Here is a 55422-nt window from a genome sequence, read left to right on the forward strand (position 1 = left end):
TGCACTGACCGCCGCCGGGCACCGGCCCCGGACGACGACGGCGCCGGTCCCCGCGGGGACCGGCGCCGGTGTCGGCGGGGGCGGCGTCAGGTGCGGCGCCGGCCGGTGAGGTAGGTGACGAACGCGCTGACGAACGTCGCGAAGACGAAGACGTTGCGCAGGCTGCCGGGGGCGCTCGCGGCGGGGTCGCCCTGACCCGCGAAGTGCAGCACCACGGCCACGACCCCGAGCACCGCCGTCAGGACCATCAGGGCCTTGGTGCCGGGGCCGGGGCTGCGCAACCAGTGGGTCGTCACGGGAGCCTCAGACCTTGAACGGCTTGGCGTCCAGGATCTTGACCGGGATCTCCTTGCCGTTGGGAGCGGTGTAGGACAGCTCGTCCCCGACCCGGTGGCCGGAGATCGCGGAGCCCATCGGGGACTTCTCGGAGAAGACCTCCAGCTCGCTGCCGGCGGCCAGGTCCTCGGCCACCTCGCGGGAGCCGATGAGGAAGGTCATCGCCTCGCCGGCGATCTCCGCGGTGACGACCATGCCGGCCTCGACGACCCCGTCGTCGGCAGGGGCCTCGCCGACCTGGGCGTTCTCGAGCAGGTTCTTGAGGTGGACGATGCGCCCCTCGTTCTTGCTCTGCTCCTCGCGGGCGGCGTGGTAGCCGCCGTTCTCCTTGAGGTCGCCCTCCGAGCGCGCCTGGTCGATGCGCTCCACGATCTCGTGCCGGTACGGGCCGGAGATGTGGTCGAGCTCCTTCTTCAGGCGGTCGTAGGCCTCCTGGGTCAGCCAGGCGCCGGTCTTGTTCGTGGTGGTCACAATCTCTCCTCGGTGAACGGTCGGTCGGGCCGCGGCAGTCCTCCCGGGGTCCGGGCGGGTCCGCGGCGGACCGGGACGACGGCGTGGGGGCCGCCGGCGGTGCGGGGGTCCGCTACGCAAAGACCCCGCCCCGGTGCGGGTCGTCCGTTTCGGACGGTGTCCGGCTGCCGGGGACGGGGAGTCCTGCTGCCCAGTCTAGGCGGGGCGGGCGGACAAGCCCAAAGGCCCGACGGCGGCGGCGACACACGGGCGGGACGACCGCCGGGGGCTCAGTCCTCGAGCCAGCAGGAGTCCACGACCGCGGTGGTCGCCAGGTTGGTGGTGCGCACGGCCGCGCGGTGGGAGCTCGTCCCGCCGTCGCCCAGGCGGTCCTCGGGCACGGTCCCGATGGTCACCTCGGACCAGCCCACCACGGCGTACTCCTGGTTGAGGGCCTGCACCGCGCACGTGACGACGTCCTCGGGACGCTTCGTAAGCTCGAAGTCCGCCGTGGCCCGCGCCTCCGAGACCACCTCGAAGCCGATGTCCTTGAACGTGGGGGCGCTCTGCCGCGCCGTGACCACCCAGACGACGAAGACGGCGGTGACCAGGGTGGCCGCCAGGGCGAGACCGATCCAGCCGCGCGTCCCGATCCGGCGCTCGCGGCGGGGGGCTCCGTAGCGGTCGCGGAGCAGGTCTGGGGAGTCGGTGGACACGGCGGCCTCGGGTCTCGGGGGCAAGGGGGCGGCGCCGGGCCCGGCGACCGCCCGACCACTGTAGCCGAGGCCCCTGGGAGCACCCCGGGCGCAGGACCGCCCGGCGAACGCGTAAAATGGGCCGCGGCCCGTGCCCGCACCGGCCGCTTCCCCGACTCCCCGACCGTTCCCGAGAGGACCCCCCGAGTGACCTCCCTGTCAGAGATGCGCCTGCTGGCCGTCCACGCCCACCCCGACGACGAGTCGAGCAAGGGCGCCGCGACCATGGCCCACTACGTCCGGCAGGGGGTCGAGGTCATGGTGGCCACGTGCACCGGTGGGGAGCGGGGGTCGATCCTCAACGCCGAGATGGAGGGCCACCCGCACGCCGAGCGCGACCTGACCGGCCTGCGCCGGCACGAGATGGCGCAGGCGGCCGCCGCGCTGGACGTCGACCACCGCTGGCTCGGGTTCATGGACTCGGGGCTGCCCGAGGGGGACCCGCTGCCGCCGCTGCCGTGGGGCTGCTTCGCCCTGCAGCCGCTCGAGCGCGCCGCCGCGCCCCTGGTCCGGCTCGTGCGCCGGTTCCGTCCGCACGTGATCCTGACCTACGACGAGAACGGCGGCTACCCGCACCCGGACCACATCCAGACGCACAACGTGTCCGTCGAGGCGTTCCGCGCCGCCGGCGACCCGGAGCGGTACCCCGGCCTCGGCGAGCCGTGGACCCCGCAGAAGCTCTACTACGACCGGGCCTTCAACCTGGAGCGCTTCGTCGCCCTGCACGAGGCCCTCGAGGAGCGCGGCCTGCAGTCCCCGTACGCGGCCCGGATCGCGATGCTGCAGGAGAGCGACCCGGAGGGCCACCGCCCGCCGGCCCCCCGGCACGAGACCACCACCAAGGTGCGCTGCCCGGACACGTTCGCGCTGCGGGACGAGGCGCTGCGCAGCCACCGGACCCAGGTGGCGCCGGACGGGATGTTCTTCGCCGTCTCCGCCGAGCTGCAGTCCCAGGTGTGGCCGTGGGAGGACTACGTCCTGGCGGAGTCCCGGGTGCCGACCGACCTGCCGGAGCACGACCTGTTCGCCGGGATCGTGGGCTGAGCGCCGGGATGACCACCGTGCTGAACGTGCTCGCCCTGCTGCCGGCGATGGCGCCCAACCCGATCGACGAGGGCACGCTGCGCCCCGGCCTGGACCCGAGCCAGGTGACCCCCGGGATGCTGGGGTTCCTCATGACGCTGCTGCTGGCCGTGGCCGTCATCTTCCTCGTGCGGGACTTCAACCGCCGCAACCGGCGGCTGCGCTACCGCGCGGAGTACGCCGAGCGCCGCGCCGCGGAGGAGCGGGCCGGCGGCCCCGCCGGGACCGACAGCGCCGGGACGGACGGCGCCGACGCCGGGACCGGCGCCGACGGCGACCGGGCCGGGGGAGGGCCGGCGGCGCGGGCCGAGGAGCCGGAGGGGCCCGCCCCGCGCGGCTGAGGCAAGAGCCCGGCCCCGCAGGCGCGGCCCCCGGGGCCCGCGGAGCCCGGTGAGCGGGTGGGCGGGGCGGAGCCGCTCAGCGGAGCATCGCGAGCATGATCGCCACGTAGTGCAGCACGAAGCCCAGCACCGTGAAGGCGTGGAAGACCTCGTGGAAGCTGAACACCTCGGGGAGCAGGCGCGGCCGCCGGGTGCCGTAGACCACGGCGCCGGTGATGTAGGCGATGCCGCCGGCGGCGGTCAGCGCGGCCGCCGGGGGGCTGATCTGCCAGAACTGCGGCAGGTAGAAGAGGGCCAGGCAGCCCATCACCACGTACAGCGGCGTGTACAGCCAGCGGGGCGCCAGGGTCCACAGCAGCCGGAAGAGCACCAGACCGGCGGCGCAGGACCAGATCACGACCAGCAGCAGCCGGGACTGCGGCGGGTCCAGCAGCGCGACCGCCAGCGGGGTGTAGGTGCCGGCGATCAGCAGCGCGATGTTCGAGTGGTCCATCCGGCGCAGGACCATGTGCAGCCGACGGGGCCAGTAGGCGCGGTGGTAGATCGCCGACACGCCGAACAGCAGGATGCCCGTCACGCCGTACACGGCGCACGCGATCCGCAGCTCGGTGCTGGGCGCCAGCAGGATCGCCACGAGACCCAGGGCGACGACGACGGGCGTGAAACTCGCGTGGATCCAGCCCCGCCACGCGGGCTTGCGCTCCACGAGTCCCTCGATCCCGTGCTCGACCGCCTCCTCGACGCGGCCGGCGGCCCGGCGGGCGGCGCTGTGCGTGTGCTCCATCATGTTCCTCCCGGCGTGCTGTGCGTGAGTCCGTCCGGTCTCCCACCGGGTAGTTTAGGAGGCGTCGCCGAGAGCCGGCCGGGTCCGTGACCACCACCACGCCCGGCACCGTGGCCCCCACCACGTCCGGCCCGACCCCCGACACCGTGCGCGAGAACCCGGGAGGAAGCACAGATGCCCAAGCCACGGCCGCTCTACCGGTTCTACGAGCGCCGGCTCTCCGCCGAGCTCGATCCGCGGCGGCTGCCCAAGCACGTCGGCGTCCTCGTGGACGGCAACCGGCGGTGGGCCAAGCAGTTCGGCGCCTCGACCGCGGACGGGCACAAGGCGGGCGCTCAGAAGATCGTCGAGTTCCTCGGCTGGTGCCGGGAGCTGGACATCGAGGTGGTCACCCTCTACATCCTCTCGACCGAGAACCTCAAGCGCCCGGCCGCGGAGCTGGAACCCCTGCTCGAGATCATCTCCGATCTCATGGACACGCTCACCGAGACGGGCATCTGCCGGGTCCAGCCCGTCGGCGCCCTCGAGATGCTGCCGCCGCAGCTCGCGGCGTGCCTGGCCGACCTCACGGAGCGCACCGCGGGCAACGCCGGCCCGCACCTGAACATCGCGGTCGGCTACGGGGGCCGGCAGGAGATCGTGGACGCGGTGCGGGAGGTCCTCACCGATGCCCTCGACGCCGGCGCGGACGTCCGGGAGCTCGCGCAGAGCCTGTCCGTGGAGGACATCTCCCAGCACCTCTACACGCGCGGGCAGCCGGACCCGGACCTGCTGATCCGCACCTCGGGCGAGCAGCGGCTGTCCGGGTTCCTCATGTGGCAGTCCGCCTACAGCGAGTACTACTTCTGCGAGGCGCTGTGGCCGGACTTCCGGCGCGTCGACTTCCTGCGGGCGCTGCGGGACTACGCCTCGCGGCAGCGGCGCTTCGGCGGCTGAGCCCACCGGACCCCGCCCGTCGTCGTCCCGGACGCCGTCCCCGGTCGCGGCGCCGGGCACGTCCGGGGCGGTCGCCGGCAATTTGTGCGCCGTTCACCGTTTCTGCTCGCGCGGCGGGTCCGGTCCGCATACGTTGTCCTCAGGCGGACGGCGCTGACGCCGCCCGCCGGACCGAGGAGGAAGGGCCACCATGAGCATCTCCAAGAAGCAGGAGCGCATCACCGACATCTCCGCCCCCCTGGGCGCCGGGGTGCGCTCCTACGTGATCGACACCTCGGTGCTGCTGTCGGACCCCCGGGCGATCCTGCGCTTCGCCGAGCACCAGGTGGTGCTGCCCGTCATCGTCATCACCGAGCTGGAGGGCAAGCGGCACGACCCGGAGCTGGGCTACTTCGCCCGGCAGGCCCTGCGGCTGCTGGACGACCTGCGCGTGGAGCACGGCGGGCTCAACCGGCCCGTGCCCCTCGGGGACCAGGGCGGGAGCCTGGTGGTGGAGCTCAACCACGTCTCGGACACCGTCCTGCCGGTGAGCTTCCGGCTCAAGGACAACGACTCCCTGATCCTGGCGGTGGCGCTGAGCCTCGCCAACGAGGGCAAGGACGTGTGCATCGTCTCCAAGGACCTGCCCATGCGGGTCAAGGCCTCCGCCCTGGGCCTGGAGGCCGAGGAGTACCGGGCCGAGTGGGTCGGCTCCGACGTCGAGTGGTCCGGGACCGCGGCCCTCGAGGTCCCCGAAGACGTGGTGGACCGGCTCTACGGCGGCGAGGCCGTCGTGGTCCCCGGCGCCGAGGGGCTGCCGGCCAACACGGGCCTGACCCTGCACTCCGTGCGCGGCAGCGCCCTGGCCCGGGTCCGCGCCGACGGCTCCGCCCGGGTGGTGCGCGGGGACCGGGACGTCTTCGGCGTGCACGGGCGCTCCGCCGAGCAGCGGCTCGCGATCGACCTCCTGCTGGACCCCGAGGTGGGCATCGTGTCGCTGGGCGGGCGCGCCGGCACCGGCAAGTCCGCCCTGGCCCTGTGCGCGGGCCTGGAGACGGTGATGGAGCGCCGGGAGCACCGCAAGGTCATGGTCTTCCGTCCCCTCTACGCCGTGGGCGGCCAGGAGCTCGGCTACCTGCCCGGCTCCGAGGAGGAGAAGATGAACCCGTGGGGCCAGGCCGTGTTCGACACCCTCGGGGCGCTGGTCTCGCAGGAGGTCGTCGAGGAGGTGCTCGACCGGGGCATGCTCGAGGTGCTGCCCCTGACGCACATCCGCGGCCGGTCCCTGCACGACGCCTTCGTGATCGTGGACGAGGCGCAGTCCCTCGAGAAGAACGTGCTGCTCACCGTGCTGTCGCGGATCGGGCAGAACTCCAAGGTGGTCATGAACCACGACGTCGCCCAGCGCGACAACCTCCGGGTCGGCCGCCACGACGGCGTGACCGCCGTGGTCGAGGCGCTCAAGGGCCACCCGCTCTTCGGCCACGTCACGCTGACCCGTTCGGAGCGCTCACCGATCGCCGCCCTGGTCACGGAGGTCCTGGGCGACCTGGACAGCTGAGCCGGGGGCCTCAGGGGCCGACGGGCCAGGGCAGGTGCCTGCTCACGTCCGTGAGGTCCAGGGGCACCGAGCGGAAGAGGTCGTCGATGAAGTACTCGTCCACGGCCTCGATCCGCAGGTCGTGGCCCGTGCCGGCCAGCGGGCCCTCGAGCACCTCGGAGCGGACGCAGACGGCCGTCCGCTCGTCCAGGAGCACCCGGGTGCGGGCCGGGGCCAGGGGGTGCCCCGGCGTCGTCGGGGTGTAGGCGTGGCCGGGGACCACCACGGCGCCGCGCACGGGCCGCCCGTGGTGGGTGCCGGTGCGGACGTCCTCGACCGTGCAGGGCCGCCGCTCCGGCAGGTAGGGCGGCACGGGGGCGTCCCCGGCCAGCTCGACGGGGTCGAGGATGGCCTGCCAGCGGCCGCCGCCGAAGACGGGGTCCCCGTAGGCCGCCTCGGGCCGGCGCTCGACGAGCCCGGAGTCCGTGAACACCGGGGCCACCAGCTGCGGGGCGAGCAGCCACGAGGCCGAGGTCGAGGCGACGTAGAAGTCGTCGCGCGACTGCTCCCGCGTGGTGGCCGTGTAGAGGGGGGTGCCGTCCAGGGCCTCGACGCGCAGGCCGTCCGGGCGGCGGACCCAGGCCCGGACGGGCCGGCGGGGCGCGGCGTCCGCGGGGGCCGGCCAGGACAGCACGAACCGCAGGGTGTCCCAGCGCCACGGGGAGGAGCGGCTGAGCGCGCAGAACTCGTCCTGGTCGGTGGGCGCGGGGACGGGGGAGCGGTGCATCACCCCAGTCTAGGGAGGGCCCCTCGCGTCCACAGGCACCCCGTCCCGGCGGGGGCCGGGGCTACGATGCCCGGTGTGGGCACCTTCCTGACCGAGCAGTTCACCCGCGGGGACGCCGCCGGGTGGGCCGCCGGGGCGCTCGCACTGCTCGGCACCGCCGTGCTCGTGGTCGCGTGCGCGTGGCTGTGGCGCACCGACGTGCGGGAGCACCGGCTGCCCGGCCGCGTGGTGCGCCCGCTGTACCCCGTGTGCGGGGTGCTGCTGGGCGGGGCGGCGGTGGTGGCCGGCGAGCCGGTCCGGCTGCTGTGGATGCTGTGGGGCCTGGTGGTCGTGGGCGGGCTCTACGTCCTGCTCCGCATGCTCCACCCGGCCGGGATGGGCATGGGCGACGTCCGGCTCTCCGGTCTGCTCGGCATGTGCCTGGGCTTCGTCTCCGTCTGGCACGCCGTGCTGGGGGCGGCGGCCGGGTTCGTGCTCGGCGGTCTGGCCGGGGCGGTGCTCGTGGTGCTCGGCCGGGTCGACGCCCGCTCCCGGGTGGCGTTCGGTCCCGCCATGATCACCGGGGCCCTCGGGGTCCTCCTGCTGCTGTGACGCGCGCCGGCCTGTCAGAATGGGCCGGACCCCACCCCGAGACGCCGCACGAGGAGCCCGCATGCCCACCCCCGAGTTCGTCCTGTCCCTGCGGCAGAAGATCGGCCACGACCTCCTGTGGTTGCCCGCCGTCACCGCCGTGGTGCTGCGCGAGGACGGCCGGGTGCTGCTGGCCCGGCGCAGCGACAACGGCAACTGGGGACTGGTGAGCGGGATCGTGGAGCCCGGCGAGGAGCCGGCGGTCACGGCGGTGCGCGAGTGCCTGGAGGAGACCGGCGTCGTCGCCGTCGTGGAGGAGCTCGTGGCGGTCAGGGCGGGGGAGCCCGTGCAGTACCCCAACGGGGACCGCTGCCAGTTCCTGGACCACACCTTCCGCTGCCGCTGGGTCTCCGGCGAGGCCCGCGTCAACGACGACGAGTCGCTCGAGGTCGGCTGGTACTCCATGGACGAGCTCCCGCCGATGCCGACCCACCAGCTCGAGCGCCTGCGGGCCGCGCGGGCGCACAGCGGCCCGCCCCGCTTCGTGGTCTGAGCCCCCGGATGCCGCGAGGGGTCGCGAACTGAGCCCGGACACAGCGAGGGGTCGCGTCCGGAGGGAATGCCGCAGCATTTCCGTCCGGACGCGACCCCTCGGTGCGCCGGGAGCGCAGGGTCAGGCGTTGGGGCCCGTCATGGTGGTGACGTCCAGCGCCCGGTCCAGCTGCTCCTCGGTGAGCTGGCCGTTCTCGACGTAGCCGAGGGCGATGGTCGCCTCGCGCACCGTCATCTTGTTCGCCACGGAGTGCTTGGCGATCTTCGCGGCGGCCTCGTAGCCGATGGCCTTGTTCAGCGGGGTCACGATGGACGGGGACGCCTCGGCGAGGAAGCGGCAGCGCTCCGTGTTCGCCTCGAGCCCGTCGATCATCTTCTCCGCCATCACGCGCGAGGAGTTCGCGAGCAGGCGGATGGACTCCAGCAGGGCCGAGGCCATGACCGGGATGCCCACGTTGAGCTCGAACGCCCCGTTGGTGGAGGACAGCGAGACGGTGGTGTCGTTGCCGATCACCTGCGCGCAGACCTGGATCGTGGACTCGCAGATCACCGGGTTGACCTTGCCGGGCATGATCGAGGAGCCGGGCTGGAGGTCGGGGATGAGGATCTCGCCGAGGCCGGTGTTGGGGCCGGAGCCCATCCAGCGCAGGTCGTTGTTGATCTTCATGTAGCTGTAGGCGACGTTGCGCAGCTGCCCGGAGGCCTCGACCAGGCCGTCCCGGTTGGCCTGGGCCTCGAAGTGGTTGCGGGCCTCGGTGATCGGCAGCCCGGTCTCCTCGGCGAGCAGCTCGATGACGCGGGCGGAGAAGCCGGCGGGGGTGTTGATGCCGGTGCCCACGGCGGTGCCGCCCAGCGGGACCTCGGCCACCCGCGGCAGCGAGGACTCGACCCGCTCGATGCCGTAGCGGACCTGCGCGGCGTAGCCGCCGAACTCCTGGCCCAGGGTCACCGGCGTGGCGTCCATGAGGTGGGTGCGCCCGGACTTCACGACGTCCTGGAACTCCGCGGCCTTCCGCTCGAGCGACTCGGCGAGCTGCGTCATGGCCGGGACCAGGTCGTTGATCAGCGCGCCCGTGACGGCGACGTGCACGGAGGTCGGGAAGACGTCGTTGGAGGACTGGGAGGCGTTGACGTGGTCGTTGGGGTGGACCTCGACGTCCGTGCCCTCGAGCGCCTGGTTGGCGAGGGTCGCCAGCACCTCGTTGGTGTTCATGTTGGAGGACGTCCCGGAGCCGGTCTGGAAGACGTCGATCGGGAAGTGCTCGTCGTACTGCCCCGTGGCGACCTTGTCCGCGGCGTCCGCGATGGCGCGGGCGCGCTCGTCGTCGAGCACCCCCAGCTCCGCGTTCGCCGTGGCGGCGGCCTTCTTGATCTGTGCCAGCGCGACGATGTGCTGGGGCTCGAGGGGCTTGCCCGAGATGGGGAAGTTCTCGACCGCACGCTGGGTCTGAGCGCGGTACAGGGCGTTCGCGGGAACGCGGACCTCGCCCATGGTGTCGTGCTCGATGCGGTACTCGGTGGTCTCTGCGGTGGTATCAGCCATGGCGCCAGTCTAGGACAGCGCCGGGTGACGCCCGGCACGGCGACCCGGGGTGACGGCCGCCGCGCCGGGCACCCGGTTCAGCGGCCCGGAAGCCAGGTGCCGTGCCCGTGGACGAGCTCCGCCTGGCCGTCCTCGAGGTGGTAGAAGACGCCGACCACGGCGACCTCGCCGTTGGAGACCGCGTCCGCGATCACCCGGGACTGCTCCATGAGGCGGGACGCCGTCTGCTTGGTGTGCTCCACGACCGCCGCGTTGACGTCCTGGTGGCCGTGGCGCTGGGTCTCGAGCACGGAGGGCATGATCCGCTCGATGAGGTCCCGCTGGAAGCCGCGGGGCATCTGCCCGGAGCCGGCGACGCTGTGCGCGGCGGTCACGGCCCCGCACGAGTCGTGGCCGAGGACCATGATCAGCGGCGTGCCGAGGTTCGCGACCGAGTACTCGATCGAGCCGAGCACGGCGTCGTCGATGACCTGCCCGGCGGTGCGCACCACGAACGCGTCGCCCAGGCCGAGGTCGAAGATGATCTCGGCGGCCAGCCTCGAGTCCGAGCAGCCGAAGATCACGGCGAACGGGTTCTGCCCGCCGGCCACGGACTGCCGCCGCGAGGCGTCCTGGTTGGGGTGCATGGACTCGCCCGCCACGAAGCGGGCGTTGCCCTCGCGCAGACGCTGCCAGGCGGCGGCCGGGGTGCGGGGCGAGGTGTCGTCGGGGCGGGTGTCCGGGGTCATGGCATCTCCGTGGTTCGCGGGGCAGGGGCGTCGGTGAGGTCCTCGGCGACGGCGGCGGCCAACCGGTCCAGCTCGGCGCCGGACGCGTCGCCCTTGAGCACCACGGTGGAGCCGTTGACCTCACCGGTGTACACGGTCAGCGCGTCCTGGTTCCGGGACTCCTCCCGGACGTGGACGTCCCACGGCACGCCGCCCACGTCGACCGTCGCGGTGGCGGGGACGGCCTCGGCCTGCTGGGCCAGCCACGTGGGGTTGGCCATGGACGTCTGCACCAGGCCGATGAAGCTGCCCTGCGGGGTGGCCCAGCCGATCTCCCAGAAGGGCACCCCCTCGGCGGCGCCGCCGTTCCACCGGGCGTAGTTGGCGGTCCAGTCCTCGCCCGGCTCCGGCACGACCGGGGTGAAGGGCGCCTCGTCCGCCACGAAGTCCGCCTCCTGGGCGACGTCGACGTCGGGGCGGTACGGCTGGGCGTCGGGGCGGGGCTGGAGCCACACGAACGGCAGGACCAGCAGGAGGAGGACCGCCATGGAGATGATCATCCCCTGCACCGGGGCGTTGAGCCGCCGGGCCTGCTTCTCCGTGATCTGCGGGAGCGGCTGCTCCGGGGCCTCGGCGGCCTCGGGGCCGGGGCCGGCGGCCGCGGGGTGCTCTGCCGAGGGGTGCTCTGCGGGACGGTCGGGGGTCGAGGAGCTCACCCGTCCATTGTGCCCTGTCCGCCGGCCCCTGTCCGCCGCGTCCGCCCTCCGTCCGCCGCCCCCGCTCCCTCCGCGCCGGGCCCGCCCGGACGCACCCGGCCGCAATGTGGCCCAGGTCGCGGTCCGCGGAGGCGTGGGCGATATGCTGGGCGGGACGTGGACCGCGCCCGCGGCCGAGCCCGGCCCGGGGGTCCCGAAGAACGTGAACTCGAAGGTGAGGAACAACGTGGCCGAAGAATCCACCGGAACGATCCCCGCGCGCACCAACAACGTGGCCGACCGCAACCTGGCGATGGAGCTGGTGCGGACCACCGAGGCGGCGGCGATCGCCGGCGGCCAGTGGGTCGGCGCCGGCGACAAGAACGCCGCGGACGGGGCGGCGGTCGACGCCATGCGGTCCCTGCTCTCCACCGTGCACTTCAACGGCACCGTGGTCATCGGCGAGGGCGAGAAGGACGAGGCCCCGATGCTCTTCAACGGGGAGCAGGTGGGTGACGGCTCCGGGCCGGCCTCCGACGTCGCCGTGGACCCGATCGACGGCACCCGCCTCACCGCGCTGGGCATGAACAACGCCCTGGCCGTCATCGCGGTGGCCGACGGCGGGTCGATGTTCGACCCCTCCGCCGTCTTCTACATGGACAAGCTCGTGGTGGGCCCGGAGGCCGCGGACTTCGTGGACCTGCGCCTGCCCGTCAAGCAGAACCTGCACCTCGTGGCCAGGGCCAAGGGCGTCAACATCAACCAGCTCACCGTGTGCGTGCTGGACCGCCCTCGCCACCAGCAGCTCGTCGACGAGATCCGCGCCACCGGCGCCCGCACCCGGATGATCCTCGACGGGGACGTGGCCGGGGCGATCGCGGCCTGCCGCGAGGGCACCGGCGTGGACGTCATGATGGGCATCGGCGGCACCCCGGAGGGCATCGTCACCGCGTGCGCCGTCAAGGCCACCGGCGGCATCATCCAGGGCCGGCTCGCCCCGGTCGACGACGACGAGCGCCAGAAGGCCCTCGACGCCGGACTGGACCTGGACGCGGTGCTGACCACCGACGACCTCGTCACCTCGGACAACTGCTTCTTCTCCGCCACGGGCATCACCGACGGGGACCTGCTGCGCGGCGTGCGCTACCGCGGCCGCCGCATCACCACCCAGTCCATCGTGATGCGCTCCCGCTCCGGGACCGTGCGGATGGTCGAGGCCGAGCACCTGGCCTCCAAGTGGGAGAAGTACGCGCGCCACTGAGCCTGACGCTGAGCCTGACACCGGGCCGGCGCCGGGCCCGGCCGGCACGGCCGTGACAGGACCCCCGCACCGACCTCCGGTGCGGGGGTCCTCCCGTCCCCGTCGCACCGTGTCCGGCCCCTCTCCCAGCCCCTCCCGGCCCTAGACTGGAGGCCGAACTGCGGGCGCCGACCGCGGTCCCCCAGCCGGGGCGGAGCGCCCGGGTGACGAGGAGGATCCCCACGTGAGCACCACGGTCAGCCCCTGTCCCAACCGCAAGACCTGGGACGCCACCGTCCGGGTGACCGGCGGGCACCCGCAGCAGCTGTGGGGCATCGGCGAGGCCCAGGTCTCCGCCGAGGGCCCCGGTCTGCGGGTCGACCGCGTCATGGTCCACGACGCCGAGCAGCGCACCGTGGGCTACGCGCAGCTCTACCTGCGCTCCGAGGCCGAGCGCGTGGTCGCCGGGACCGTGCACTGCCACGTCCACCGGCCCGAGGACCTGCCCGTGGTCGCCGCCGCCCTCGCCGACTGGGCCCGGGAGGAGCACTCGGCCGTCCTGCTGCGCTTCCAGGCCGACACCCTGCGCGCGCCCGGCACCCCGGAGGCGCTGGAGGCCGCCGGGTTCACCAGGCCCGCCGCGGGCGCCGGGCCGGAGGAGCCCCGGCGGCTGGAGGTGGTGCTCGGGGAGACCGAGCGGGACCTCTCGCGGCGGCTCTCGGAGGCCACCCTGGACCGCTGCCGCACGGCACTGCGCACCCCGGGCGTGACGGTGCGGGAGGTCACGGCGGGCAGCCGGGTCCTCGCGAACATCGGGCTGCGGACCCGGCTCATCACCCAGCTGCTGGAGGACCTGGGCGAGGACTCGCTGCTGCTCGTGGCCACCGAGGCCGCCGAGGACGGCCGCGAGGCCGCCCTGGGCTACCTGTGGTTCGTGCACACGCGCGGTCTGGCGATGATCTACCGGCTCGGCTTCACCCGCCGGGGCCGGGACCTGGGCGTGGACGACGCCCTGCTGCTGACCGGGATCGTCGAGCTGCAGAAGCGGCGCGTGCAGCGACTCGACGGCGGCGACCCGGACGAGACGGAGGTGCCGCTCGTGGTCCGCGAGCTGGCGGCGACGGAGCGCCCGGTGCTGGGCCCCTGGGAGAAGGCCCTGGGCCGTGGCCCGGCGGGGGAGTTCTCGGAGGACGTCGCCGAGGCCGCCGCCGAGGCCTCGGGGACCGCGGTCGCCGCGGAGCTGGGCCTGGGCGAACCGGCCCCGGCGTGGTCCCCCGACCTCGGGGAGCCGGACGACGTGCCCGAGGACGACGACGGCGCGTCCCGTCCCGTCCGGGGGCGTGCCCGGCGGGCCCGGGACCTCACCCGCCGCGTGGTCGGCGAGAGCATCTCCGCCCTCCGGGACGCGGCGGGGCGCTGAGACCGGGCGCTCAGGACTCCCGGCGGCGCATCCCGGCGACGGACTCCCGGAGCCGGCCGGTCAGGCCCGGGAGGCTCTTGCGGGCCGAGACGGCGGCCTCCCGGGCGGCGCGCACACCGGTGTACGCGGCGTACTTCCCGCGGCTCAGCGGCAGGTCCCAGGTCCCGGGATAGGACTCCGGGCGGCCGCCGAAGGACTTCTTGAACTTCGTGAAGCCGTGCCACGGGTGGTCCGGGCCGGCGTCCTCGGGCGCGGTGCCGAAGAGGTCGAAACGGCTCAGGCCCTTCTGCTTGGCGTCCAGGACCATCCGCACGACCAGGGGGATCCCCGCCGAGAGCCTGCGGTGCTCGAAGTCCATCGCGGCGTGGGCATAGGTGCGGGTGTCGTCGGAGTCGTAGACGAGGGAGGCGCCGATGGGCTCCCCGTCCAGCCGGGCCACGTAGAGGGCCGCCGCGCCCACGGGCATGAGGCTGCGGGCGGCCTCGCGCAGATAGGCGTCCTGCTGCCGGGCGAAGTCCTTGCGCTCGGCCGTGGCCTCGAGGAAGCCCAGCAGCACGTCGACGTCCTCGGGGTCGGCCGAGGTCGTGAAGGTCACGCCCTTCTTGGCGATGTTGCGGTGCAGGTTGCGGTTGGTGGACTTCATGTCCTTGAGGATCGCGTCCTCGTCCTGGATGAGGTCGATGACCTGGGTGTGCCCCGGCTGCACCTGCCGGGGGGCGGGGCGCAGCCCGCGCCGGCGCAGCGACGCCTCGGGCGTCTCGAGCCCGTCCGTCACCGCGGCGTCGACGGGCTCCACCCGCACGAACCAGCAGCGCTCGGACCGGGCGGTGCGGGCGAGGTCGTCGAGCGCGGCCTCGAAGGCCTGCGGGGTCAGCGCCTCGGGGCCGTACGGGCAGTAGAGGTAGCGGCCCGTCCGGCCGCCCTCGAGGATCGCGAGGTAGCGCCATCCGTCCCCGGAGGCCTGGAACACCTTGTGCCCCAGGTTCCGCTGGAATCCGGCCCATGCGTTCGACTGCAGTATGTTCGCCACGCCCCCACTGTACCGGGGCGTCAGGGCGCCGCCGGTGCCCCGCGGTCCGGGCCGGTCAGGGCGCCGAGCAGGTGCCGTTGGGCGTGAGCTCCTGCGTCCCCACGAGGGGCTTCGCCGCCGCGAGGGGGGCGGCCATCGCGATCCCGGAGCCCACCGGGGTGCCGGCCGGCAGGGCCTGCGCGTCCCGCGCGCCGCGGTCCGTGGCCTCCTCGAGCACCCGGTCGAGGTCCTCGTGCAGCAGGTCGAAGTCCGGGTAGGTGGGGAAGGACGGGTCGTAGTACGGCGGGCCGGCGGCGTACTGCACGAGCTCGTGCTCCTTGGCCTTGAGCGCCACGTCCACGAACGAGCCGATCTGGCTCTGCGGGATGTCGGTCTCGACGACCTGTGTGCCCGAGTTCGCGAGCTCCTCGAAGCGGGTCAGCACGTTGACGGGGTTGAGCTGCTTGAGCATCGCGGCCTGCACGCAGCGCTGGCGCGCCTGGCGGTCGTAGTCCGTGGCCCCCTCGCGGGACCGGGCGTACCAGAGGGCGTGGTAGCCGTCCAGGCGCTGGACGCCAGGCTCGATGTACCCGAAGATCTCGTTCGGCAGGCCCGTCACCAGGTCGGTGCCGCCGCCGATCGGGACGCGCCCGCCGACGTCGATGGTGATCCCGCCGAGGGCGTCGACGAGCTGCTCGAAACCGTTCATCTCGACGATCGCGTAGGCCTGGACCTCGATGCCGAGGACGCCCGAGGCGGCGTCCTTCATGGCCTCGGCGCCGGGGTCCGCGGCGTCGGGGTAGAGCTCGGCGTGGTTGTTCGTGACGTCGGTGTAGAGGGCGTTGAGGATGCACTCGTCGCCGCAGTCGAAGCCCTCGGGATAGACGTCCGCCAGCGGCGAGTCCTCGGGGAAGGGCGCGTTCTGCAGGTTGCGCGGCAGGGAGACGGTCACGGTCCGCCCGGAGTCGGCGTCCACGCTGAGCACCGTCATCGAGTCGGGGCGGCGGCCCGAGCGGTCCTCCCCGGAGTCGGTGCCCATGAGCAGGATGTTGTACCGCCCGTCCGCGGGCCGGAAGGGCAGCCCGCCCCCGAAGACGTCCGAGACCGCGCCGCGCGTCACGGACAGCAGGTAGGCGGACCAGGCCAGTCCGCCGGAGGTGACGAGCATGAGCGCCACGGTGGCCGCGGCCACCGCGCGGCGGGTCCGCTGCACGAGGAGGCCGGGCCGGATGAGCCGGAGGGTGTCGAAGAAGAGCAGCGCCCATCCCACCGCCAGGGCCACGAGCCCGGCGATCAGGAGCAGGGACGTGAACGAGTTCGTCAGGAACCAGACCAGGGGAGTGCGCCACAGCACCAGGGACAGGAGCGCCAGCGCCGCCGCGGCCCAGACCACCACGTCGACCTTGAGGACCGCCCGACCGACGGCCCGCCGGCCCGCGACGAGCTGCGCGCTGCCGGGGACCACGAGCGTGGACAGCAGCAGCGTCCACGCGCGCCGGGCCCGGGTGCCGTCCCCGGCGTGCTGCGGGTGGCGCAGCGGATCCGTGAGCCGGGGCGGGCTCGCCGCGTCGTCGTCGACGCCCCGCACGGCCGTCACGGCGTCGGGCGGGAGGTCCCGGGACCGGGAGCCCTCGGCGGACGGGTCGTGGGGCGGGCGGGGATCGTGCTCAGCGCGGGGGGTGTGGCTGTTCACGGGCAGCTCCGGCGGGGAAGGGCGGGCAGGGGGAAGGACGGGAGGGCGGGAGCGCGGGCGCCCGGGTCAGCCGTCGAGGCGGGTGCGCAGGGCGGCGCCCTTGGCGTGGGCGGTCTCCCGGAGCTCGTCGGCGAAGCGCAGGAGCTGCCGGCGCAGGGCCTCGGCCTGCGGGCCCGCGCCGGCGGCGAGGATCCGGGCGGCCAGCAGCCCGGCGTTGCGCGCCCCGCCGATGGACACGGTGGCCACCGGGACGCCGGCGGGCATCTGCACGATCGACAGCAGCGAGTCCATGCCGTCGAGGGTCTTCAGGGGGACGGGGACGCCGATCACGGGAAGGGGCGTCACCGAGGCGAGCATCCCCGGCAGGTGGGCGGCGCCGCCGGCCCCGGCGATGATCACCCGCAGCCCCCGCTCGTGCGCCCGCTGACCGTACTCGATCATCTCGGTGGGCATCCGGTGGGCGGAGACGACGTCGGCCTCGTACGCGATCCCGAACTCCTCGAGGGCGGTGGCGGCGGCCTCCATCACGGGCCAGTCGGAGTCCGAGCCCATCACGACGCCCACGACGGGCTGCTGCTTCTCGTTCACTGGTGCTCCTGCGCTGCTCGGCGGGTGGGGGCCGCCATCGCGGTCCGGTCTGGGGCTACGCTATCCGTCCCGGCTGGACGGGCCGTGGGAGGCACGCGGGTCAGGCCTGCCCGTCGCGCAGCACGGCCGCCACGCGGGTGGCCCGCCGGCGCAGCTCCGGGATCTCGTCCGCGGTGCCGGTGAGGTTGACGTGGCCGATCTTGCGCCCGGGCCGCACGGCCTTGCCGTAGTTGTGGATCTTGGCGCGGGGCTCCGCGCCCATGGCCGCCCGGTAGGCGCCGAAGAGGTCCTGGTTCGCCCCGCCCAGGTAGTTCTTCATCACCGCGGCCCCGCCGATCAGCCCGGTGTCTCCGAGCGGGAGGTCCAGCACGGCGCGCAGGTGCTGCTCGAACTGGCTGGTCACGGATCCGTCCATGGTCCAGTGCCCGGAGTTGTGCGGGCGCATGGCCAGCTCGTTCACCAGGAACCCGGTGCCGCGGCCGGGGGTCTCGAAGAGCTCCACGGCCATCACGCCGGTCACGCCCAGCTCGGTGGCCAGCGTCCGGGCGGCGTCCGCGGCCGCGGCCGCGACCTCGGGGCGCAGCTGCGGGGCGGGCGCGAGCACCTCGTCGCAGACGCCGTCCACCTGGATCGACTCCACCACCGGCCACGCCCGCACCTCGCCGGAGGGGGTCCGGGCCACGAGCGCGGAGAGCTCGCGGGAGAACCCGACCTTCTCCTCCGCCAGCAGGGGCCCGTCCGTGCGGGCGAACCACTGCGCCGGCTCGGCGCCGCGGGCGTCCTCGGCGGTGCCGAGCACCATGACGCCCTTGCCGTCGTAGCCGCCGCGCGGGGTCTTGAGCACCACCGGCCAGCCCGTGCGCTCCCCGAAGGCGATCAGCTCCTCGACGTCGGCGACCGCCTCCCACCGCGGGTTCGGCAGCCCGAGGCGCTCCACGGCCGCGCGCATCCACAGCTTGTCCTGGGCGTGCACCAGCGCGTCCGGGCCCGGGCGGACGTCCACGCCCTCGGCGAGCAGGGTCTGCAGGTGCTCGGTGGGCACGTGCTCGTGGTCGAAGGTCAGCACGTCGACGCCCGCGGCGAACCGGCGCAGCACGTCGAGGTCGGTGTAGTCGCCCACGGGGGCGGTGGGCACGGCGGCGACCGCCGAGACGTCGGGGCCCTCGGCGAGCACGCGCAGCTCGATCCCCAGGGCGGTGGCGGAGGGCGCCATCATGCGGGCGAGCTGCCCGCCTCCGACGACGCCGACGACAGGGGCGGTCACAGAAGAATTCACCCGACCAGGGTATCCCGGTCCGCCGGGACCGCTCGGCGGGCCGGGATGCCCTGCCTCCGGGGCCGCCCGCCGCCTGGTCTCCGGCGTCGTGCTCCCGCCTCGGCCCCGGCACCTGCCCGGCACGGGCCCCGCGACGGCCAGGGGACTGTGCTGTAACTCTCCGGTGCCGTGCAGGAGGGGCGGGGTAGGATGTGCCGAGGTCCGCCCCGGGTGCTCGTCCGTGGGCGTCGACCGCCGCGCCGGCCGGCGCCCACCGCCTCACCACCTGGGAGACCTGAAGCCGCGTGAACCGCCTCGTCGACCGTTTCGATGCCCTGTGGCACCTCTTCGTCAAGGAACTCATGAAGTTCGGCGTCGTGGGCGCCCTCGCGTTCGTGATCAACGCGTCGCTCACCTGGATCCTGATGCACACGGTGTTCGAGGACGGCCACCTCAAGGCGAAGTTCGTGGCGACGGCCGTGGCCATCGTCTTCGCGTGGGTCGCCAACCGGCTGTGGACCTTCCGGCACAAGCGCCAGTCGGACAAGCGCCGCGAGCTGGTCCAGTTCCTCGTGGCCAACGGCATCGGCATGGCCATCGAGCTCGGCTGCCTCGGCTTCAGCTACTACGTGCTGGGTCTCACCAGCGCCTACGCGTCCTTCGTGTCCGGCACGATCATCGGGACCATCCTCGGCACCGTCTTCCGGTACTTCGCCTACCGCTTCTGGGTGTTCACCGAGGAGCTCGACGAGGACCCCAACTTCGCGGACACCGCGGCCCTCGAGATCGCCCTGATCACGGGTCACCAGCCCGCGGAGGGCGCCGAGCACCCCCACCGCGCGCACCAGCACCCCCACCGGGAGGGCGCCCGGCACCGCGCGGGGAGTGCGGCGGCCCCCGGCTCGGACACCCACGAGAGCCACGAGAGCCACGGGAGCACGGAGGCGGCGGAGGGGCGCTGAGCCGTTCCGCTCAGAACGCGACGGCGTTCTCGGCCGTCAGCACGGACCGCCAGCCGTCGTCGGCCGCGTCCGCCGGACGGTCCGTGACGACCGCGGCCCGGCCCCCGGCCAGCACGGCCAGCACGCGCAGCAGGAACTCGGCGTCCATCCGCCGGCCCGGCACGTGCACGGCCGACGCCGTTCCCCACACGTCCTCCCGCCCGGCCGCGAGCTCGCCCGCGGCCGGCATCAGCCGGTCGTGCGGCAGGAAGCCGTCGTCGGTGCCCGCGGCCCGGAGCGCGGCACCGTCCGGCGCCGGCTCCTCGAGGCCGTCGTAGACGTCCGCGTGGGAGCGGACCTCGGCGCAGTAGTCGAGGACGTCCCCGTCCGGCAGCTCGCCGCGGTGGCCGAGCGAGAGCGCCGGCCGGTCCAGGACCACGGCCCGCGCCCCGGCGGGCACCCGGTCCAGCAGCGGGGGCGTCGCCCCCTGCGGGTCGACGAGGCCCACCACGGCCCGGTCCCCGGGCTCCGCCGCGTCCTCGCGGGGATCGACCACGCGCACCGCGGCCCCCATGGTCCACGAGCCGAGGACGGCCGCGAGACTGCGCCAGTGCACCTCGTCGCCGACGGCCACGACGTCGCCCGCCTCGAGGTCGAGCTCGTCCACCCACAGGTTCGCGGTCTTGGCCACCCAGTTGTCGAGGACCCGCCCCGAGAGCTCCACGCGCTCGCCGTCCCGGCCGTACCAGATCAGGGCCGGGCGGCTGCTGCTGCGCAGCTTGTCCACCAAGCGGGGGACAGATCGGGGGGTCGGGGTGTCCATGGTTCCTCCTCGTGGCTGCCGTGCCCGCGGCGGCGGTTCGGCATATGCGTAGAGTCGCATTCTTCGCCCTCTGCGGCATTCCTGTCGAAAATCGGGCCGTGACGTGGAAAAACGTCTACTCCCAAAGACATTCTTCCCGGATATCGTGGCATGGGCGGTCACCCGGGACGGGTTGACTCCGTACTAGTTACACACGTGTAATTGGGAAGTCCGGCAGACGATCAGCAAGGATACGTTCTCCGGGATGCACAGGGTCGGCGACCCCCGTACTGCGCCGCACCCGAGCAATCGTGTCGGATGGAAGGAAAGTCATGGGAGAGGCCGCACGACAGCAGGTCGTGGAATCCAGCCCCCTCGAGGCCCGTCGGCTGAGCATGCGCTCGGTGCCAGAGGACTGGTTCGTCGATCCCGTCGACCCCCGGGCCGCCGAGCGGCACGTCCGCCGGGCGGCCGGGAGCATGGAGGACCAGGCCACGGCCTACCTCCGGGCCCACGAGGCCGTCCAGAACCTCTCCGGCGCCGGCGCGGCACCCGCTCTCGACCTGCTCGATGCACCGGCCGCCGACGAGGGCTCCGACTGGAGCGCCGTGGCCGGGCTGTACGCCGTGGACGAGGACGAGGGCGAGCTCGCGTGGCAGACCGACGCACTGTGCGCCCAGACCGACCCGGAGGCCTTCTTCCCCGAGAAGGGCGGGTCCACGCGTGACGCCAAGCGCGTGTGCGAGGCCTGCCCCGTGCAGGCGGAGTGCCTCGACTACGCGATGAGCAAGGACGAGAAGTTCGGCATCTGGGGCGGGCTCTCCGAGCGCGAGCGCCGCCGCCTGCGCCGTCTCGCCCGCTGAGGTAGTTTCGGGCCATGAGCTCCTCCGGCAGTCCCACCCGCCTCTGCTCCCGCCAGACCTGCAGGCGGGACGCCGTCACGACCCTGACCTACGTGTACTCGGACTCGACCGCCGTGGTCGGCCCGCTCGCCGGACACGCGGAGCCCCACGCCTACGACCTGTGCGCCGTGCACGCCGACCGGCTCACCGTGCCCCGGGGCTGGCGCGTGGTCCGGCTGGAGCCGCCGGAGGCGCGGGCCCGGCGCGAGGACATCGGCGCCGTGGCGGAGGCGGTCCGGGAGGGCGAGCCCCCGGCGACCGTCCGCGACCGCCCGCGGACGGTGCTGCGCGACGTCTCCCTGCCGAGACCCCCATCCCCGGCGTCCTCGGCACCGCACGCGTCGCGTCCTGAGGGCCCCCGCACGAGCCCCCGGACCGGCGGCCGGACGGGTGCCCCGGAGCGTGCCGCACCGGGCGGCCCGACGACGGCCCCGCAGCGCCCCTCGGTGCCTGCCCCGGAGAACCCCCGGGTTGCCGGCGCGGAGCATGCGCGGGTACCCGCAGCGGAGGACCCCCGGGGGCCCGGCGCGGCGGACCCCCGGGACCCCGCCGCCGGCATTCCCCGCCCGGCCGCCCCCGAGCGCACTCCGCGGCGGGCGCCCGAGCCGGCCCCCGAGGAGCCGTGGAACGACGTCCCGGTGCCGGCGGCCCTGCGCCGGGCGCATCTGCGCCGGCCCGCCGTGCGCGGGGGCTCCGCCCAGCCCGAGGCCTGAACCGCGCGTCCCCGGCCGGTTCCGGGCCGTGCCGGTGCTCCGCCCCTAGGATGAGCCGCAGACCGCACCTGTCCGGTGCGGAAGGCTCTTCCCCCCGGAGCACCAGGAGTCCCCCATGACTGTCCCTGCAACGACGCAGCCGACCCACGAACTCCACACCGAGTTCCACACCGATCTCCGCACCGAGACCCGCCACGAGAGCAGGCCGGCGCGGCACCACGAGGCACCGGCCGACCGCCGTCCCGCCCCCTGGGCGCTGCCCGAGCCGGAACCGGTGCCCCCGGTGGCGGCCGCCCTGGCGCCCGGTCTCCTCGAGCTCCTGCGGTGCCCCCTCACGGGCGGGACGCTGATCCCCGTGGACGCCGACCGGCTGATGAGCGACCGCCCGTTCCGCGACGGCGTGCACCCGGTCTATCCGATCGCCCACGGCATCGCCTGCCTGACCCCCGGGCGCTGAGGCAACCGGCACGTCGCCGGGGGTCACGAAGGCGTTAACATTCGTGACCGATGGGCGGTGGGTGGGGCCGTCCGCGGCCGGCGGACCTATCGTGGGAGAAGTTCCCCCAGCGTTCCCCCCACCCCCCAGACGCCCGAGGTGCCGCTTCCCATGCCCCTGTCCTCCTGCCCGGTTCCCGCGCCCCCCGCCCCGCGAGCGCTGCCGTCCCCCCGGCGCCTGGTCGCACTGGGGGCCGTGACGGTCCTGCTCGCCACCGGCTGCGCCCAGGCCTCCGGGGCCCCCGCGGCAGAGCAGGCCGCCACCGCCCCGACGGCCACTGCCCCGGCCACGCCGTCCCCGAGCGGGCCGGCCACGGCCGCACCGGCCGAGGTCACCGTCGCCCCCGCGGACGCGGCGGTCGAGCACAACCCCGTGGAACCGGTCGTGGTGCGCGCCGACGGGGGCGAGCTGACCGACGTCGTGCTGGTGCCCGCCGCCGGCGGGGATCCGGTGCCCGGGGAGCTCTCCGCCGACGGCCGCACCTGGACCAGCACCGCGGTCCTGGCCTTCGACACCCCCTACGTCGTGCACTGGAGCGCCGCGTCCGGGACGGAGCCGACCACGGGCACCAGCACGTTCACGACCGTCCTCGCGGCGAACGAGGTCGACGCGCGCCTCAACGTGGCCGAGGGCGGGGTCTACGGCACCGGTCAGGTCCTGGAGTTCACCTTCTCCGAGCCCGTCGTGCACAAGGAGCAGGTCGAGGAGGCCGTCACCGTGGACGGCGGCGGCGACCGGGCGGGCGCCTTCCGGTGGTACTCGGACACGATGCTGCGCTACCGCCCCGCCGAGAAGTGGGCGCCGCGCTCGGAGATCACGGTCTCCCTGGACCTCCTCGGACTCGACGTGGGCCACGGCATGGTGGGCAACCACGACCTGCGCCGGAGCTTCTCGACCGGCGCCGAGCACTACGCCCGGGTGGACAACGAGACCAAGACGCTGACCGCCTGGGTGGACGGCGAGGTCGCGGGGACGTTCCCCGTGACCCTGGGCAATCCGGACTGGCCCTCGACCACCGGGCAGAAGGTCATCATGGAGCAGGCCCCGACGTACCTGTTCAAGGCCTCCTCGCTGGAACTGGAGCCGGGGGACCCGCACTGGTACGACACGTTCTGGGCCTCCAACGTGTCCCGGCTGACCGCCAGCGGCGAGTTCGTGCACCAGGCGCTGCCCTCCGCGCTGCCCGTCCTGGGGATCGCCAACGTCTCCCACGGATGCGTGGGCATGCCGCCCGAGGGCGCGAAGTTCATCCACGACGTGTTCCGGCCCGGGGACGTCGTGGAGGTCGTGGGCACCGGCTACCCGCAGGCCGATCCCGACGACGGGTACGGCGACTGGAACATCCCGCTCGAGCACTACGCGGACGAGGAGTGGAAGGGCGACTGGTGAGCCCCCGCCGGTGAGCCCCCGCTGGTGAGGGAGGGGGCCGGCGGTGGGTAGGATCGGGACCGGCCGGAGCGGACCCGCCCGCCCCGGACCACCGACCCCCTCCGACCGAAGGACCCGCCCGTGGCCACCCCCAGCAACGACAAGGCGCCCTGGCAGCAGGCAGACCCGCCCGCGGACGACCGGCAGCGCGAGGAGCCCGTGTGGACGGGCCTGCTCCCCGCCGTCGTCCCCGCGGAGAGCGCGTCCGAGGACGCGCACGACGACGACCGCCCCGGTGGGCGCGGCGGGAGCCGCGGCGCCGGGACGGGCCGCACGGGGGGCGGCGCCCGCGCCGTCGGGGCCGACGAAGCCGCGGGGGACGAGGACCCGGACGCGGAGGCGCGCCGCCGGTCCGCGCTGCGCCGGGACGCGCTGGCGGACGAGCCGCGGCTGCCGCGGCTGCAGCAGGTCCTCCTGGCGCTCGTGCTCCCGCTCGCGCTGCTCGCCGCGGCCGTGCGAGTGGTGGCCACGCCGCTGTTCCTGTGGGCGGAGTACCACCGCCCGGGCTTCCCGGCGGACTCCTACGGCTTCTCCACCGAGGAGCGGATGGTCTTCGGCTCCTACGGGCTGGACTACGTCATGAACTGGGCCCCGGCCGGGTTCCTCGGCGGGCTGCAGGACGCGGACGGCGCCCCGCTGTTCCTGGGCTCCGAGGTCGCGCACATGACCGACGTGAAGATCGTGCTGCAGGCCGCGCTCGCGGTGGTCGCGGTCCTCGCGTTGCTCGGCCTCGTCTCGTGCCTGTACCTGCGGGCGAAGGCCCCGGGGGCCGCCTCCGGCGCCCTGTTCTTCGGCTCGTGGTTGACCGTGGCGCTGCTGGTGGCGCTGGCCGTCGCCGCGGTGCTCGGCTGGCAGCAGTTCTTCGCGCTGTTCCACTCCCTGTTCTTCGCGGACGGGTCCTGGACCTTCCGGGCCTCGGACACCCTCATCCGGCTGTACCCCACCCAGTTCTGGATGGACGCCGCGATCGCTGTGGCCGGCCTCGCCCTCCTGGGGGCGCTCGCGGTCATGGCCGCCACCTGGCCCACGGCCTTCCGCCGGCACCGGGCCCTCGACCGGGTGCGCCGGCGGCAGGAGCTCAAGCGGCGGCTGGCCGGTCGCTGAGCCGGCGGGTCAGATCCAGGCGGTGAACCACATCCGCTCCCGCCACTGGGCGTACTCGACGGTCTCCGCGTACCAGACGGGGGCGAAGTGCGCGCTGAGCAGGAGCACCGCGGCCGTGAACACCCCCACCACCGCGAGACCCGCGCGCCGGCGCCGCACGGTGTCCCCGGGACGGCCCAGGACCAGGCCGAGCATGCCGGCGAGCATGAGCATCAGGGCCGGCTGCACGGGCAGCGCGTAGAAGTAGTACATGGTGCGCTCGGGGTACAGGAACCAGGGCAGGTACCCGGCGGCGAACACACCGGTCAGCGCCCCGAAGCGCCAGTCCCGCCGTACGGCCCACAGCCACGCGGCCACGAGCACGGCGGCGATCGCCGTCCACCACAGGAGCGGGTTGCCGAGGTTGAGGATCGCCTGCGAGCAGTGCTCCACCGCGCACCCGGACCTGCCCCGCTCCGGGTCCTCGTAGAAGTAGGAGGTGGGCCGGCCCAGGGTCAGCCACAGCCACGGCAGCGCCTCGTAGGCGTGCTCGGTGCCCAGGCCGCTGTGGAAGCCGTAGGCGGAGGAGTGGTAGGCCCACAGCGAGCGCAGGGGCGCGGGCAGCCACTGGGGGCCCTCGCCCGGGTGCTGCTGCGCCCAGGTGCGGTCGTAGGCGTCCGTCGAGGCGAACCAGCCCGCCCAGGTGGACACGTAGACCACCAGGCCCGTCCCGACGACCGCGAAGAACGCGGGCACGCCGTCCTTGAGCACCCCGGCGGGCAGCCAGCGCCGCACCCCGGCCACCCGGCGGGCGTTGAGGTCCCACAGCACCGTGAGCACGCCCAGCCCGGCCACCAGGAACAGGGCGCTCCACTTCACGCCCACCGCGAGCCCGCAGGCCGCGCCCGCCGCGATCCGCCACCAGCGCACGCCCAGCCACGGCCCCCACTCCAGGCGGCGCCGCAGCTCCGCCTCCGGGACGTCGCGGTCCGGGGCCACCCCCAGCCGGGCGACCAGGCGGCGGCGCCCGTGCTCCCGGTCCAGCAGGAGCAGGACGAACGCGAGCAGCACGAAGAACATGAGGAACACGTCCAGCATCGCGAGCCGGGACTGCACCAGGTGCAGCCCGTCCACCGCGGTGAACAGCCCCGCGAGCGTGGCCACCGTGACCGAGCGGAAGAGCAGCCACCCGGCGGCGCACACCAGTGCGATGGACAGCGTCCCGACCAGGGCCGCGGAGAAGCGCCAGCCCAGCGGGTCCTCGGCGCCGAAGAGCCACATGCCGAACGCGATGAGCCACTTCCCGGCCGGCGGGTGCACCACGTAGGAGGGGGTGGCCAGGGCCTCCGGCGGGGTGCCGGCCACGAACAGCTCGTCGGCGCCCTCCGGCCACTGCCGCTCGTAGCCGTGCAGCAGCAGCGAGTAGGAGTCCTTCACGTAGTAGGTCTCGTCGAAGACGATCGCGTCCGGGTGGGAGAGCCGGTGGAAGCGCAGCAGCCCGCCGAGCAGGACCACCAGCAGCGGCCCCAGCCACGCGAACCGGGCCACCGCCGCGGGGGCCGGCAGCAGCCGCTCCCGCAGGGCGGCGGGGGCCAGGGACCGGCGCAGGGTGCCCACCGGTGCCGCCGGCCGAGGCTCCGGCGCCAGGACTGGGGCGCGCACCGAGGAACTCACGGTGTCATCGTAGGGGACGCGTCCCGGCGCCCGCTGAGCCGCGGAGGAGGCCCGCGGGGCGCGCCGTAGAGTGGACCCGTGCACACGGAACCCCACGACGACACTCCTGCCGACGCCCCCACCGACGCCGCCGACGCCCGGAACGGCGCCCCCACCGACGCCGCCGACGCCCGGAACGGCGCCTCCGACGGCGCCGCCGCGGGCCCCGGGCAGGTGGTCCTGGCGGGCACCCCGATCGGCAACCTCGGGGACGCGCCGCCCCGGCTGCGGGCGGCCCTCGAGACCGCGGACGTGCTCGCCGTGGAGGACACCCGGCGGCTGCGCCGGCTCACCGCCGGGCTCGGGGTCACCACGCGCGGCCGGGTGCTCACCCACCACGAGCACAACGAGGCCGGACGGGTCGCCGAGCTGCTCGACGCCGTCCGGTCGGGAAGCACCGTGCTGGTCCTCTCCGACGCCGGGATGCCCACCGTCTCCGACCCCGGCTACCGGCTCGCGGAGGCCGCGGCCGCCGAGGGCCTGACCGTGACCGCGATCCCCGGCCCCTCGGCGGTGCTCATGGCACTGGCCGTGTCCGGCCTGCCCACGGACCGGTTCACGTTCGAGGGCTTCCTGCCGCGGAAGTCCTCGGAGCGTGCCGCTCGGCTGGCGGAGCTCGACGGCGAGCGGCGCACCATGGTCTTCTACGAGGCCCCGCACCGGCTCGAGGTCATGCTCGCCGCGCTGCGGGACGCGTTCGGCCCGGGCCGCCGGGCGGTCGTCGCCCGGGAGCTCACCAAGCTGCACGAGGAGGTCGTGCGGGGCTCGCTCACCGAGCTCGTGGACTGGTGCGGGCAGGGGCAGGTGCGCGGGGAGATCGCCGTCGTCGTCGCCGGTGCCCCCGCCCCCGAGGCCGCGCGACCCGAGGACCTCGTGGCCGAGGTGGAGGCGCTCGTGGCCGCCGGGACCCGGCTCAAGGACGCCGCCGGCCGCGTGGCCGAGCGCACGGGCGTGGGCAAGCGGCAGCTCTACGAGACGGTGCTGGCGGCCCGCAAGGCATAGGGGCGGTCCGGCCCGGGCGTCGCCTCACAGGCTCGCCGCGCCCCGGTGAGGCCGAGTTGACCCCCGGGAGCGGACGGGGACACGGTGCGGAAACACGGCCCGTCCAGACTGGGACGTGCCGGGAGCGGGGCACGTGCCGCGCGGGACCCGGCATCCTCCTGTCCGTCCAGCAACGGAGCCATGCCATGTCCTATGTGATGCCCGCCGACTTCGTCACGAAGATGATCGACGCCGGAGCGGCGAAGGTCGCCATGTCCACCCGCGACACCCTGATCCGTGCGTTCATGGCCGGTGCGATCCTCGCGCTCGCCGCGGCCTTCGCCGTCACCGTCACCGTGCGGACGGGCGAGCCCCTGCTCGGGGCCGTGCTCTTCCCGGTCGGGTTCTGCCTGCTGTACCTGCTGGGCTTCGACCTCCTGACCGGCGTGTTCACCCTCGTGCCGCTCGCGCTCATCGACAGGCGCCCCGGCGTCACCGTCCGCTCGATGCTGCGCAACTGGGGCCTGGTGTTCGCCGGCAACTTCGCCGGGGCGTTCGTCGTGGCCGTGCTGATGGCGATCATCTTCAACTACGGCTTCTCCCTGCCCCCGGACGAGGTCGGCCGCCAGATCGGCGAGATCGGCGAGGGCCGGACCGTCGGCTACGCCGAGTTCGGCGCCGCCGGGATGCTGACGCTGTTCGTCCGCGCCGTCCTGTGCAACTGGATGGTCTCCACCGGGGTGGTCGCCGCGATGATGTCCACCAGCGTCTCCGGCAAGGTGATCGCGATGTGGATGCCCATCATGCTGTTCTTCTACATGGGCTTCGAGCACTCGATCGTCAACATGTTCCTGTTCCCCTCCGGTCTGCTCCTCGGCGGCGACTTCTCGGTCATGGACTACCTCGTGTGGAACGAGATCCCCACCGTGCTCGGCAACCTGGTGGGCGGGCTGACCTTCGTGGGGCTCACCCTCTACGCCACCCACGCCCGCACCGGGGCGCCCCGCATCCGGCCGGCGGCGCAGGAGGACCGCGTCCCGGTCGCGTGAGCGCCGGATCCGGCCGACCCGCCCCCACCAGCTCGCCGACTCCCGAGGAGCCCCGCATGACCCCGATCCTGACCAAGTCCGACGCCGCCGACCTCGTGGTCGCCGCCCGGGTGCGCCGCGGCCTGTCCTGGCGCGAGATCGCCGACGAGATCCGCGCCCCGCACGTCTGGACGACCGCCGCGCTGCTGGGCCAGCACCCGATGACCCCGGAGCAGGCCCGGCAGGTGTGCGACCTGCTGGGCCTGGACGGGACGGTCGCCGAGAGCCTGCAGCAGCAGCCGTCCCGCGGCAGCGACCCGGCGCGGATGACGGACCCCACGGTCTACCGCTTCGTCGAGGCTCTCTCCGTGTACGGGCCGGCCCTGAAGGAGCTCATCCACGAGGAGTTCGGCGACGGGATCATGAGCGCCATCAACTTCCGGGTCGACGTCTCCCGCCGGCCCGACCCGGACGGCGACCGCGTGGTGGTCACCTTCGACGGGAAGTTCCTCGACTACAAGTGGTGACGCCCCGCCCCTGACCCCGTGGCCCGCCGAGTCCCCCCGGTGCCCGCAGTTCCCCCGGATCGATCGGGGGGAACTGCGAGCACCGGGGGGACTCGGCGGTCGGAGTGTCGCTCAGCGGCGGTGCGTCACCGAGCGGGGCGTCACCGAGCGGGGGAGCCACCGGGCGCGCCGTGCGCCGGGGCCGCCGCGCCCGGCCAGACCCGACCGCAGCGCCGCGACGTCCTCGGGGCCGGCCTCCGGGGTCCATTCCGCGGTGCCCGGCGCGTAGAGGGCCCGCTCCACGTCCCGGCCGAGCCGCCCCAGCGCCGACGCGGCGGCCGGGACCACGGCGCCGATCCGGTCCACGTAGGCCCGGGGCGTCTCCGCGGCGGCGCGGCCCAGCCCGTGGTCGACACCCAGGTCCTCGACCTCCGCCCACCCCGCCAGGGCCCGATCGGCCGCCGGCGCCTGCGCGTCGCCCAGCACCCGCATCCGGCGCCGGCGCCGCCGGGACCGGAGGAGCCGGGGGAGGGCGGCCAGCAGGGCGAGCAGCGCGGCGGTCAGGATCCCGGCCAGCCAGGGCAGCCACCCGGCCGGTCCGGCGTCGTCGTCGGCCTCCGGCGCGGCGGGGGCCTCCGGGGTGGGCACGGCGGTCGGCTCGGCGGAGGGGGCGTCCTCGTCGGGGCTGTCCGCCGTGCTCGCCGGGGTGGGGGCGTCGGTCGGGGCGCCGGTGGGCTCCGCGGTGCCCTCGCCCTCCTGCGACTGCCCGTCCCCGTCCTGCGGCCCCTCGGCGGCGTAGCCGGGGAGGTCGCCGGTGCCGGGGGTCGGCTCGAAGCGCACCCACCCGGAGCCCTCGAACCACAGCTCCGGCCACGCGTGCGCGTCGCGGGGCAGGACCGTGAAGGCGCCCGCCTCCGCCGCGTCCCCGAACGGCTCGTCGGCGTCCGCCGACCCGTCCGGGGCGGCGCCGGTGGCTGGGAGGTAGCCGACCGCCACGCGGGCGGGGATGCCGAGCTCCCGGGCCATGACGGCCATCGCCGGGGCGAAGTGCCCGGCGTAGCCCGTGCGCACGGCCAGGAACTCCTCGAGCGAGGCCATGCCGCCGGCGTCGTAGTCCTGCGCGAGCGGGGCGTCCACGTCGTAGCGGAACTCGTCCGAGCGCAGCCACTCCTGCAGGGCCAGGGCCTGGTCGAAGGCGGTGGGGGCGTCCCCCGCCCGCTCCCGGGCCGCGTCCCGGAGGGCGGCCGGGGTCTCGCCCGGCAGTTCGCGGAACGGGGCGAGCTCCGGGGAGTCCGGCGCGGCGGGGGCCTCGCGCAGCCGCGCGGACGTGGGCTCGGGCACGATCGAGCGGACCTCGTAGGCGGTGCCTTCCGGCGGGACCTGCTCCCCGTGCACGGTGAGGTCGAGCGGGCTCCAGGCCCAGCCGCCGTCCTCGAGCCCCGCCACGTCCACGGGCGCCCACGGCAGCGGAAGCCAGCGCTCGGACCAGTCCCGCAGCTCCACGGCGGTGCTGCGCTCGGGGCCCCCGCCCACGGGGTGCAGCGGGGTGGGGCCGAGGTCGTCGAGCTCGGGGTCCAGCCCGGTGGTGTCCGGGAACCACTCCGCCCCGGAGAAGTCGGCGAGGGTGAGGACCCGGAGCAGCTCGGGCTCGTCCGTGCTCGTCGTGTACTCGAGGCGCGGCAGCTGCTGCGCGGAGCGCAGGTCCTGTCCCACGGCCCGCAGCGGGCCCACCCCGGAGGCGCGATCGCCGGCGAGACCGCTGCCCTGGGGGAACGCGCCGTTGACGAAGCCGGGCACCAGGCCCGGGACCAGCAGGGTCACCGCGAGCACACCGGCGCCCACCACGAGGGCCCGCGGCCAGCTGCCCGGCGCCGCGGCGGTGCGGGGCTCGCGGACCGCGCCGAAGCGCCGTCCGCCGCCGAGCAGGACCAGGGCCGCGAGCACCGCGGCCGCCGTCCCGGCCGCGCCCACGCTCCCGGGCAGCACCAGGGCGGGCACCACCAGCAGCGCCAGCACGCCGAGCGCGCTGAGCCCCGGCAGCCGCAGCGCCACGAGCACCGTGTCCACGAACAGCGTCACGAGACCCGTGGCGAGGGCGGCGACGAACGCGAGCGCCGCGCCCCCCGGATACGGGGCCGGCCGCTCCGCGACGATCCCGGCCGCTTCCCGCCACAGCTCCGCGCCGAGGGACAGGCTCCCGGGGGTGGGCACGAGGCCGAGCAGCGCGGGCTCGCGCAGGAACAGCAGCGTGAGCACGAGCGTCAGGGCGCCGGCGCCGAACAGGGGCGCCAGCAGGCCCGGCAGCCGCAGCAGGCGGGACGTGGTGGTCGCCACGACCACGGCGAGGGCCGCGAGCAGCGCGCCGGGGACCCAGCCCGCGCCGTCGAGGACCCCGGTCAGCGCCACGAGGGACAGCCCGACCGCCACGAGGACCGTGCCGGCCAGGCCCAGCACGGCGGGCACCGGGCGGCGGCCCGTCCCGGCGTCCTCCGGCGGTCCGGCGGTCTCCGGCGGGCGGGTGGGCGCAGGGGCGCGGACGGCGGCGCTCACCGGACGGCCCCGGCCGCGCGGGCCGCGGAGCCCAGCTGCGCCCACGCGTCCTCGGGCGCGGCGGACGCCGGCACGACGACGACGGACCAGCCCGCCGCCTCGAGCACCCCCGCCCCGTCCGGGACGTGGTCGGGGGAGGAGGTCACCAGCACCGCGCTGCCGGCGGCCGCCCGCTGCGTACCGCCCAGGACCCGCTCGGCGGCCGCGGCGGAGAGGTCCCCCGAGACCAGCAGCACGGGGTGGACCAGGCCGTCGCGGTCGAACCGCTCGGCCAGCGCGTCCTCCGCGGTCCCGCCGGTCCCCGTCTCCCGGGGTGCGGGCTCGGGGCGGACGCGCGCGAGCCCGTGCCGGGCGTCCTCGGCGCCGTCGTCGGTGACGGCGGTGGCGCGGGTGCGGGCGGGAGCGTCGTCGTCGTCCTCGCCACCGCGGGGGAGCGGGCGGCCGAAGGTGTCGAGGGCGTGCAGGGCGGTCTCGCGCTGGGTGAGGTGCTCGAGCACGGCGGCCGTGAAGGACACGGCCCACTCGAACTCGGCGGTGCTGGGGAGCACACCGGCCCACAGGCGCTCCCCGGGCCAGGAGGCCTCGTCGCGGTCCAGGACCAGGGTCAGGCGGCGGGTGCTGCGGGGGTCCTCCTGGCGGACCATCAGCCGGCCCTGCTTCGCGGAGGCGGCCCAGTGCACCCGGCGCATCGGGTCGCCGTGCCGGTACTCGCGGGTGGTCACGTTGTCCGGGCCCGGCTGCGGCTGCGCCGTCCGGGACGGGTCGGTGCCGGACTCCCGCAGCCGGTCGGCGCTGATCTCCGGCAGCTCCACGGCGTCCGGCGCCACGTGCAGGGACGTGCGCTCGGAGGCGTCGAGCAGCTCGGCGGCGAGGCCGAACGGGTCGGCCACCCGCACGGTGGCCGGCCCCAGGGCGTACACGCCCCGGCGGCGGGGGCGCACGGTGTAGGCGGCGGGCTCCCCGCCGGCCTCCACGACCAGCTCGCGGTCCCCGCCCAGCGGCTCCGGGACCGTCTCGTGCACGGCGACCGCCCCGGTGACCGTCCCGCCGCGCCGGGTCCGGTGCCGCACGCGCAGCCGGACCACCGCGGAGTCCCCGGCCGTCACCAGCGCCGGGTCCACGCCGCGCTTGAGCAGCACCCTGGGCTTCACCACGTACAGGGACAGGGCCGCGAACAGGGGGGCGCCGCCGAGGAACAGGGCCAGCGCCAGCACGTCCTTGCGGCCCAGCCAGGTGGCCAGCAGCAGGCACAGGGCGCCAGCCCCCAGGAAGGCCCAGCCGCGCCCCGTGAACCGGGCGCGGGAGTCCACGGGCTGCTCCGCCCGCTCGCCCTCCGCCGTGCGCCCCGGCGCCGGCCGGCGCCTCATCGGGTCCGGGGGGTGTGCTCGGCCGGGACCCGCACCTCGTCCAGCACCGCTCGCACCAGCTCCTCCGCGGAGTCGGTGCCGGCGCGCCGGTCCAGGATCAGGCGGTGGGCGAGCACCGGCACCGCGACCGCCCGCACGTCGTCGGGCAGCACGTACTCGCGCCCGCTCAGGGCGGCCTCCGCGCGGGCCGCGGCCTGCAGCTGGAGCAGGGCCCGCGGGCTGGCGCCCAGCCGGATCTGCGGGTGCGAGCGCGTGGCCTGGCCCAGCGCCACGATGTAGGCGCGCACCGCGTCCGAGACGTGGATGCCGCGCACGTGCGCCACCAGGCGGGCCGCGTCCTCGAGGGAGACCACCGGCTGCAGGCCCTCCAGCGGGGAGCCGCCGCCGTGGTCGGTGAGCATCGTCATCTCCGCCGCGGTGTCCGGGTAGCCCATCGAGATCCGGGCCGTGAACCGGTCCCGCTGCGCCTCCGGCAGCGGGAACGTGCCATCCATCTCCACGGGGTTCTGCGTGGCCACCACCATGAACGGGGTCGACAGCCGGTAGGTCGTGCCGTCCGCCGTGACCTGGCCCTCCGCCATGCACTCGAGCAGCGCGGACTGCGTCTTGGCCGAGGCCCGGTTGATCTCGTCCCCGATCACCACGTTGGCGAACACCGGGCCGGGCTTGAACTCGAACTCGCGCCGGGCCTGGTCGTAGACCGAGACGCCCGTGATGTCCGTGGGCAGCAGGTCCGGGGTGAACTGCACGCGCGAGACCGTCCCGCCGATCGCGGTGGCCAGCGTGCGCGCCAGCATCGTCTTGCCCACGCCCGGCACGTCCTCGACCAGCAGGTGCCCGCCGGCCAGCAGCACGCTCAGGGCCGTGCGCGCCGCCTCCGGCTTGCCGTCGATCACCGCGTTGATCCGGTCCAGGATCGCCTGCGTGTACTGGGGGAAGGACTCCATGGTCTCCTCGGCTTCCTGCTCGCGTCTGCAGCTCCCAGTATGTCTGCCCGGGCCCAGCTCGTAGATTGGTCGGTGCCCGCGTGTTTCCCGTCGGCTCTCCTGTCCGCTGTCCGCTGTCCCGTCCCCTTTCCCGATCCGCTCCCCGAGACCTCCTGAGGTGCCGCCCGTGACCGACCCCAACGCCACCCTCCTCGCCGCCTCCCTGTGGCCCGACCCCGCCGCCCGGCCCGCTCCCGCCCCCGGCGCGGCCCCCGCCGCCTACGAGCCCGAGCACTACGCCGTGCCCGAGGACGTCCCCGCGGGAGAGGGCACCCGGCGCCGCTCCGCCCAGGCCGACGACGGGCGCCGCCGCAACCTCTCCTACCCGCCGGCGCCGGAGCCGCTGCCGCACCCGGTGGCCGACAACCACACCCACCTCGACCTGCAGGACGGCCGGGTCCAGGTCTCGGTCCGGGACGCCGCGGACGCCGCCGCCCTCGCCGGGGTGGGCGGCCTCGTCCAGGTCGGCTGCGACGTCCCCTCCTCCCGCTTCGCCGTGGCCGCCGCCGAGGCCGACCCCCGGGTGCTGGCCGCCGTGGCGCTGCACCCCAACGAGGCGCCGAAGCTCGCGGCCGCCGGGACCCTCGACGAGGCGCTCGCCGCGATCCGTTCCCTGGGGGAGCACGAGCGGGTCCGAGCCTTCGGCGAGACCGGTCTCGACTACTACCGCACCGAGGGAGAGGGGCGGGAGCATCAGAAGCGGTCCTTCCGGGAGCACATCCGCTTCGCCCAGGAGACCGGCAAGGCGCTGCAGATCCACGACCGGGACGCCCACGCCGACGTCGTCGCCGTCCTGCTGGAGGAGGGCGCCCCCGAGCGCACCGTGTTCCACTGCTTCTCCGGGGACGAGGAGCTCGCGCGCACCTGCAACGAGCACGGCTGGTACATGTCCTTCTCCGGGACCGTCACCTTCAAGAACAGCCACGACCTCAAGGCCGCGCTGCGCACTGCCCGCCCTGAGCTGGTGCTCACCGAGACCGACGCCCCGTTCCTCACCCCCCACCCGTACCGGGGCCGGCCCAACGCCAGCTACGTGGTCAACTACACGGTGCGCGGCATGGCGGGCATCCTCGAGCAGGAGCTCGAGCCGCTGTGCGAGCGCCTCTGGGCGAACACGCTGGAGGTGTACGGCCCCTTCTGACCCGCGGCGCCCCCATTTCCCCTCCCCGCCCCGCCGAGTCCCCACACCTTGGCCCCTTCACGCGGCGAGTCCCCAAAGTGCTCGCATTTCCCCAGAAACTCTCTGGGGAAATGCGAGCACTTTGGGGACTCGGCGGGCCAGTGGCGGGTACGCGGCGGGCCGGGAGGGATGGAGCCTGGGTCAGCGGGGCGTTGCCGTGCGGCGCAGTGCGGCCGAGATCCGGTCGACGGTCGCGGCCGGGGTACGGACGACGTCGTGCCAACCGACCCGGATGACGGTCCACCCGAGCTCTTGGATCTCGACCTCGCGCCGCCGTTCGTTGCGGATCACCGTGGCCGCGGAGTCGCTGTACTTGCTCTCGCCGTCGAACTCGAGCACCAGCCACTGCTCGGGCCACGCGAAGTCGGCCCGGTAGGTCCCCGTCCGGCCCACGATCACCCACTGCAGCTCCGGCGCCGGCAGGACGGACTCCGCCAGCATGAGGCGGGTAAGGGTCTCACCCACGGATTCAGAGCGCGTGTCCATGGCGGCGAGCACGCGCCGAGCTCTGCGCACGCCGCGTCGGCCGGCCCACTCCGGTAGTCGTTGCTCCAACCGGGCCCGCGTGAGACCGAAACAGTGCGCCTGGTCTGCCAGGACCACGGCGTCCGTGAAAGGCAGCAGGCGGGCGCAGTCCAGCAGAGTTCGTTCACCTGTGGTCGCGCGCAGCCCGCCGACAGTGACGATGTCGGACGCCGGCAGGGGCTCCTGGTGCCTCACGATGCCGGCGTATCCGTTGTGGGTTCCCTGCCCCGGCCGGGTGAGCGTGTGCAGACGGGCCGGGACGCGCCGAAGATCCAGGCCGTGCACCAGGGCCGCCGAGGCGAGACAGAAGATCGGCGGCACGGAGGCAGCCCGGCTGAGCGCCCGGTGCCGGAGCAGCGCCTGCTCCTCGGGTCTGAGTCGCAGATAGGCGTCCGACGCCGTGAAGTAGCCAGGGTGGACCCGGTGGAGATCTCCGTCGCGGAGGCGGCGCCGGATCCCTCGGCCGCTGAGGCCGGTGTCGTGCAGCTGGTGGAGGCTCATGGGCTCGGTCATGACTCCGTGATAGGTCCGGAGCCGGCCGGGCGGGCCGGTGCCGCCGCCCCCGGGAACAAGACAACGGACGGACCGCGCAGCAGGGAAATGGGGAGTGCGAATACGGTGCTCGCCGAGCCCCCACTGCGGTCGCATATCCCCAGAGGAATGGTGGGGATATGCGACCGCAGTGGGGGCTCGGCGGCGAGGGGGCCGGAATGTGTGGGCTCGGCGTCAGGAGGGGGCGAAAAGGTGGTAGGGCACCGGGCCGATACGATGGGGCGGTGACAGAATCCACCGCGCCAGAGCCCGCCGCCCGCGCCCTGCTGGGGCCCGCGGAGATCCGGGCGCTCGCCGAGCAGCTCGGGATCCGGCCGACCAAGACGCTGGGGCAGAACTTCGTGATCGACCCCAACACGATCCGGCGGATCATCGCCGCCGCGCGGCTGGGGGAGCACGAGACGGTGCTCGAGGTGGGACCGGGCCTCGGCTCGCTGACCCTGGGGCTGCTGGACGCCGCCGATCAGGTCGTGGCGGTGGAGATCGACCCCCCGCTGGCGGCGCAGCTGCCGCACACGGTGGAGCGGCTGCGCCCCGAGCGGGCGGGGCGGCTGACCGTGCTCGAGCAGGACGCCATGCGCGTGCAGGAGCTGCCCGCCGAGCCGACCGCCCTGGTGGCGAACCTGCCCTACAACGTGGCCGTCCCGGTGCTGCTGCACCTGCTGGCCCGCTTCCCCTCGATCCGCCGCGGGCTGGTCATGGTGCAGGAGGAGGTCGCGGACCGGCTGGCCGCGGCGCCGGGCTCCAAGGTGTACGGGGTGCCGTCGGTCAAGGCCTCCTGGTACGCCGAGGTCACCAAGGCCGGGACGATCGGGAAAAACGTGTTCTGGCCGGCGCCGAAGATCGCCTCGGGGCTGGTGCGCTTCGTCCGCCGCGAGCAGCCGGTGGCGGACGTGGACCGGGAGCTGGTCTTCGCCGCGGTGGATGCCGCCTTCGCCCAGCGGCGCAAGACCCTGCGGGCCGCCCTCGCCGGCTGGGCGGGCTCCGCCGCGGCGGCCGGCGAGATCCTCGAGGCCGCCGAAATCGACCCCGGGGAGCGCGGGGAGAGGCTGGACGTCCACGAGTTCGCCCGGATCGCGCAGGCCGGCGCCGCCGCGGGCCTGACCGCCGGGGTGCGCGGGGCATGACCACGGTGCTGCTCACGGAGCGCGCCGGCGCGCCCGGCAAGGTCAACCTGTTCTTCGCCGCGGGCCCGCCGCGCCCGGACGGCTATCACGACGTCGCGAGCCTGTACTGCGCGGTGAGCACGGGGGAGACCGTGACGGCCACGCTGACCCGGGGCGCCGGCACCACCGTGGGCGTGGCGGCGGTCCCGGGCTCGCTCGTGGCCCAGCAGCTCGATCGCGGGACGTTCTGCTTGGACGCGGTGCCCACCGACGGGTCCAACCTGGCCGTCCGGGCCGCCGAGGCCGTGCTCGCCCGCTTCCCGCCCCTGGCCGGCGGGCTGCACCTGCAGCTCGAGAAGGCCGTGCCCGTGGCCGGCGGCATGGGCGGGGGCTCCGCGGACGCCGCGGCGGCCCTGGTCGCCGTGAACCGGCTCGCCGCCCGCGTCTCGGGGGATTCCGCGCTCGACGACGACGCGCTGCTGGAGCTCGCGGCCGGTCTCGGCGCCGACGTGCCGTTCGCGCTGACGGGCGGGGCCGCGGTCGGCACCGGGACGGGATCCCGGCTGCGCCCGGTGGCGGTCGGGGCGACGCTGCACCTGGTGCTGGTGGCGGCCGAGGCGGGCCTGTCGACGCCCGCCGTCTACGCGGAGCTGGACCGGCTGCGCGCGGATCAGGACGTCCCGGCGCCGCGGCTGCCGGGCGACCTCGAGGCGGTCCTGGGCGCCGGGGCGGCCGGTGAGCTGGCCCCGCTGCTGGCCAACGACCTGCAGGCCGCGGCCCTGTCCCTCGCGCCGCAGCTGGGGCCGGTGCTGGCCGCGGGCGCGGCCGCCGGCGCCCTGGCGAGCTTCGTGTCCGGGTCCGGGCCCACGGTGGCGCACCTGGTGGCGGACGCCGCCGCGGCCGAGGACCTCGCGGACGTGCTCAGGGGCCAGGGAGCGCCCGCTCTCGCGGTGCGGGCTCCCTGACCCCTGGCCTCCGGCCGCCGGCGCCTGGATCTGACCTGACCTCCCGGGTTCAGGCGGCGCCGGCGGACGATCAGCGGTGCTGCGGCGCGGCGTCCCGGGCCGGCGCGGCGTCCGTGCCCGGGCGCACCTGGCGCTGCACCACGAACGCGGGGACCACGGCGGCGCCGCGGCCGCTGAGCCGCTCGAAGCGCTCCTGGAACCGGCGCAGCCGGCCCCGGGGCTCCACGGCCAGAACCACGCCGTCCACCCGGTCGGTCAGGGCGGCGAGCTCGGCGGCACCCGCGCGGGGCGGGACCGTGGCCACGAGCAGCGAGGGCGTGGTGTCGTCCATGCCCAGCCAGTCGGTGTCGCCCAGCGGGCCCACGGCGTCCGTGAGGGTGCGGGTGTCCACGACCTCCACGGTGCCGCCCCACGAGGAGACGACGGCGTCCAGTGCCTGGACGACCACGGTGGCCTGTCCGGGCAGGGCCGAGTGCACGGCGATCCGGGAGCCGGGCCGCGGCACCGCGCGGTCCTCGTCCTGGGAGAGCCGGCGCAGCAGCTCGAGCGCGCCGTCCTCGTCGTCCACGGAGTTCAGCACCACGGCGGGCGAACCGGTCCCGTCGGCGAGCCGGTCGGGCCGGCGCACGCTGCGGTCGGCGCGCTCCCGGAACGCCCCGGCGAGGGCGCCGAGGACCAGGCCGCCGACCACGCCGCCGGCCACGAAGAGCGGGATGCCGGCCGAGGAGGGCTCCTGCGGCGGCGTGGCCTCGCTGATCACGCGGCCCGGCGTCGGGGCGATGAGGGCGAGGGCGGTGCGCTGCTCGCGCAACTGCCGCAGGCTGGAGGAGTCGTCGTCGCTGCGCTCGAGGCCGGCGATGGACTCGTCGATGCGCTTCAGCGTGTCGTCGGCGGTGGTCTGCACGTCCTCGCCGCGGTCGGCGAGGTAGGCGGTGGCCAGGGCGTTGGCGCGCTCGGCGGCCTGGTTCGGGTCGTCGCCGGTCACTGTCACGCGGAGCACCTGGGTGTCGTCCGGGGCGGTGGTCGAGAGCCGCTCGAGCAGGTCCTCGGCCAGCGCGGGGTCGGCCTCCTCGACGGGGACGTCCTGCAGCAGGGCGGCGGCCCGCAGGGTGATGCGCTGCGAGGCCATCGTGGCCATCTCCGTCTGCATCTCGACCTCCTCGAAGCCGGAGTCGCCGGTGAGCGGGTTCACCGCGCTCGGCGTGACGGTCATCGAGGCGGTCGCCTGGTAGGTCGGCGGCCACAGCAGACCCGCCACGAGGGCGGCGGCCAGCACGACGAGCCAGGTGCTGAGGATCGTGGGCCACCGGTGCAGGACGCGGCGCCACGCGGGCGTCGGGTCCGCCGGCTCCGGCCGGTTCGGCCGGGCCCGGACGGTGTCGTCCCGGGTTCGGCGCCGTTCGGCGCCGATGGTGTTCAGAGTCTCGCTCATGTGGATTTCCCCCCTGGTGGATCGCGGGTCGTCTCGGATGGAGCAGCCGCGCCCGGCGTCCGCCCCCCGGCGGATCGCCGACCCCGGCCCCGGGAAGCGCTGCCGGGTCCAGCCCGGTCGGCCGCGTCCTGATTCCGATGTCGATCGATTGAAATGTTACAGATGCAAACTCATCGGGACCACAGCAGGACCCGGTGATCCCGTGGTCTCTTCGGACCACACGCCTCGGCGTCCGTCCCCCGGACGGCGGCGCGGCCGCGGAGCACGAGGACCGCCCCGGCGCCGGTCACGAGCAGGCCGGTCAGCGCGAGGTGGACGAGCAGGCCGGTGGTGGTGGTGCCGAGCAGGGCGCGGACGGCCAGCCCGCCCCCGCCCGTGAGCACGGCCGCGGCCGCGGCGATGGCGCCGACCACGGACCAGCGCGGGGCGATGCCGAGCAGCCGCACGGACTGGAACAGGGCCAGCCCCGTGTCGGTGAGCACCGACGCCGCCCACGCCGTGGCGGCTCCCACGAGGCCCCACTGCGGGATCAGCCACAGGTTCAGGGCCACGGCCACGGCCAGGGCCGCGGACTTGTTCATCAGCTGCCACCGGCTGCGCCCGGCCATCAGCAGCAGGGACTGCACGCCGCCGGCCGAGACGGCCAGGAGCATGGCGGTGGCGATGACGAGCATCGCGGGGTAGCCGGACTCGAAGCCCTCGCCGAAGAAGGACAGGACCACCGGCCCGAACAGCAGCAGGGTGAGGTAGAAGGGCCAGGCGCCGGCCACGAGCACGGCGGTGGTGCGGGTGAACACGGAGCGGGCGGTGGCGAGGTCGTCGACCGCCAGGGCGGCGCTGATGGACGGGCCGGTGACCATGCGCGCGGTGTGGTCGAGCATGGCGCCCACCCGGATGCACCGGTTGACCACGCCGTAGACGCCCGCCGCGGCGGGGCCCAGGAACGCGGCCACGAGCAGCACGTCGAGCCACTCGAGCAGCGCCTCGACCACCGCGGTCACGCCGCGGGCGGAGGAGAAGGACCAGAACGCCCGCCGCTGCTGGTCCGGCTCCGGCGGGGGAGCGGCCCCGGGCCGGTCGCGCAGGTCCCGGAGACAGCGGCGCAGCAGCAGGAGGGCGAGCACGGCGACCACGGCGACCGGTGCCGTCCACGCCGCCGTGAGGGCGAGCAGCCCGCCGCCGGCGACGACGACGGCGAGGACGCCGAGCACCCGCAGCGAGGGCAGCACCACGTTCTGCAGGAAGGAGAAGGTCGGCACCCGGTGCAGCCCGCGCAGGGCGCCGAAGGCGAGGTTGAGCACGGCGCCCAGCACGAGGAAGGGCGCCGCGAGCAGCACGGCGGGGCCCACGCCGTCGGGCAGGGCCCCGGGCACGGCCGTGAGCACGGCCGCGGTGGCGGCGACGCCCGCGGCGAGCACGAGCACCGGCCGGGCCGCGATCCGCAGCACCCCGGCCACCGCGGCGCCCTGGCCCCGGGCGGTGAGGGCGGGGACCGCCCGCACCAGCCCGGTGTCGGCGCCGAAGGTGGACAGGGTGGTGGCGATCGCCAGCACGGCCACCACCTGGAAGAACTGACCGGCCGCCGCCGCGCCCGAGGCGTTGGAGACCACCAGCGTGGCGGCGAAGGCGAGGCCCGCGCCGGTGACCACGAAGGCGAAGGTCAGCGAGCCCGAGCGCGCCAGCGGCTGCGCGCTCACAGCCCCTCCCCGTAGCGCCGGGAGCGCAGCAGCACGGCCAGGCTCAGGCTGATCAGGATGAACTGCACCGCGTCGAGGCCGTAGTAGGTGAAGAACAGGCACGCGGCCACGGGCGCGGAGTGCACGAGCAGCCCGGTGGTGGTGCGGACCTTCAGCGTCAGCAGCGTGGTCCCGTGCAGGTAGGCCACGAACAGGCCCAGGCCCACGAGCCCGTAGCAGAACATGAGGGTCCAGACGTAGCCCTGAGTGCCCATCTCGATGCCGACGGTCTCGTCGTACAGCGGCGCCCCGTAGCCGAGCAGCGGGGAGTCCAGGGTGGCCAGGAACGTGTCCCGGTACAGGTCGGAGCGGGTGCCCGTGCTGTCGCTGTACTCCTGGCGGCCCAGGATCCGTTCCACGGCGCCGCTGGCCACGAGCCACCCGCCGACGGCGGCCGTGCCGGCGACCCCGGCCAGGGCCACCCCGATCCGGCCCCGCAGGACCATCCGGACCATCACGTAGCCGAGCGCCACCGCGATGCCGAGGAACATGCCCCGGTTGGTGGTCGCCACGGCCGGGGCGAGCGAGGCCACCAGCCCGGCCACGATCAGCAGGTGCCGGGCGCGGAAGCGGACGGTGGTGAGGTAGGCGAGGACCAGGGGCGTGAGGAGCACGAACCCGGAGCCCCACCCGTTGGTGTACGGGAACGGTGCGGCCGGCCGGTTGTACGGCTCGGGCGCGCCCCAGGGGAGCTGGACCTCCGCCAGGGGCGGGAAGAAGAAGTTCTGCACCAGCGCGTTGGAGGTGATGCCCTCCGGCAGCAGCAGGCCGATCGGGGTGGTCAGCCGCGCCTCGGGGATCACGAACGTCAGCAGGCCCAGTCCCACGAGCGTGGCCCACGCGACCACGGCGGCCCGCAGGAACCGCCGGTGGTCCAGGGTCTCGCGGGCGTTCCAGTAGTAGACGAAGTAGATCAGCGCGGCGCAGATGTTGACCCAGCGCAGCGCGAAGCCCATCCAGGAGCCGAACCCCTCGATCTGCACCGAGCTCGCCGCCATCCACAGCAGGAACACCACGAGCACCCAGGCCGGCCACGGGACCGTCACCGAGCGGTGGAGCACGAGCAGGAAGAGCATGACCACGGCGAGCAGCGCCGGGGCGAACTGCAGGGCGCCGGAGGCCCAGATCAGCGGCAGCCCCCAGAACAGGACCAGCAGCGGCCAGGCGGGCAGGACGCCGGTGGTGCGGCGGACCGGGGCCGGCCGCACCACCGAGGGGCTCAGGAGCGCCACGGCCGCCTCACACCCCTCTGCCGAAGAAGGACACGGCGTTCTGCAGCCGCTCGGCGCTGACCGCGCCGGTCGCCACGGCCAGGGCACCCCAGGCCCGCAGCTGGCCGCGGTCCCGGCGCAGCGCCGCCCGCGCCCACCGGACCGCCTCCCGGCGGTCGCCGCGGGCGGCGTGGGCGAACGCGACCTGGCCGGCCATCAGGGCCGTGCCCTGGTCGGAGGTCTCGAACTCGGGGAACTTGCGCAGCATGTAGGTCAGGGCGTCGGCCATGTCCCCCCACTGCTGGCGGAAGAAGGAGGGCCGGTCCCAGCGCACGGTCAGCACGGTCTCGGGCACGGAGTGCACCGGGGCGTGCCGGGCCAGGCGCAGCAGCAGGTCGTAGTCCTCGCCGTAGGAGGACGGCAGGTCCTCGTCGACGAGGCCCACGGGCCCGTACAGGTCGGCGCGGCGGCAGATCAGCGCCGAGGGGTGGATCTCCATCATCCGGTCGGCCAGCAGCTCCGGGAAGGTGGCCACGGCCTGCGGGACGCGCCGGATGGTGCGCTCGTGGGAGACGATGTCGATCGCGCCGGCGATCGCGGAGGCCTCCGGGTGCCGGTGCCAGTGCGCCACCTGCCGGGTGAGCTTGCGCGGGGCCCAGACGTCGTCGTCGTCGCAGAAGGCGATGATCTCCCCGGTGGCCGCGTGGATGCCCGTGTTGCGGGCGCCCACCAGGCCCGGGGACCGGGTGTTGGGCACGGTGCGCAGCTCCACGCCGGCCGGGACCTCCACGTCCGTGAGCGGGTCGACCTCGATCCGGTCGAAGACCACGACGACCTGCAGCGGGCCGGCGTAGTCCTGCTCGACGATCGCGCGGACCGCCTCGCGGAGCATCTCGGGCCGCCCGGCGGTGGCGATCAGGACGGACACGGACGGGTGGGCGGTGCGGAAGCCTGCGGCGGTGGCGGCGGTCGTGGCCGGGGCCGGGGCGAGGACGTCAGCGGACATGGCGGGTGCTCCTGTCGGTCGGGAGGGCGCCGACGGCGTCGGCGTCCGGGTCGGTGGCGGCGGGCCGTGCGGTCAGCCCCAGGTACTTGCGCCGCATGGAGACCGCGCTGATCGCCGCGAGGGCGGCCAGCAGGATCGCGTAGGCGGGCAGGAAGAGCGCGGGGAGCCCCCAGAGGAGGAAGATCCAGCAGGTGACCCCCGCGTCGGTGGGCAGGTTGAGGAAGGAGCGCAGCGTCCCGCCCGCGGGCGGCCCGGCAAGGCCGCCCTTGCGCCGCAGCTGCTCGGCGAGGATCTGGCTCATGAACTGGCCGACCTCCACGAGCACGAACAGCGCGGCGAGCACCGCGAGGGCCGCTGCCGGGAACGCCTCGGGCCGCGGGTGCAGCAGGGCGGCGGCCGCCACGGCCAGGTGCAGCGCCGGGGTCCGGATCGAGTCGACCACGTGGTCGAGCCACTCCCCGGCCGGCGAGCCGGTGCCGGTGAGCCGGGCCACCTGCCCGTCGGCGGAGTCCAGGACGTAGCCGGCGGCGAGGAGCAGGGCGACGACGACGCCCGTGGCCGGGGTGGGCGGGGCCGCCACGAGCACGACCAGCCCCGCCGCGGAGAGGACCGCGCTGAGGGCGGTCACCCCGTTGGGGGTCAGCCCCGCCGCGGCGGCCCGCGCGGCGGCGTAGCGGGCCAGCGGGCGGTTCACCCACCGGGTGTACGCCGGGACCCCCTGGCCGGGCTTCTGCGCCGCGCGCAGCCCGGCCAGGGCCTCCTCGTAGCTCGGACGGCGCCGCGGGGCGGCGGTGTCGGTGGTGCTCATCAGGCGTTCGCCTCCGTGCTGGGCACGAGCTCGAGGTCGAAGGTCGTGTCGGTGGTGTTCGTCCAGTTGGAGTGCACCTCGGCGGCGATCACGTTCTTGCCGTTGCGCAGCGCCGACGCGGGGATCTCGACCACGACCGGGGCGGCCATCGCGGTGGCCGTCCGGCGCGGCGCCAGCGCGTAGGTCCCGGGGCCCAGGTCGCCGTCCGGCAGGTTGTCCCGGACGACCTCCTTGCCGTTGACGTAGACCGCCACGGCGTCGTCGGCCCGGGTGGTGAGCGTGAGCTTCCCGTACTTGGAGACGTCGGCCACGTCCAGGGACCGGCGGTAGTACGTGGTCAGCGGGCGGGTGCCGTCGGCCACGAGCGTGGTCCGCACCGAGGCGTCGCCCCAGCCGAGCACGGCCGAGCCCTGCTTCCACGCGGCGTCGTCGAACGCCGTGCCGGCCCAGTCCCCGGCCGGCGGGTTCGCCCGGTCGTGGTGGTACCGCCAGGTGGCGCCCTCGGCGACCAGCGCGTCCGGCTCCTCGGCCGGGGGCTCCTCCGCGGGCGGCGCCGGCTGCGTGCCGGGGGTGACGACCGCGGAGAGCTCGAAGGTCGCGTCGGTGGTGTTCGTCCAGTTGGAGTGCACCTCGGCGGCGATCACGTTCTTGCCCGTCTTCAGCGCCGATCCGGGCACCTCGACCACGACCGGGTCGGCCACCGCGGTGGCCGTCCGGCGCGGGGCCGTCGCGTAGGTGCCGGGGCCGAGGTCGCCGTCGGGCAGGTTGTCCCGGGCGACCTCCTTGCCGTTGACGTAGACCGCCACGGCGTCGTCGGCGCGGGTGGTGAGGGTCAGCTTCGCCACCTCGGAGGCGTCCGCCACGTCCACCTCCTTGCGGTAGTAGGTGGTGAGCGGGCGGGTGCCGTCGGCCACGAGCGTGGTCTTCACCGAGGCGTCGCCCCAGCCGAGCACGGCCGATCCCTGCTTCCACGCGGCGTCGTCGAAGCCGGTGCCGGCCCAGTCCTCGGCCGGCGGGTTGGCGCGGTCGTGGTGGTACTTCCACGTGGCGCCCTCGGCGACCAGCGTGTTGGGACCGGCCGGCTCGTCGGCCGGGGGCTCCTCCGCGGGCGGCTCCTCGGCCGGCGGCTCCTCCTCCGCCGGGGGCGCCGGCTGCGTGCCGGCGGTGACCACCGCGGAGAGGTCGAAGGTGGCGTCGGTGGTGTTCGTCCAGCTGGAGTGCATCTGGGCGGAGATCACGTTCTTGCCGGTCTTCAACGCCGATCCGGGCACCTCGACCACGACCGGCTCGGCCACCGCGGTGGCGGTCCGCCGCGCGGACAGCGCCCACGGCGTGTCCTCGAGCGAGCCCTCGGCGACGTTGGAGCGGACCACTTCCTTGCCGTTGACGAAGACGACCACACCGTCGTCGGCGCGGGTGGTGAGGGTCAGCTTGGCCACCTTGGAGGCGTCGGCCACGTCCACGGTCTTGCGGAACTGGGTGACGATCGGGCGGGTGCCGTCGGCCACGAGCGTGGTCTTCACCGAGGCGTCGTTCCAGCCGAGCACGGCCGAGCCCTGCTTCCAGGAGGAGTCGTCGTAGTCGGCGGCCGTCCAGTTCGCCCCGGGCGAGACGTCGCGGTTGTGGTGGTACTTCCACGTGGCGCCCTCTGCGATCAGGGTGCTCGTGCCGGGCGCGGGCTCGGGCTGCGGCTCCGGGGCAGGCTGCGAGCCGGCCACCACCACCGGGGTGGAGGCGGAGACGTTGCCCGCGGCGTCCGCCGCGCGCACCGCGTACCGGGCGGCGTCCACGTGCGGGACCTTCAGGCTGGTGCCCGTGGCGGTGCCGATGGGCCGGTCGTTGCGCAGCACCTGGTAGGTCACGCCGGACTCGGGGGCCGCCGTCCAGGAGAGGGCGGCGGAGTCGCCGTCCCGGGCGACCTTCAGGCCCGTGGGCGCGGCCGGGGCCTTGGCGTCCCGCGGGGCGAAGCGGAGGAAGCCGCCCGACCACTGCGCGGAGCCGGAGGTGGAGACGCTGCGGTTGATGTCGCCGCCGGTCCACAGGACCCCGTTGCTGTCCACGAGGGTGGCCCACACGCCCCAGCCGCCGAAGCCCTTGATGTCCGGGTTGAAGCCGGGCAGGTACTTGCCGCCGGCGGCGTCCCACGCGCCGATCGCGTTGATCCGGTCGGCCACGGTCACGGGCTGGGTGTTGCCCCCGGCCTTGATCCACTTGGTGGCGCCGGCGTTGAACCAGTGGAAGCAGTGGCAGGCGCCGTAGACGGTGTCGTCGGTGGAGGTGATCGCCTGGATGTCACCGCCCAGGGAGGTGATGCCCCAGGAGGTGCGCTGGAAGGTGGAGCGGTCGTAGCCGAACATCGAGTGCTCGGCGCCGCCGGCCCAGACGGTGTTCCCCTGCTCGCGCACGGCGAGCTGGAAGGCCGTCTGGCCGGGGTTGGCGTAGTCCACGGGCACGGACGGCTCCCACGTCCAGGTGTCCAGCGGGGCGCCGGCGGTGGTGCGCACCGCGGCCAGGCGGAACGCCGAGGCGCCCTGGGACTGGTTGAAGTACCCGGCCGCGTAGAGCCGGTCGCCCTTCGCGGAGGCGTCCACGCTCGTCACGGTGCCGTTGAACTCCGGGTTCCAGCCGGCGTCCGGGGTGCGCGTGGAGATCTTCACGCGGGCGCCGGACCGGGCGTAGACACGCCCGGTCTCCTGCCCGCCGCTGAGGTGGGTGAAGGCCCCGCCCAGGTACAGGTGGTCGCCCTGCACGTCGAGCGTCCGGACCTGCAGCACACCGCCGGTCAGCAGGTTCTCCACCTTGAGGTTCCAGGCGGTGTCGATCTTGCCGGTCGTGGAGTCGAGCACCACGAAGCCGGGGGCGCTCACGCCGTTGACGGTGCTGAAGCGCCCGCCCACGGCCAGCCGGTTGTTCGGCAGCTCGGCGAGGGCCTTCACCTGGCCGTTGAAGACCGGGCGGAAGTCGGTGCGCAGCTCGCCGGTGTTGACGTCGAAGGCGGCCAGGTAGGACTGGGCAACGCGCCCGGTGCCGGCCGCGTTGCGCTGCATCGCCTTGAAGTTGCCGCCGGCGAAGACCGTGCTCCCGATCTGCTCGAAGGCCTGCACCTCCGTGTTCATCTCCTCACCCTGCCCGTCGGCGCGCTCCACGGCGCCCCACTTCGTGGGCTCGGCGCCGCTGTTGGGCAGGGCCCGCTGGGCGGCCGCGGCGGTGCCGGAGTCCGGGATCGCTTTGCCGGTGAACGCCTGCTGGGTGACCTTGGGCCGCAGGTACATCTGGGTGAAGGGGATGGCGCCCTTCCCGCCGGCGGTGGGCGTCCACAGGTAGGTGGTGCTCGTGTTGCTGCCGGTCACGCCGTCGCCGTAGCGGAAGCCGCGCTGCCAGCTGGTCTCGGTGACGTCCTGGAAGCGCACGCGGGCGGTGCCGGTGTTCGTGCCGAAGTCGTTCGTGGTGCCGGTGGTCCCGGAGGCCACCCCGGTGCCGTAGACCAGGGAGAAGGAGGTGACCGGGGTGCGGGAGCCGAACGTCCAGTTCCAGTACGGCTTGGCGGAGATCTTCATCCGCCCCTCCTGCCAGGTGGTGCCCCCGGCGTCACGGGCCCGGCGGATCCGGATGCCGTCCTCGAGGGAGTCGGGCCGCTGCCCGTTCAGGAGCTCGTCGACCGTCTCGGAGGGCAGCTGCTTGGGTGCGAAGGCCGCGGTGCCCGAGACCGTGGAGGAGACGTCCTTGGGCGTGCCCACGCCCTGGTAGTACTCCTTCCAGTCGTTGCGGCCGCGGCCCACGAGGACCCAGCCGCCGCCGTCGGTCACCTGGTCGCAGTAGAACTGCTCGGGCGCGGTCATGGCCGGGGTGACCAGCCAGTAGACGCCGGAGGCGGACTTCGGGTCCTTCTGCTTGATCTCCCAGCAGGACGCCGCGGCCGAGGCCGCGGACTTGCCGTCCACCGGCGGCGCCTCGGCGGCGCCCACCGGGACGGAGGTCAGCAGCGTCGCTGCGACGGCCAGCACGGTGCCGATGCCCAGGGACGCCTTGGTGCGGGCCGTGCGCGCACGGCGCCGGCTCCTGTCCGCCCGGGGCGGGGTGTTCGTGTTTCCCATGGTGTGGTTCCTCAACAGGTTCGTGCGGACGGATCAGCAGGTCGGGTCGTCGGGGAAGCCGTGCTGGACGACTTGCCAGGACTGGCCCGGTTGGCGGAAGAGGTCGTAGTTGTGCAGGGCCCTGCGGTCCTTCTGCTTGCCGCTGACGACCACGCCGTCGCGGTCCACGACGGTGACCTCGGAGGAGTCCAGGCAGACGGTGACGCGCACGGCCTCGCCGTCGTCCGTGGGCAGCGGGGCGGAGACGGGATCGCCGACGACGACGGGCGCTCCGCGCTGCTCCCAGCCCTGGTGCTCGAACTCGGCCAGGGACGCGAGGACCTCCTGGAGGGCGGCGCCGGCGGCGTTCTCCTCGGCCGCCGCGACGGCGGCCGGGTCCAGCTCGGCGGGATCGTCCCCGCCGCCGAGCTCGGCGGAGGACTCCGGGTTGGCGGGGTCCGCCGGGGCCGGCCGGTCGGACGGGACGAAGGCCTCCTGGGCCTCGAGCACCGCCTCGATCTGCTCGACCTCGGGCGCGTCCGCGGCCACGGGCGCCGCCGAGGGCAGGTCCTTGGCGCGGACCTCCTGCGGCGTCTCCAGCTCCACCACGGTGGACGCCTCGAGGGCGTCGGCCGCCGGGTCGTCCGTGGCGCCGGCGGTGCCGCAGCCGGTCAGGACGCCGGCGAGCAGGAGCCCGCCCAGCACCGTGCGGGCTGTTCGGGCAGTGGGACCTCGAGTGCTCGATGTGCACGACAGGTCAAGGATCATGTCAGCTCCCCCCAGATCTGAACTTCCGGCGCCGAGTGGCCGGCGCCGCGGTGATCCGCCGCAGGTTGTGGGTCGAGGGACCCCCGCGGCGTTCCGGACGACCCCCCGCCCGGATTCATTGGATCGCATGGAGTCTAACCCCGGCGTTAACGATCGGGAACGGAATCCGATGTCCCCTTTTGTGACCCGGATTATCAGATGCAAACGCGGGTTTCTCCGCAGTAGGGTGAGGCGATCACCGGAATTCCCTGGAGCAAACAGGGGGTCCGGACGCAGCACGGGACGGCCGCGGCTCGGGGGAGCGCGGCGTCCGGCGAACGCAGGGAGACGTTGTGGCGGGGGAGACAGCAGGACCGGTTCCGGCAGGGGCGCGCCGGCGTCCGAGGGCGCAGCTGCCCGTGCGGCAGTTCGCGCACCTCGATGCGATGCGGGCCGCCGCGGTGATGCTCGTGGTGCTCGCGCACGCGGGGCTCGAGGTGGTGCCGGGGGGCAGCGGGGTGACGATCTTCTTCGTCATCTCCGGGTTCATCATCACGCACCTGGTGCTCAAGGAGCACCGGCGCACCGGGGGCTTCGACATCGCCGGGTTCTACCGCCGGCGGGCCCTGAAGCTGGCCCCGCCGCTGCTGGTGGCCCTGGTGCTGCCCACCGCCCTGTACGCGTGGCTGGTGCGGCCGGTGAGCCTCGGGGACTTCCTGGGGCAGGTCTTCTTCTTCTTCAACTGGCGCTACACCGACTCCCAGGTGGACGTCCTGCCCGGCTCGATCGTGGTGTGGAGCCTGTCCATCGAGGAGCAGTTCTACGTGGCGTTCGCGCTGATCTGGCTGCTGCTCGTGGGCCGGCGCCGCCCGGCCACCGCGCTGGCGGTGCTGGCGGGGACCGCCGCGCTCGCCTCGGCGGGCGCGCGGGTGGCCCTGCACCTGGGCGGGGCCAGTGCGGACCGGATCTACTTCGGCACGGACACCCGGCTCGAGGCCATCGCGATCGGGGTGCTCGCCGCCGTCTGGTACGCCCGTGCCACCGGGGAGCGTGCGCCCGGGGAGCGTGCTGCCGGCGCCCCGGCGTGGTGGGGCCGGGACCGGGTCCTGGTGCTGGCGGTGCTGCTCTACCTGGCCTCGCTGCTGATCCGGGACGAGCTCTTCCGCGAGACCGTCCGCTACACGGCCCAGGCGGTGGCGGCCTGCCTGGTGGTGCTCTGGGGCCTGCACGGGCCCACCGGCCGGATCGGGACCCGGGTCCTGGCGGGGATGCGGTGGAAGCCGATCCAGCTGCTGGGTCTGGCCAGCTACAGCATCTACCTGCTCCACCTGGGCGCCGGGCACGCGCTGAGCGCGGTGTTCGGGGAGCTGCCGGGGCCGGCCGGGGTGGCCCTGCGCGTGCTGGTCGGCACCGTGGCCGGCATCGCCTGCTGGTGGTGCGTGGAGGAGCCCGTGGCCCGCTGGCACCACCGCCGCCGTGACGCTCGCCGCCCCGCGGCGGCCGCCGCCCCGGTGCCCGCCGGGCAGACGTCCGGCTAGACCGACACCTGCCCGTCCGCTGCGGGCGGGCGGGCCCACAGATTTCCGCCGCGCACCCGAGGTGCTCGCGGCGAGCAGACCGAGAGGGACCTCCGGCGCAGTCCGGGCGGTCCACCGGGCCGGGGCTGAGGAGGCCCCGGCAGGATCCCGAGGGGGGAATGACTGACATGAGCACCGACAAGCACGCACCGCGCGTGGGGTACGCGGCCGGGGCGTTCGACCTGTTCCACGTGGGGCACCTGAACATCCTGCGCCAGGCGAAGATGCACTGCGACCACCTGATCGCCGGGGTCGTCTCGGACGACCTGATCGAGATCACCAAGGGCCACCGGCCCGTGGTCTCCCTGCGCGAGCGGATGGAGATCGTCGAGCACATCCGCTACGTGGACCAGGTCCACGCCGAGGTGCTGCTGGACAAGCTGGACACCTGGCGGCAGCTGCGCTTCGACGTGTTCTTCAAGGGCGACGACTGGCGCGGCACCCTGAAGGGGGAGCGGCTCGAGCGGGAGTTCGCGGCGGTGGACGTGGAGGTCGTGTACTTCCCGTACACGGTCCACACGTCCTCCACGAAGCTGCGGGCCGCCCTCGAGGTGCTCTCGCTCCCGGTGGGCTGAGGCTCAGCGCGGCGGCTCCGGGGGGTGCTGCCGCCCGGAGCCCTCGCCCGCCCACGGCGGCCGATGCTGCTCCGGCGGTCCCGGCGGCGCGTGCCCGGGACCGGCCTGCCCGGAACCGGTGCGCCCCGGGCCGTCCTGCCAGGAGCTGCCCCGCGGGGAACCGTCCTGTTCGGAGCCGTCCCGCCACGCACCGGGGGACTGCGGGCCGCCGTGCCGGGGATCGGCGTGCTGGGGGCCGCCGGGCCACGACCCGGCGTCGCCGCTCCGGCCCCGGTCGAGTCCGTGGTCCCGGTCCCGGTCCGCGCGCCGGCGCGCCCGGGAGCGGCGGGCGGCGTCCCAGGCCCACACCACGAGGGCGCCGAGGCCGAGCAGCGCCACGAGCAGGCCGACGACGGGACCCAGGAAGGGCACGGCCCGGAGCAGCACGTAGATCAGCAGGCCGAGGGCCAGGGCGAGCACCCGTTTGCCGAAGCTCGCCGGTGCCCTGTCCCGCAGCAGCAGCCCGCCCGCGGTGAACCCGACCACGACCGGGGCCAGCAGGGCCACGGCGAGCACCAGGCCCAGGACCAGCACGAGGTCCAGCACCACGGCCGTGGTCACGACCGCGGCGGCCAGCCCGGCGAGGGTCATCCAGCCCAGGGCGACGGCCAGCAGGATCGACACGACGAGCACGGCGAGCACGGCCACGGCCGTCCCCGCGATCGTCAGCGCGCCCCAGCCGAGGCTGAGCCAGGGCCGGGCCCGGAGCGTGCGCGCCGCCCCGGTCACGGCCCGGGGCAGCAGCGACAGGGCGAGCAGCCCGACCAGGAACAGGGTCACGAACAGGCGCAGCCCGGCGAGCAGCAGCGCGAGCGGCCCGGCGGGCCCGGCCGGCTCCTCCTCGACCACGACCTGCTCGTAGACGACCTCCCCGGCGATCTCGGCGCCCGGGGCGATCGCGGCCTCCGTCCCGGACCGGTAGGACAGGCTCCCGTCCAGGCGGGCCTCGTCGGTCAGGGTCAGCCCGGGCTCCACCCGCGGCACGGCCACCCCGGTGGTGGGCGCCCAGGCGGCCCCCACCTCGTCTGCGGAACCCACGTCCGCCTGCACGTCCCCGCCGATCGCCCCGGCCAGGGCGAGCGCGGCGGCCCCGGCGGTCACCTCGCCCTCGACCGTGCCGGCCAGCAGGGCCTGGTACGCGCCGAGCAGGACGTCCCCGCCGATCACGGCGCCGGGGCGGGCCTCCACGCTGTAGCCGGCCGTGACCAGGTCGTCGGCCACCCGGGCCTGCTCGCCGAGGAGGAGCACCTGGCCGGCCACGCGGGCGTCGTCGCCCACGATGCCCTCGATCACCACGGTCTGGGCCGCGGCCATCAGGTCCCCCTCCACCGTGCCGTTGATCGTCACCGTCCCGGCGGCCACCAGCAGGTCGCCGCGCACGGTGCCGTCGACCACCACGTCCCCGCCGGTCACGTAGAGGTCGTCGTCCACGACCTCGTCGGCCGCCACCACCACGTTCTCCTCGCCGCGGATCTCGGCGGCTCCGGCGGCGGGGGCGGTGAGCAGGAGGCCCGCGAGCGCGGTGGCCAGCAGGGTCAGGAAGGTCAGCAGGATCGGCAGGCGGCGGAGGAACGGGACGGGCGAGGTGCGGGGCACCGGCAGGGTCTCCATGGTCCCGAGTCCACGCCCGAGCCGGGACGGAGTCAAGGCGCGGCCCAGTGTGACGGCGGTCCGCCATGTACCCGCGCGTAGGTGAAGAGGTGGTCACGGTTGCGGACCGTTCTCCGTGGGAGCCGGATCGCGGTCCTAGCCTGGGGCTGTCGCGTGGCGGGCGCGCGGAAAGATTCCGACCGGGGGTGGGTCATGACAGGACAGGGACTCGGAGCAGGCGTGGTCACGGCGGTGGTGGTGCTGGCGGGGCCGGTGCCCGCGGCGTTCGCGCACGGGGACGACCGGCCGGACGGGCCGCGCGTGGTCGCGGAGGGCCTGGACAACCCGCGTCAGCTGAACTGGGACCAGGACGAGAACCTGGTGGTGGTCGAGGCCGGCCGCGGCGGCCCGGACTGCGTCGGCGAGCGGTGTGCGGGGCCGACCGGCGCCGTCACCCTGATCGAGGATCCGCACCGGGACGCGCCCGCGGTGTCGACCGTGGTCGAGGGCCTGCTGTCCGTGGCGGCGCCGGACGCGTCCTTCGCGGAAGGCCCCGGCGGCGCGGACGCCACGGACGTGGACGGCCAGTACATCGTCGCGGGCTACGACCCCGAGCGGCTCGACCTGTCGGTGTTCGAGGCGCGCGGCGCGTCGATGCTCGTCGCGGGCACCGAGGAGAACGGGGAAGAATACCTGCTCGCGTACGCCGATCTGCAGGCGGCCGAGGAGGAGCTCAACCCCGACGGCGCGCAGATCGACTCCAACCCGTACGCGGTCCTGTACGTGGACGAGGACGACGAGGTCTCGCCGGACGGGTACGCGCTCGTGGCCGACGCCGGCGCGAACACCGTGTGGAAGGTGGAGCCGGACTTCTCCACCGCCACGGAGGACGCGCCGCCGGAGTACGAGATCACCGCGTGGGCCACCTGGCCGACCACCGCCCTGCCCGACGGCACGGACGACCCGGAGGGCCCGGCCGAGTTCGTGCCCACGTCCCTCACCGCCGACGAGCACGGCAACGTCTACGTGGGCGGGCTGGGATCGGTCCGACCGGGGGAGGGCGCGGTCGTGCAGTTCTCCGCGGACGGCACCGAGCTCGGCCGCTGGGACGGCTTCACCGCGGTGACCGGCGTGGCCGTGGACCGCGGCCACCTGTACGTCTCGCAGCTGTTCGGGCCCACGCCGCCCATGCCTCCGGGGGAGACCCCGGCGGCGGAGGCGCCGCCGAGGCCGGGTCAGGTCCCCGGCCAGGTGGTGGTCGTGCACCGGCACCACGAGGACGCGGCGCGGTACGCGATCGACGTGCCCCTGCCGGCCGGTCTGGCGACCGGGCGGCACGGGCAGGTCTACGCCTCGGTCAACAGCGTGGCTCCGGCCGAGGGGATCGTGGAGGGCCCGCAGAACCCGTTCGGCGCCGTCGGCGGCGGAGCGGTCTGGGAGCTGGACTTCTCCGACGTCTACCGCCTGGAGGACACCAGGGAGTAGGCCCCGGCGCCGGAGGAACGACGACGGCGGTGGCGCGGCGCCGGCCCGCCACCGCCGCCGGACCGCACCGACCGGCCTCCGGGGACCGGAGGCACGCAGGACCACCCGGGAACGACGTTCGAGGCGAGGAAGAGCCATGGCACCGACGACCGAAGATCTGGTCCACCTCATCGCGGAGGGGTTCGTCTGCGCCACCGAGGGGAGGGGGCACGCCACGCCGGGAGGGCGGCCCCCGAGCAGGATCGTGGTCGACGCCACCGAGGGGTTCATCCCCCTGTGGCAGCCGGGGTCGATGCTGAAGTGGCGCTTCCAGGAGCGCAGCTTCGCGCTCGCCCCCGACCCGCAGGAGAGCCGGTCGATCGTGGGCGGGCTCATGAGCGAGGCCCTGGTGCGGTGGAGCTCGGCCGCACCGGTGCGGTTCACCCACGACCCCGACCTGTGGGACTTCGAGGTGGTGCTGCGCAACGCCGCGGACTGCACCCCGGAGGGTTGCGTCCTGGCCAGCGCGTTCTTCCCGGACGGGGGGCGGCACGAGCTGACCGTCTACCCCACGATGTTCGAGCAGTCCCACGAGGAGCAGATCGAGACGATGATCCACGAGTTCGGCCACGTCTTCGGGCTGCGGCACTTCTTCGCGGCGAACCTCGAGAAGCCGTGGCCCTCGGAGGTCTTCGGGACGCACAGCCCGTTCTCGATCATGAACTACGGGCCGAGGAGCAAGCTCACGGACGAGGACCTCGGCGACCTGAGAGAGCTCTACCGGCTGGCCCGGGCCGGCCACCTCGCCGACATCAACGGCACCCCGGTCCGGTTCGTGCGGCCCTACAGCGCCTCCGGGTCACCGGTCGCGGAGCCCGCCGGGGCACTGCCGGTCACGGCCCGGACGGACGCCCGCTCCACCCGGTACTGACCGCGACCGGCGCCCGCCGCGAGCCCGGTCCGCGGGGCCCGGAACGGTCGCGCGCCGGTGCTTCCTCGCTCCGTGTCAGCCGTCCGCGCCGCGGAACCGCTGCTCGCCGAGGAACTCCTCCGCGATCTCCAGCCGGCGCCGGGCCC

General features: G+C 74.6%; 52 protein-coding genes (2 of these 52 only partly in view). 25 read left to right on the top strand and 27 right to left on the bottom strand.

Translation table 11 applies throughout. The annotated features are described in order from the left end of the window. Window positions 1–8, top strand: the 3' portion of a protein-coding gene (gene ilvA, locus ACZ2G1_RS17495; protein ID WP_017832418.1) for a threonine ammonia-lyase. 1240 nt of this gene lie to the left of the window's left edge; only the last 8 of its 1248 coding nucleotides appear in the window; its start codon lies beyond the left edge, outside the window; its stop codon occupies window positions 6–8. A 78-nt stretch (window positions 9–86) separates the two neighbouring features. Here the strand turns inward: ilvA and ACZ2G1_RS17500 are convergent, their stop codons facing one another. The 3 genes from ACZ2G1_RS17500 to ACZ2G1_RS17510 all read right to left on the bottom strand — a co-directional run bounded on the left by ACZ2G1_RS17500 (window position 87) and on the right by ACZ2G1_RS17510 (window position 1502). After that, window positions 87–296, bottom strand: coding sequence for a hypothetical protein (locus ACZ2G1_RS17500; protein ID WP_017832417.1), 210 nt, complete (start codon window positions 294–296; stop codon window positions 87–89). A 7-nt stretch (window positions 297–303) separates the two neighbouring features. Further along, the gene (greA, locus tag ACZ2G1_RS17505) at window positions 304–807 is read right to left on the bottom strand and encodes a transcription elongation factor GreA (RefSeq protein WP_017832416.1); all 504 of its coding nucleotides are present in this window, start codon (window positions 805–807) and stop codon (window positions 304–306) included. A gap of 269 nt (window positions 808–1076) precedes the next feature. Then, complete coding sequence (locus ACZ2G1_RS17510; protein ID WP_115162392.1) at window positions 1077–1502, bottom strand: DUF4307 domain-containing protein; 426 nt, start codon at window positions 1500–1502, stop codon at window positions 1077–1079. 204 nt (window positions 1503–1706) lie between these two features. Between ACZ2G1_RS17510 and mca the strand changes: the two genes are divergently transcribed. Then, entirely contained in the window at window positions 1707–2585 is an 879-nt protein-coding gene (gene mca / locus ACZ2G1_RS17515) for a mycothiol conjugate amidase Mca (RefSeq protein WP_031282471.1), read from the top strand. 8 nt (window positions 2586–2593) lie between these two features. Continuing rightward, on the top strand, window positions 2594–2965 hold the full coding sequence (locus ACZ2G1_RS17520) for a hypothetical protein (RefSeq protein WP_470377215.1): 372 nt from the start codon (window positions 2594–2596) through the stop codon (window positions 2963–2965). Between the two features lie 76 nt (window positions 2966–3041). On the opposite strand, the gene trhA is transcribed toward ACZ2G1_RS17520, so the two are convergent. After that, on the bottom strand, window positions 3042–3749 hold the full coding sequence (trhA, locus tag ACZ2G1_RS17525) for a PAQR family membrane homeostasis protein TrhA (RefSeq protein WP_017832412.1): 708 nt from the start codon (window positions 3747–3749) through the stop codon (window positions 3042–3044). 174 nt (window positions 3750–3923) lie between these two features. On the opposite strand from trhA, the gene ACZ2G1_RS17530 reads away from it, so the two are divergent. Beyond that, window positions 3924–4685, top strand: coding sequence for an isoprenyl transferase (locus ACZ2G1_RS17530; protein WP_017832411.1), 762 nt, complete (start codon window positions 3924–3926; stop codon window positions 4683–4685). Window positions 4686–4875: 190 nt separating this feature from the next. After that, complete coding sequence (locus tag ACZ2G1_RS17535; protein ID WP_470377216.1) at window positions 4876–6225, top strand: PhoH family protein; 1350 nt, start codon at window positions 4876–4878, stop codon at window positions 6223–6225. A gap of 10 nt (window positions 6226–6235) precedes the next feature. On the opposite strand, the gene ACZ2G1_RS17540 is transcribed toward ACZ2G1_RS17535, so the two are convergent. Beyond that, window positions 6236–6991, bottom strand: a complete 756-nt coding sequence (locus ACZ2G1_RS17540; protein ID WP_017832409.1) for a hypothetical protein — start codon at window positions 6989–6991, stop codon at window positions 6236–6238. A 66-nt stretch (window positions 6992–7057) separates the two neighbouring features. On the opposite strand from ACZ2G1_RS17540, the gene ACZ2G1_RS17545 reads away from it, so the two are divergent. Further along, window positions 7058–7582 carry a prepilin peptidase gene (locus tag ACZ2G1_RS17545; RefSeq protein ID WP_241975676.1) on the top strand — a complete coding sequence of 175 codons (525 nt, stop codon included), beginning with the start codon at window positions 7058–7060 and terminating at the stop codon, window positions 7580–7582. 61 nt (window positions 7583–7643) lie between these two features. Further along, on the top strand, window positions 7644–8114 hold the full coding sequence (locus ACZ2G1_RS17550; RefSeq protein ID WP_017832407.1) for an NUDIX hydrolase: 471 nt from the start codon (window positions 7644–7646) through the stop codon (window positions 8112–8114). A 120-nt stretch (window positions 8115–8234) separates the two neighbouring features. On the opposite strand, the gene ACZ2G1_RS17555 is transcribed toward ACZ2G1_RS17550, so the two are convergent. From ACZ2G1_RS17555 to ACZ2G1_RS17565, 3 genes are all read right to left on the bottom strand, one after another. Further along, window positions 8235–9656, bottom strand: a complete 1422-nt coding sequence (locus ACZ2G1_RS17555) for a class II fumarate hydratase (protein ID WP_109243296.1) — start codon at window positions 9654–9656, stop codon at window positions 8235–8237. Between the two features lie 77 nt (window positions 9657–9733). After that, window positions 9734–10384, bottom strand: coding sequence for a carbonic anhydrase (locus ACZ2G1_RS17560; protein ID WP_095650449.1), 651 nt, complete (start codon window positions 10382–10384; stop codon window positions 9734–9736). Beyond that, a complete protein-coding gene (locus tag ACZ2G1_RS17565; RefSeq protein ID WP_470377217.1) occupies window positions 10381–11079 on the bottom strand; it encodes a DUF4245 domain-containing protein in 699 nt (232 codons plus the stop codon). Before ACZ2G1_RS17565 ends, ACZ2G1_RS17560 begins: the two co-directional genes overlap by 4 nt. A 292-nt stretch (window positions 11080–11371) precedes the next feature. Here ACZ2G1_RS17565 and glpX point away from each other — a divergent pair, with 292 nt between their 5' ends. Continuing rightward, a complete protein-coding gene (gene glpX / locus ACZ2G1_RS17570; RefSeq protein ID WP_109222828.1) occupies window positions 11372–12319 on the top strand; it encodes a class II fructose-bisphosphatase in 948 nt (315 codons plus the stop codon). A 223-nt stretch (window positions 12320–12542) separates the two neighbouring features. Further along, window positions 12543–13718 carry a hypothetical protein gene (locus tag ACZ2G1_RS17575; protein ID WP_017832402.1) on the top strand — a complete coding sequence of 392 codons (1176 nt, stop codon included), beginning with the start codon at window positions 12543–12545 and terminating at the stop codon, window positions 13716–13718. A 10-nt stretch (window positions 13719–13728) separates the two neighbouring features. Here the strand turns inward: ACZ2G1_RS17575 and ACZ2G1_RS17580 are convergent, their stop codons facing one another. From ACZ2G1_RS17580 to ACZ2G1_RS17595, 4 genes are all read right to left on the bottom strand, one after another. Then, window positions 13729–14748, bottom strand: coding sequence for a lipid II:glycine glycyltransferase FemX (locus tag ACZ2G1_RS17580; protein WP_470377218.1), 1020 nt, complete (start codon window positions 14746–14748; stop codon window positions 13729–13731). Between the two features lie 55 nt (window positions 14749–14803). Further along, entirely contained in the window at window positions 14804–16420 is a 1617-nt protein-coding gene (locus ACZ2G1_RS17585) for an LCP family protein (protein WP_470377219.1), read from the bottom strand. A 66-nt stretch (window positions 16421–16486) separates the two neighbouring features. Continuing rightward, on the bottom strand, window positions 16487–16972 hold the full coding sequence (gene purE, locus ACZ2G1_RS17590; RefSeq protein ID WP_051063721.1) for a 5-(carboxyamino)imidazole ribonucleotide mutase: 486 nt from the start codon (window positions 16970–16972) through the stop codon (window positions 16487–16489). 136 nt (window positions 16973–17108) lie between these two features. Continuing rightward, the gene (locus ACZ2G1_RS17595; protein ID WP_285842189.1) at window positions 17109–18224 is read right to left on the bottom strand and encodes a 5-(carboxyamino)imidazole ribonucleotide synthase; all 1116 of its coding nucleotides are present in this window, start codon (window positions 18222–18224) and stop codon (window positions 17109–17111) included. Between the two features lie 344 nt (window positions 18225–18568). Between ACZ2G1_RS17595 and ACZ2G1_RS17600 the strand changes: the two genes are divergently transcribed. Next, window positions 18569–19225 carry a GtrA family protein gene (locus ACZ2G1_RS17600; protein ID WP_017832397.1) on the top strand — a complete coding sequence of 219 codons (657 nt, stop codon included), beginning with the start codon at window positions 18569–18571 and terminating at the stop codon, window positions 19223–19225. Window positions 19226–19235: 10 nt separating this feature from the next. On the opposite strand, the gene ACZ2G1_RS17605 is transcribed toward ACZ2G1_RS17600, so the two are convergent. Further along, window positions 19236–20027 (bottom strand): TIGR03089 family protein, encoded by a 792-nt coding sequence (locus tag ACZ2G1_RS17605; RefSeq protein WP_126349935.1) that lies wholly within the window; start codon window positions 20025–20027, stop codon window positions 19236–19238. Between the two features lie 311 nt (window positions 20028–20338). Between ACZ2G1_RS17605 and ACZ2G1_RS17610 the strand changes: the two genes are divergently transcribed. The 5 genes from ACZ2G1_RS17610 to ACZ2G1_RS17630 all read left to right on the top strand — a co-directional run bounded on the left by ACZ2G1_RS17610 (window position 20339) and on the right by ACZ2G1_RS17630 (window position 24649). After that, on the top strand, window positions 20339–20869 hold the full coding sequence (locus ACZ2G1_RS17610; protein ID WP_017832395.1) for a WhiB family transcriptional regulator: 531 nt from the start codon (window positions 20339–20341) through the stop codon (window positions 20867–20869). Window positions 20870–20883: 14 nt separating this feature from the next. Further along, a complete protein-coding gene (locus ACZ2G1_RS17615; RefSeq protein WP_470377220.1) occupies window positions 20884–21621 on the top strand; it encodes a DUF3499 family protein in 738 nt (245 codons plus the stop codon). 115 nt (window positions 21622–21736) lie between these two features. Next, window positions 21737–22078, top strand: coding sequence for a hypothetical protein (locus ACZ2G1_RS17620; protein ID WP_470377221.1), 342 nt, complete (start codon window positions 21737–21739; stop codon window positions 22076–22078). 150 nt (window positions 22079–22228) lie between these two features. Next, window positions 22229–23506, top strand: coding sequence for a L,D-transpeptidase (locus ACZ2G1_RS17625; protein ID WP_470377222.1), 1278 nt, complete (start codon window positions 22229–22231; stop codon window positions 23504–23506). 120 nt (window positions 23507–23626) lie between these two features. Further along, window positions 23627–24649, top strand: a complete 1023-nt coding sequence (locus ACZ2G1_RS17630; RefSeq protein ID WP_081615703.1) for a TIGR01906 family membrane protein — start codon at window positions 23627–23629, stop codon at window positions 24647–24649. A gap of 9 nt (window positions 24650–24658) precedes the next feature. Here ACZ2G1_RS17630 and ACZ2G1_RS17635 read toward each other — a convergent pair whose 3' ends face one another. Next, window positions 24659–26302, bottom strand: coding sequence for a dolichyl-phosphate-mannose--protein mannosyltransferase (locus tag ACZ2G1_RS17635; protein ID WP_244915733.1), 1644 nt, complete (start codon window positions 26300–26302; stop codon window positions 24659–24661). Between the two features lie 78 nt (window positions 26303–26380). Here ACZ2G1_RS17635 and rsmI point away from each other — a divergent pair, with 78 nt between their 5' ends. The 3 genes from rsmI to cynS all read left to right on the top strand — a co-directional run bounded on the left by rsmI (window position 26381) and on the right by cynS (window position 28877). Then, window positions 26381–27343, top strand: coding sequence for a 16S rRNA (cytidine(1402)-2'-O)-methyltransferase (rsmI, locus tag ACZ2G1_RS17640; RefSeq protein ID WP_425323782.1), 963 nt, complete (start codon window positions 26381–26383; stop codon window positions 27341–27343). Between the two features lie 185 nt (window positions 27344–27528). Beyond that, window positions 27529–28371, top strand: coding sequence for a formate/nitrite transporter family protein (locus tag ACZ2G1_RS17645; RefSeq protein WP_470377223.1), 843 nt, complete (start codon window positions 27529–27531; stop codon window positions 28369–28371). A gap of 56 nt (window positions 28372–28427) precedes the next feature. Continuing rightward, a complete protein-coding gene (gene cynS / locus ACZ2G1_RS17650) occupies window positions 28428–28877 on the top strand; it encodes a cyanase (RefSeq protein WP_035926675.1) in 450 nt (149 codons plus the stop codon). A gap of 111 nt (window positions 28878–28988) precedes the next feature. On the opposite strand, the gene ACZ2G1_RS17655 is transcribed toward cynS, so the two are convergent. Genes ACZ2G1_RS17655 through ACZ2G1_RS17665 form a run of 3 tightly spaced genes read right to left on the bottom strand, consistent with a single transcriptional unit; the run spans window position 28989 to window position 33720 of the window. Beyond that, a complete protein-coding gene (locus tag ACZ2G1_RS17655) occupies window positions 28989–31406 on the bottom strand; it encodes a transglutaminase TgpA family protein (RefSeq protein WP_470377224.1) in 2418 nt (805 codons plus the stop codon). Beyond that, the gene (locus tag ACZ2G1_RS17660; protein WP_470377225.1) at window positions 31403–32773 is read right to left on the bottom strand and encodes a DUF58 domain-containing protein; all 1371 of its coding nucleotides are present in this window, start codon (window positions 32771–32773) and stop codon (window positions 31403–31405) included. Before ACZ2G1_RS17660 ends, ACZ2G1_RS17655 begins: the two co-directional genes overlap by 4 nt. Next, window positions 32770–33720: an AAA family ATPase gene (locus ACZ2G1_RS17665; protein WP_017832385.1), complete on the bottom strand. Its 951-nt coding sequence runs from the start codon at window positions 33718–33720 to the stop codon at window positions 32770–32772. Before ACZ2G1_RS17665 ends, ACZ2G1_RS17660 begins: the two co-directional genes overlap by 4 nt. A 166-nt stretch (window positions 33721–33886) precedes the next feature. Here ACZ2G1_RS17665 and ACZ2G1_RS17670 point away from each other — a divergent pair, with 166 nt between their 5' ends. After that, window positions 33887–34900, top strand: a complete 1014-nt coding sequence (locus ACZ2G1_RS17670) for a TatD family hydrolase (protein WP_095650436.1) — start codon at window positions 33887–33889, stop codon at window positions 34898–34900. Window positions 34901–35080: 180 nt separating this feature from the next. Here the strand turns inward: ACZ2G1_RS17670 and ACZ2G1_RS17675 are convergent, their stop codons facing one another. Further along, the gene (locus ACZ2G1_RS17675; RefSeq protein ID WP_017832383.1) at window positions 35081–35977 is read right to left on the bottom strand and encodes a DUF559 domain-containing protein; all 897 of its coding nucleotides are present in this window, start codon (window positions 35975–35977) and stop codon (window positions 35081–35083) included. Between the two features lie 263 nt (window positions 35978–36240). Between ACZ2G1_RS17675 and rsmA the strand changes: the two genes are divergently transcribed. Both rsmA and ACZ2G1_RS17685 read left to right on the top strand, forming a co-directional pair. Then, window positions 36241–37143, top strand: coding sequence for a 16S rRNA (adenine(1518)-N(6)/adenine(1519)-N(6))-dimethyltransferase RsmA (rsmA, locus tag ACZ2G1_RS17680; RefSeq protein ID WP_470377226.1), 903 nt, complete (start codon window positions 36241–36243; stop codon window positions 37141–37143). Continuing rightward, window positions 37140–38087 (top strand): 4-(cytidine 5'-diphospho)-2-C-methyl-D-erythritol kinase, encoded by a 948-nt coding sequence (locus tag ACZ2G1_RS17685; RefSeq protein WP_470377227.1) that lies wholly within the window; start codon window positions 37140–37142, stop codon window positions 38085–38087. Before rsmA ends, ACZ2G1_RS17685 begins: the two co-directional genes overlap by 4 nt. 70 nt (window positions 38088–38157) lie before the next feature. Here the strand turns inward: ACZ2G1_RS17685 and ACZ2G1_RS17690 are convergent, their stop codons facing one another. The 7 genes from ACZ2G1_RS17690 to ACZ2G1_RS17720 all read right to left on the bottom strand — a co-directional run bounded on the left by ACZ2G1_RS17690 (window position 38158) and on the right by ACZ2G1_RS17720 (window position 49121). Beyond that, window positions 38158–39519, bottom strand: a complete 1362-nt coding sequence (locus ACZ2G1_RS17690; protein ID WP_035926665.1) for a YveK family protein — start codon at window positions 39517–39519, stop codon at window positions 38158–38160. Between the two features lie 170 nt (window positions 39520–39689). Continuing rightward, entirely contained in the window at window positions 39690–41216 is a 1527-nt protein-coding gene (locus tag ACZ2G1_RS17695; protein ID WP_470377228.1) for a lipopolysaccharide biosynthesis protein, read from the bottom strand. Beyond that, window positions 41213–42487, bottom strand: a complete 1275-nt coding sequence (locus tag ACZ2G1_RS17700) for an O-antigen ligase family protein (protein ID WP_470377229.1) — start codon at window positions 42485–42487, stop codon at window positions 41213–41215. Before ACZ2G1_RS17700 ends, ACZ2G1_RS17695 begins: the two co-directional genes overlap by 4 nt. A gap of 7 nt (window positions 42488–42494) precedes the next feature. Beyond that, entirely contained in the window at window positions 42495–43472 is a 978-nt protein-coding gene (locus ACZ2G1_RS17705; RefSeq protein WP_095650431.1) for a glycosyltransferase family 2 protein, read from the bottom strand. Then, window positions 43462–44280 carry a CDP-alcohol phosphatidyltransferase family protein gene (locus tag ACZ2G1_RS17710; RefSeq protein WP_109243312.1) on the bottom strand — a complete coding sequence of 273 codons (819 nt, stop codon included), beginning with the start codon at window positions 44278–44280 and terminating at the stop codon, window positions 43462–43464. The genes ACZ2G1_RS17705 and ACZ2G1_RS17710 overlap by 11 nt, the downstream gene beginning before the upstream one ends. After that, the gene (locus ACZ2G1_RS17715) at window positions 44280–48374 is read right to left on the bottom strand and encodes a fibrinogen-like YCDxxxxGGGW domain-containing protein (RefSeq protein ID WP_470377230.1); all 4095 of its coding nucleotides are present in this window, start codon (window positions 48372–48374) and stop codon (window positions 44280–44282) included. Before ACZ2G1_RS17715 ends, ACZ2G1_RS17710 begins: the two co-directional genes overlap by 1 nt. A 33-nt stretch (window positions 48375–48407) precedes the next feature. After that, window positions 48408–49121, bottom strand: a complete 714-nt coding sequence (locus tag ACZ2G1_RS17720) for a hypothetical protein (RefSeq protein ID WP_470377231.1) — start codon at window positions 49119–49121, stop codon at window positions 48408–48410. Window positions 49122–49519: 398 nt separating this feature from the next. Here ACZ2G1_RS17720 and ACZ2G1_RS17725 point away from each other — a divergent pair, with 398 nt between their 5' ends. Both ACZ2G1_RS17725 and ACZ2G1_RS17730 read left to right on the top strand, forming a co-directional pair. Beyond that, window positions 49520–50638: an acyltransferase family protein gene (locus tag ACZ2G1_RS17725; protein WP_470377232.1), complete on the top strand. Its 1119-nt coding sequence runs from the start codon at window positions 49520–49522 to the stop codon at window positions 50636–50638. A gap of 167 nt (window positions 50639–50805) precedes the next feature. Then, the gene (locus ACZ2G1_RS17730) at window positions 50806–51252 is read left to right on the top strand and encodes an FAD synthase family protein (RefSeq protein ID WP_470377233.1); all 447 of its coding nucleotides are present in this window, start codon (window positions 50806–50808) and stop codon (window positions 51250–51252) included. A gap of 3 nt (window positions 51253–51255) precedes the next feature. On the opposite strand, the gene ACZ2G1_RS17735 is transcribed toward ACZ2G1_RS17730, so the two are convergent. Beyond that, window positions 51256–52902, bottom strand: coding sequence for a hypothetical protein (locus ACZ2G1_RS17735; protein ID WP_470377234.1), 1647 nt, complete (start codon window positions 52900–52902; stop codon window positions 51256–51258). A 192-nt stretch (window positions 52903–53094) separates the two neighbouring features. On the opposite strand from ACZ2G1_RS17735, the gene ACZ2G1_RS17740 reads away from it, so the two are divergent. Continuing rightward, on the top strand, window positions 53095–54366 hold the full coding sequence (locus ACZ2G1_RS17740; protein WP_272027303.1) for a ScyD/ScyE family protein: 1272 nt from the start codon (window positions 53095–53097) through the stop codon (window positions 54364–54366). A gap of 136 nt (window positions 54367–54502) precedes the next feature. Further along, entirely contained in the window at window positions 54503–55276 is a 774-nt protein-coding gene (locus tag ACZ2G1_RS17745; protein ID WP_470377235.1) for a matrixin family metalloprotease, read from the top strand. A 75-nt stretch (window positions 55277–55351) separates the two neighbouring features. On the opposite strand, the gene ACZ2G1_RS17750 is transcribed toward ACZ2G1_RS17745, so the two are convergent. After that, window positions 55352–55422: the final stretch of a phosphotransferase gene (locus tag ACZ2G1_RS17750; protein ID WP_470377236.1), read on the bottom strand. Its footprint extends 1168 nt past the window's final position; the window shows 71 of its 1239 coding nt (coding positions 1169–1239); its start codon lies off the right edge, out of view; it ends in the stop codon at window positions 55352–55354.

The sequence above is a fragment of the Kocuria sp. KKT182 genome (assembly GCF_055635395.1).

Bases quoted from the DNA above. Each gene is read 5' to 3' on its own strand.
- mca (WP_031282471.1), top strand. From the start codon at position 1,707: ATGCGCCTGCTGGCCGTCCACGCCCACCCCGACGACGAGTCGAGCAAG.
- ACZ2G1_RS17520 (WP_470377215.1), top strand. From the start codon at position 2,594: ATGACCACCGTGCTGAACGTGCTCGCCCTGCTGCCGGCGATGGCGCCC.
- trhA (WP_017832412.1), bottom strand. From the start codon at position 3,749: ATGGAGCACACGCACAGCGCCGCCCGCCGGGCCGCCGGCCGCGTCGAG.
- ACZ2G1_RS17530 (WP_017832411.1), top strand. From the start codon at position 3,924: ATGCCCAAGCCACGGCCGCTCTACCGGTTCTACGAGCGCCGGCTCTCC.
- ACZ2G1_RS17535 (WP_470377216.1), top strand. From the start codon at position 4,876: ATGAGCATCTCCAAGAAGCAGGAGCGCATCACCGACATCTCCGCCCCC.
- ACZ2G1_RS17540 (WP_017832409.1), bottom strand. From the start codon at position 6,991: ATGCACCGCTCCCCCGTCCCCGCGCCCACCGACCAGGACGAGTTCTGC.
- ACZ2G1_RS17545 (WP_241975676.1), top strand. From the start codon at position 7,058: ATGCCCGGTGTGGGCACCTTCCTGACCGAGCAGTTCACCCGCGGGGAC.
- ACZ2G1_RS17550 (WP_017832407.1), top strand. From the start codon at position 7,644: ATGCCCACCCCCGAGTTCGTCCTGTCCCTGCGGCAGAAGATCGGCCAC.
- ACZ2G1_RS17555 (WP_109243296.1), bottom strand. From the start codon at position 9,656: ATGGCTGATACCACCGCAGAGACCACCGAGTACCGCATCGAGCACGAC.
- ACZ2G1_RS17560 (WP_095650449.1), bottom strand. From the start codon at position 10,384: ATGACCCCGGACACCCGCCCCGACGACACCTCGCCCCGCACCCCGGCC.
- glpX (WP_109222828.1), top strand. From the start codon at position 11,372: ATGGAGCTGGTGCGGACCACCGAGGCGGCGGCGATCGCCGGCGGCCAG.
- purE (WP_051063721.1), bottom strand. From the start codon at position 16,972: ATGGGCTCGGACTCCGACTGGCCCGTGATGGAGGCCGCCGCCACCGCC.
- ACZ2G1_RS17595 (WP_285842189.1), bottom strand. From the start codon at position 18,224: ATGATGGCGCCCTCCGCCACCGCCCTGGGGATCGAGCTGCGCGTGCTC.
- ACZ2G1_RS17605 (WP_126349935.1), bottom strand. From the start codon at position 20,027: ATGGACACCCCGACCCCCCGATCTGTCCCCCGCTTGGTGGACAAGCTG.
- ACZ2G1_RS17610 (WP_017832395.1), top strand. From the start codon at position 20,339: ATGGGAGAGGCCGCACGACAGCAGGTCGTGGAATCCAGCCCCCTCGAG.
- ACZ2G1_RS17615 (WP_470377220.1), top strand. From the start codon at position 20,884: ATGAGCTCCTCCGGCAGTCCCACCCGCCTCTGCTCCCGCCAGACCTGC.
- ACZ2G1_RS17620 (WP_470377221.1), top strand. From the start codon at position 21,737: ATGACTGTCCCTGCAACGACGCAGCCGACCCACGAACTCCACACCGAG.
- ACZ2G1_RS17625 (WP_470377222.1), top strand. From the start codon at position 22,229: ATGCCCCTGTCCTCCTGCCCGGTTCCCGCGCCCCCCGCCCCGCGAGCG.
- ACZ2G1_RS17645 (WP_470377223.1), top strand. From the start codon at position 27,529: ATGTCCTATGTGATGCCCGCCGACTTCGTCACGAAGATGATCGACGCC.
- cynS (WP_035926675.1), top strand. From the start codon at position 28,428: ATGACCCCGATCCTGACCAAGTCCGACGCCGCCGACCTCGTGGTCGCC.
- ACZ2G1_RS17660 (WP_470377225.1), bottom strand. From the start codon at position 32,773: ATGAGGCGCCGGCCGGCGCCGGGGCGCACGGCGGAGGGCGAGCGGGCG.
- ACZ2G1_RS17665 (WP_017832385.1), bottom strand. From the start codon at position 33,720: ATGGAGTCCTTCCCCCAGTACACGCAGGCGATCCTGGACCGGATCAAC.
- ACZ2G1_RS17675 (WP_017832383.1), bottom strand. From the start codon at position 35,977: ATGACCGAGCCCATGAGCCTCCACCAGCTGCACGACACCGGCCTCAGC.
- ACZ2G1_RS17685 (WP_470377227.1), top strand. From the start codon at position 37,140: ATGACCACGGTGCTGCTCACGGAGCGCGCCGGCGCGCCCGGCAAGGTC.
- ACZ2G1_RS17690 (WP_035926665.1), bottom strand. From the start codon at position 39,519: ATGAGCGAGACTCTGAACACCATCGGCGCCGAACGGCGCCGAACCCGG.
- ACZ2G1_RS17705 (WP_095650431.1), bottom strand. From the start codon at position 43,472: ATGTCCGCTGACGTCCTCGCCCCGGCCCCGGCCACGACCGCCGCCACC.
- ACZ2G1_RS17710 (WP_109243312.1), bottom strand. From the start codon at position 44,280: ATGAGCACCACCGACACCGCCGCCCCGCGGCGCCGTCCGAGCTACGAG.
- ACZ2G1_RS17715 (WP_470377230.1), bottom strand. From the start codon at position 48,374: ATGGGAAACACGAACACCCCGCCCCGGGCGGACAGGAGCCGGCGCCGT.
- ACZ2G1_RS17720 (WP_470377231.1), bottom strand. From the start codon at position 49,121: ATGATCCTTGACCTGTCGTGCACATCGAGCACTCGAGGTCCCACTGCC.
- ACZ2G1_RS17730 (WP_470377233.1), top strand. From the start codon at position 50,806: ATGAGCACCGACAAGCACGCACCGCGCGTGGGGTACGCGGCCGGGGCG.
- ACZ2G1_RS17735 (WP_470377234.1), bottom strand. From the start codon at position 52,902: ATGGAGACCCTGCCGGTGCCCCGCACCTCGCCCGTCCCGTTCCTCCGC.
- ACZ2G1_RS17740 (WP_272027303.1), top strand. From the start codon at position 53,095: ATGACAGGACAGGGACTCGGAGCAGGCGTGGTCACGGCGGTGGTGGTG.
- ACZ2G1_RS17745 (WP_470377235.1), top strand. From the start codon at position 54,503: ATGGCACCGACGACCGAAGATCTGGTCCACCTCATCGCGGAGGGGTTC.